Below are 42,497 nucleotides of genomic sequence, written 5' to 3'. Positions count from 1 at the left end.
GCGCCTGCGGCGCATACGGCACCCCATCGACGTGCAGCTTTGCGGCCCGCGGCTGCGGGCCGACCAGGATGAAAAACGCTCAATGGAAATCAGAGGTCCGATTTCCATTGAAATTGCGGAGGTTGTCCACAGCCGACGGCGTGTCGTGGCCCGACACGCCGATGTCCCGCAATTTCCATTGAAATCGAAGGTTCGGTTTCCATGGAAATTGCGGAACACCCAGGTCAGCGGAGCGCGCGGGTGACGAGTTCCGCGATGCGGGCGGTGACCTCGTCGGCCCTTTCCAGCGGCAGCATGTGCCCGGCACCGGCGTAGATCAGCAGCTTGGCGTCCGGCAGCGCGTCCGCGATGCGCCGAGCGTGCGAGTGCGGCGTCAGGCGGTCGGCCAGCCCGGACAGCACGACCGTCGGGACCGACCGCAACGCCGCGAGCGCGCCGAGTCGCTCGTGCTCGGCCAAGGCCTGCCGGTAGGCGGCCATGTTCGCCGGGTGGCAGCCCGCGACCCAGTCCGCGGTGGCAACCACGTCGGCGGCCTCGGGGTTCCGGCCGAACAGCAGCCAGCGCATCCCCGGTCGCAGCCAGGACGACTGCGGGACCAGCCGCTTCCCGCGCGAGACCGCGAGCCGCTTGCGGAACGCCTGCTCGCCCCGGTTGGCGACGGCCGCGACCGGCCGGGGCAGGCCGAGGGTCGGCGCCACCAGGTCGCCCGCCGAGGTCGCCACCAGCGCGACCGCGGCGATCCGCCGCGCGAAGAGCTCCGGGTGCTGCTCGGCCAACGCCATGATCGTCATGCCGCCCATCGAGTGCCCGGCGAGCACGACCGGCCCCTCCGGGGCCCGCTCCGCGATCAGCTCCGCCAGGTCGTCCGCGCACTGCCGGATGCTCGCGCTCCCCGGCTGCGCCGGGTCGCTCTCGCCGTGCCCCCGCAGGTCGAACCGCAGGATCCGCAGCTGCGTCCCGGCCGCCTTCGGCAGGCCGTCCGCCACCCGGTCCCAGGTGTGCTTGGTCAGGGCCCACCCGTGCACCAGGACGACGGTGACCGGCGCGTCGGCGGGGCCTTCGTCGACTATCCGCAACCGGGTTCCGTCGCTGGTCGTGAACTCTTCGGCGGTCATCGTGCGCAAGGTTTCGCCCTTCATCGGATCAGGTTCGCCTTCTTCCACCAGCGCATGCCCGGCTTGCCGACCAGTCCGGCCTCGTCCAGGAACGCCATGATCTTCTCGCCACCCCAGTGCAGGGTGTCCAGGAAGCCGGGGTTGGCCCAGGCCGCCCGGTAGCCGTCGCGCGGCCGGATCCCGACCGCCTTGTAGACGTGCGGGTTGATGAGGCTGAGGCAGATGCAGTACGACACGAGCGCGGTCCAGTACTGGTGGTAGGCGCGCTCGGCGGCGTTGCACTCGGCCATCCGGCGGACGACCTCTTCGCGGGCGAAGGTGACGTGCCGGGCCTCTTCGAGCACGTGGATGCGGTTGACCATGCGCACCAGCGGCTGGACGTCCTCGTCGTACATCTGGTCGCGCTGGAAGCGGTCCAGGATCTCCTCGGCCACCAGGATCGACGCGTAGGCGGAGGGGCCGCGCAGCACGGCGGGCAGGATCCGGCCGCCGCGGTGCAGCATCGGCAGCGGCCCGTAGGCGGGCGCGCCGATGCGGTCGACGGCCTTGGCGAACATGGTGGAGTGCCGGCATTCGTCGGCGACCTCGGTGAGCGCGTACTGGGCGTGGTTGGTGCGCGGGTCAGAGTTGTAGAACTCCTTGAGCAGCATCTGCATGAGCAGCACCTCGAACCACAGGCCGTTCGAGGCGATGCTGGCGAACTCGTGCTTGGTCAGCTCGATGCGCTGTTCCTCGCTGAGCCGGTCCCAGAGGTGCGTGCCGTAGAGCGAGCTGCGCTCGAACGGGATGTAGGGCTTGCCGTCGGCCAGCGGCGCGTCCCAGTCGACGTCGACCTCGGGGTCGTAGCTGTTCCGGGCGGACGAATTCAGCAGCCGTGCGGCCGTCTTCTCGCGGTCGTTGACCTGCAGGGCCCTGCTCATCCGGCGATCACCCTCTCGGCATCGAGATTGCATGTTACTTCCAGTAACAGTTACCTTGGGTAGCGTGAGCCACATCTCTCGCCCTGTCAAGGCGGTCACACCGGAGAAGGCCCGCGGCGACGCGCGCCGGGAGCGCTGGCGCGAACACCGCCAGGCCCGCCGCGCCGAGTTCGTCGAGGCCACGGTGCGCGCCATCAGCAAGCACGGCGCCGAGGTCGGGATGGACGAGATCGCCGCCGAGGCCGGAGTCAGCAAGCCGGTGCTCTACCGGCACTTCAGCGACAAGAGCGACCTCTACGTCGCGGTCGGCGAATGGGGCACCGAGCTGCTGATGCAGCGGCTGCGGCCGCTGTTTCACGAGGGCGGCACGCCCAACCAGCGCATCCGCCGCCTGCTCGACGCCTACCTCGGCACCATCGAGCAGTACCCGGAGCTGTACCGGTTCGTCGTGCAGCGCACCTTCGCGGACCGGCCGGTGCGCTCCGACCCGGTGTCGGCGGAGAAGACGGTGATCGCGAACTCGCTGTCCCGCATCCTCGGCGAATACCTGCGGGCGCTGGGCCTGGACTCCGGCGGCGTCGAGCCCTGGAGCCACGGCCTGGTGGGCATGGTGCAGGCCAGCGGCGACTGGTGGCTGGAGCGGCAGTCGATGAGCCGCAGCGACCTCACCGACTACCTGGCGCAGATCATCTGGTTCGCCATCGACGGCGTGCTGCGCTCGGCCGGCCTGGTGATCGACCCCGACGATCCGCTGGACCTCGGCAACGACCTGCGCCTGGTGCCCGGCGAACACGAGACGCCCGAAGACGAGGAGGACGTGGACCATGGCTGACCACGAGCACGACGAGGACGACTACCGCGGCCCGGCCACGCTCCTGGCCGATGAGCGGGAGCTGGCGGTCGAGGTGGTCCTGCGCGGCCACTTCCAGCCCATCGACGGCCGTTTCCATTGGTACGGGCGCCTGTCCGCACACCAGGACGTGGACGAGTTCGCCGACCACCGCAAGAAGGATGTGGTGTTGCGCACACCGGCGGGCGAGGCGACGGGCACCCTCTCCGACCAGGACCCCTGGGGCCGCTACCGGATCACCGGCACCGGCCGCCCGCCCTTCGAGATCCCCGCCGAACTGGACTGACACAAAGCGCGAGGGGCACCTCGGCCGAGTTCGGCCGGGGTGCCCCTCGCGCGGAAAAACCCAGGTCAGCTCACGCCGAAGCCGACGCGCGGCGGCGTCGCCGGGCCGATCTCCACGTAGGCGACCTTGGTCGACGGGACGATGATCCGCCGCCCCTTCTCGTCGGTCAGCGCCAGCACGCCTTCTGCGTTCTTCAGCGCGTCGGCGACCAGCGACTCGACCTCTTCCGGGGACTGTCCGCTGACGACCGTCAGCTCGCGCGGGCTGTCCACGACGCCGATCTTGACCTCCACGCCGAACCTCCGTTGGGCACTCGAATCCGTTGGGATGTGGCAAGGCTATCCCAGGTCCCGCCTTGATCGGCGGATCCTCGCGACGCCACCGAACCAGGACGACTCGAGTCCTGCCCGGGAACCTGTTCTCGTCTTTGCGGCGAAGCCGCTCAGCCCACCTGCGCAGCTCGCACCGCCGCAGGTTCTCAGGCGTCGCCTGGCGACGACAGCCCGACTGGTCATGCGTCCGCTACCCGCATCGCCACGCGAAGCGAGCCGCGGGTATCAGCCCAGGCCCAGGCGGGCCATCCGCTTGGTGTGGTTGTTCTGCAGCCGCCGGAACATCGCCGCGATGCCGGTGAGGTCGCCCGAGCCCTTGATGATCAGCTCCGCCAGCGCGTCGCGCTCGGCGACCACCCGCTGCGCCTGCGTCATCGCCTCGCCCAGCAGCCGCCGCCCCCACAGCGTCAGCTTGTCCCGCAGCTTGCGGTCGTCCTCGCAGGCCGCCTGCACCTCGCGTTCGGCGAACGCCGAGTGGCCGGTGTCGGCGAGCACGGTCAGCACCAGCTCCCGCGTGGCGGGGTCCAGCCACTCCGCGACCTCGCGGTAGAAATCGGCCGCCAGCCCGTCGCCGACGTAGGCCTTGACCAGTGATTCCAGCCACGAATGCGGCGCGGTGGACTCGTTGAACGCCTCGAACGGCGCCACGAACGGCTGCATGACCTCGTCGACCGCCACGCCGCGGCCCGCCAGGTGCTCCTCCAGCTGCCGGTAGTGACCGATCTCCGCGGCCGCCATGCTGGCCAGCGCCGCGCGGCCGGTCAGCGTGGGTGCGGTGCGCGCGTCCTCGGCGAGCCGGTCGAAGGCCGACAGCTCTCCGAAGGCCAGCGCCGCGAGCAGATCCACAACACCTTCGGAGTAACGCTCGTCACTTTCACCGCGCTGGTCAGCCTCGTTCATGGCTGCGAGCCTAACCGGCGGCACGCCCGAGTTATACGCGCCACGGTGAGAACGGCCGACCAACAGGTATCCTCGGACCTCGGAGGAGCATCGGCGTCCGACGGCACAGTCGGCGGCACAGTCGGCGACCCGGTCGTGAAGACCGCGGTGCTGGCTCGCGAACGTCACGGTCTGGGCGACTCCCGTCCGAGCGGGACGGCCCCCGGGACCACAGCCTGCGTGTACGCGGCCCGAGCGAAATCGCTCGTCGGCCTTGGCGCACGCGACGCCGAGAAGAACGAACCAACAGCGGCTCAGCCGCTGAGCGAACAAGGGCGCGCACCATCACGTCGGTGACCACGAGCACGAAGAGCGGCCGCGAGCAGCGAGCTGCCGTGCCTGGAGGACGTCGCCACGGATCGGCCCGAACCGGGACGCATGCGCGCAGGTACCGAGAGAGGCGATCATTCTGACGTTCACCAACAGCCAGGCCCCCGACGGCCTCGAAGATCGTAATGGGGGCGGCAGCCCCACCACCGCGGACGACACGCAGCTCGAGCACCTCGAGTCCGGTGCCCCCGAAGCCGCGGACGCGCCGCACCTGAAGGCCGGCACCGCCGGCAACCCGGACGCTCCGACCTTCGCCGAGCTCGACGTGCACCCGGACATCGTCCGCGCGCTGCACGAAGCCGGCATCGAGCGCACCTTCGCCATCCAGGAACTGACCCTGCCGCTGGCGATGCAGGGCGAGGACCTGATCGGTCAAGCCCGCACCGGCACCGGCAAGACCCTCGGCTTCGGCGTCCCGCTGCTGCACCGCCTGCAGGTGCCCGGCGACGGCACCCCGCAGGCGCTCGTCGTGGTGCCGACCCGCGAGCTGTGCCTGCAGGTCACCCGCGACCTCACCGACGCGGGCAAGCACCTGGGCGTGCGCACCGTCGCCGTCTACGGCGGCCGCCCCTACGAGGAGCAGATCTCCGCGCTCCGCAAGGGCGTCGACGTGGTCATCGGCACCCCGGGCCGCCTGCTCGACCTGGCCGAACAGCGCCACCTGGTGCTCGGCAAGGTCCGCGGGCTGGTGCTCGACGAGGCCGACGAGATGCTCGACCTCGGCTTCCTGCCGGACATCGAGCGCATCTTGCGCATGGTTCCCGAGCAGCGGCAGACGATGCTGTTCTCGGCCACCATGCCGGGCCCGATCCTGACCCTGGCCCGCACGTTCATGACGCAGCCGACGCACATCCGGGCCGAGCAGGCCGACGAGAGCGCGGTGCACGAGCGCACCCGGCAGTTCATCTACCGGGCGCACGCCATGGACAAGGGCGAACTGATCGCGAAGGCCCTGCAGTCCACCGACCGCGGCCTGGCGATGATCTTCAGCCGGACCAAGCGGACGGCGCAGAAGCTCGCCGACGAGCTCACCGAGCGCGGCTTCGCGGCCGGCGCGGTGCACGGCGACCTCGGGCAGGGCGCGCGCGAGAAGGCGCTGCGGGCGTTCCGCTCCGGCAAGGTCGACATCCTGGTGGCCACCGACGTCGCGGCCCGCGGCATCGACGTCGCCGGCGTGACCCACGTGATCAACCTGCAGTGCCCGGACGACGAGAAGACCTACGTGCACCGCATCGGCCGCACCGGCCGGGCCGGTCGCGAAGGCGTCGCGATCACGCTCGTCGACTGGGACGAAGAGCCCCGCTGGAAGATGATCAGCGACACGCTCGGCCTGGACAAGCCCGAGCCGGTCGAGACCTACTCGACCTCGCCGCACCTGTTCACCGACCTCGACATCCCGACGGACGTCACCGGTCGCCTGCCGCTGTCCAAGCGCACTCGCGCCGGACTGGACGCCGAGCCCGAGACGCAGGGCGAGGCCAAGCGGCCGCGCCGCAGCCGGCGGCGCACCCGCGGCGGCGCGGACCAGCACCAGGGCGAAGCCGAGAGCGGTGCCCGCCAGGACAGCGACGCCGAGACCCGGCCCGCCCGACGCCGGCAGCGCCGGCGTACCCGCAGCGGTGCCGAAACCGCGGTGCAGCAGCCGGAAGCGCCCGCCGCAGGAGGCGAAGCCGACGCCGGTGAGCGGCCGCGCCGTCGGCGGCGCAGGCGTCGCTCGGGCGAGCCGGTCGGCGAAGCCGGCGACACGGCGCGCAGCGGCAACGCCGAAGGCGGCGCCGCGTAGCAGCAGGCGAGACCCGTGAGCCGGGAGGCTCGCGGGTCGAACTCCAGGCGGCGTCCGCAACTCCCGCAGGGGCGCCGCCACCCGCACCGCCACGCAAGGCGAGTCCGGCGACAGGCTCTAAGCTCGGCGCAGGAACAGCCAGGCGATCGAGGAGTGACTGTGGTCCGGCCGGAACGGCGCACGAGAACCGACCTCGCCGTGGTGGCGCTGATCGTCGTGGCCGTGCTCACCGGTAGCGTCGTCCTCTGGTTCAACAGCGATGCGCGCGCCACCGTGTCCGAGCCCGCCGCCCAACCGATTCCAGAACTTCCCGCGGCCACCGCCGTGCCGGAGACGCTGTCCGAGGCGTGGCGCGCGACCAGCCCTGTCACTCCGGTTCCGGTAGTCGCCGGGGCCGGAGTGGTCACCGGGGCGGGCAACGAGGTGAGCGGCCACGATCCGCTGACCGGCCAGGTCGCCTGGCGCTACGCCCGCGACATTCCACTGTGCACGGTCGGCGCGGAGTGGAACCGCGCGATCGCGGTCTACCGCAAGTCCGAGAACTGCAGCGAGGTCACCTCGCTGCGCGGGGCCACCGGGGTGCGCGGGCCGCAGCGCAATGCCGACGCCGAGTTCGGCACCCAGCTGCTCGGCGACGACACCTACGTGACGGCCACCGGGAAGCGCTCCTTCGAGTCCTGGCGCTCGGACCTGGTGCGCACCCAGCAGTTCGGCATGCCGCCCGCGGTGAAGAACCCGGACAACAACATGAAGCGCCCGGACTGCACCTACTCCTCGATCGGAGTGGGCGACGAGCGGGTGGGGGCCGTCGAGGCGTGCCCCCGCGAGCAGGGCCGGATCACGGTCCTGAAGGCCCACCCCGAGGACGACGAGAAGCCGGAGGAGATCTTCAGCGTCGTCCTCGGCAGCGAGTCGGCGGGGGTCATCGCGGTCAACGACAAGCACGTCGCGGTGGTCCTCCGGGACCGCTCCGAGGTCGTGGTCTACAACAACGACGGCGCGGTGGAGACCACCTTCCCGGTGCGCGTCGGCACTCCCGACCTCCGGGCGAACGTGCAGGTCGAGTCGACCTCGAAGGGCCACCGGATCTACTGGCACACCGGCACCGACACGGTCGCGCTGGACCCGGAAACCCTCGCTCCACTGTGGACTACGCCGGACACGCTCGGCCCGGGCGTCGGATTCGGCGGGAAGCTGCTGGTACCGGTGTCCAATGGCCTGGCGGTCCTGGACGCATCGACCGGCAACCGCGAGCGGGTGATCCCGGTGGACCGCGCCGGCTACACCGGCCCGGTCCAGCTCAACGCGGTGGGCCCGGTTCTCCTGGAACAGCGCGGCGACGCGCTCGTCGCCCTGCGCTGAACCGGCGACGCGAAAAGTCCTTGTTCCCCAACGGAAACACGGACGCTCGTCAGGCCCACCACCAGAACCACAACGAGCCGAACACGACCACGAGGACGCCGCAGGCAGCCAAGCCGCCGCGCGCGTTGTTGCGCCGGTCCGCGATCGCCTGCAGCACCAGGGCGACCAGCGACGCCACCAGTTGAGCGATCACCGCAGCCAACCCGGGGCCTTCCTGCCCCTGGTTCGTCGCCCAGAACTGCACCGCGACCAGTACTAGTGCGAGCAGCAGGAAGCCGGCCGCCAACGCGCCGGTGAGGCCGCGGAGCGCGGAACCGGCCCGGCTGGGCGGCGTCGGTCGGCTCAGCGAATGCCGACCGCGCGGTCGCTGCGGCGGCAGCTCGTCGGATCCCGGCAGGCGCCGCGTTCGGGGCGGCCGCGGTCGTTGCGAAGCGGGTGTGCGCATCGGCCCGTCCTCAGGTCGCATGCTCGTCAATCCCCCAGCAAAGCCCACGGCGGCAGGCTCGGCGCCGCCTGCCTGCCCTCCTCGCAATGCGCCCGGAAGTCGCACCACGAGCAGTGCGGTCCGGTTCGAACCGGGAACATCGCCTGCGGATCGGCACCGAGCTCGAACGCGTCCGTCGCGGCCTGGAGTTCTCCGGCGAGCTGCTCGGCGCGATCCTGCAGCGCGGCGAGCGATTCCGCGGTGTGATCCCAACCCGCGACGGCCCCGGTCGGCAAGTGGTGCAGCTCGACCCGCCGGCACGGCCGGCGCAGGGTCTTGCGCGCTGCCAACGCGTACAGCCCGAGCGCCAGCGACTGCCGCGCATCGTCGACGCGCAGTCCGTGCCGCCCGGTCTTGTAGTCGACGACGACGAGTTCGCCGTGCCGGTCGTCGATCCGGTCCACCCGGCCCTCGGCGATGATCGACCCCATCGGCGCGGACACCCAACGCTCCACCGCGAGCGGCACGACGTCGGGCGCCAGCTGCTCGACGTACGAGCCGACCCACTCCTGCGCTCGGCGCCGGTAGTCGCCCGCCTGCTCCGGGCTCGCGAAGCCGTCGGACTTCCAGTACTCGCGCACCAACGTGGCAGCGCGCTCCGGGCTGCGCTGATCCGCTCGCAGCTCGAAGTACGCGCGCAGAGCGTTGTGCACGACGGCGCCCAGCGTGGCGTTCGCCCAAGCACCGGCGCGCGACGGCGCCGGCCGGTCCAGGTACGTCATGCGGTACTTCCGGGGGCAACTCGCCCAGGTCGCGAGCCTGGCCGGCGTGACCCGCACCAGCTTGCTGGGAATTCCTTCTAGACCGAGCTGCCCCTGCACGCCCCCACAGTACGCAGTTTTCCCGCTACCCGGCCGTTCCGCCCCGATCAGCCGATGACCTTGCTGCCGCTGCACCGCTCCACCAGCCGATCCAACGAGTCGGGCGGAGTCGTCTCCTGGCCGATCCGGATCGTCTTGTTGGTGCCGTGGTAGTCGCTGCTGCCGGTGGGGATCAGGTCCAGCTCGGCGGCCAGCCCGCGCAGCCGCGTCCGGGTCTCGGCGTCGTGGTCGGGGTGGTCGATCTCGATCCCGGCGAGCCCGCGCCCGGCGAGCTCGGCCACGATGTCGGCGGTCACGATCGGCCCCCGCGCGGTCGCGAAGGGGTGCGCCAGCACCGTCGCGCCGCCGGCCTCGGCGATCATCTCGATCGCGCGGTGCACGGGCGTGTCGGTGCGCGGGAGGTAGTAGCTGCCGCGGCCGCCGAGGTACTTGGCGAAGGCCTCGTCGACGCTGGCGACCGTCCCGGCGTTGACGAGCGCGCGGGCCAGGTGCGGCCGACCTCCAGGCGAGTCGGGCGGCAGGCCGGCCATGAGCTCGTCCGGGTCGACCGGGAAACCGTCGGCGGCCATGTGCTGCGCCATCTGGTAGAGCCGCTCCCGGCGCTCAGCGCGCAGCCGCGACTGCTCCCGCACGAGCGCGGTGGAGTTCGGGTCGAACAGGTACGCCAGCAGGTGCACGGTGATGTTCCGACCGTCCTCGCCCGGACACGAGCATGACAGCTCGGCACCCGGCACCAGCCGGAACCGGCCGGGCTCCGCGAGATCGCGCACGGCCCGCTCGGCCGCCGCCCATCCCGCGGTGGTGTCGTGGTCGGTGATCGCGATCGCGTCCAGGCCGGCGGCGAGCGCTGTCGCCACCAGATCTGCCGGTGCATCGGTCCCGTCGGACTCGGTGGAATGCGTGTGCAGGTCGATTCGCACACCCACCAGTGTGACCGATGGTCCGACCGCGGGCCGAACCAACACCCGTCCGGTCGGCCCGGCGCTGCCGCGCCGGGCCGACCGGATGGGTCAGAGCTTCGCTGCCTTCCGCTTGCCCACCGCGGCGCGCCGCGCCTTGAGCATGGAGAAGCGGTCCTGCTGCTGGCCCTTCTTGTCACCGAAGACGAGCGCCGAGATCGCGTCCTCGACCTCGGTCGGGTTCGGCACGTAGTCGATGCGGTTCAGGGCCTGGATCTGACCGGCCGACTCGACCACGAGAGTGCCGTACCCGAAGAGGCGGCCCATCAGCGTGCGAGCGAACGTCAGGTCCGTGACCTTGGTGATCGGCATCATCGCCACGTTGGTGGTGAAGATGCCGGTGGTGATCAGGAACCGCTTGTCGGTCACGACGATGCGTTCCACGTACCAGTCCAGCACCTGGTACGCGAAGCGGATCAGGATGATCAGCCCCACGTACCAGAGGATGTTCTGGACCAACCCACCGCTGCCCTCGGGCACCAGGTAGGACACCATCACCAGACCAACCAGCAAGCCGGCCGCCTCGAAGAGGTCCCACACCAGGACCGCCCAGTGACGCCGAACGCGGATCACTCGGCGTTCACTGTCCAGCAGGTATTCGTCGGGGTCCCTTGGAGCGAACACGGCACCCGCCTCCCGCGGCTCGCGCTTTACTGGAAGAGGTTCTGCATGAAGGTGATGACGGCCTCAGCTGCTCCCCGGAGACTGCCCAGGATGCCGTTGATGACACCGCTGGCTTCCACCGGCGCGGAAAACAGGAAGAACAGGAGGAAAGCAACTCCGGCCCACGTGAGGATTTTCTTCATGTTCACTGTGACGCACCCCGTCCGAAATGCCCTTGAGTAGCGCAGGCGCCTGCTGATCCGTTGTACCGCACTCCGCCGCTTTACGGCAGCTTTGTACCGCACTTGGGTCAGTCGTTTCCGGGCAGCCCCGGATCAACTACCCTCCGTGGCGATGATCGTATCGGAGAATCCTGTGATCCGCTGCGTCGGCGCGATAATTCACCACCCGGACGGCCGGTTGCTACTGGTCAAACGTGCACATGAACCCGGGAAGGGGAAGTGGTCCCTACCGGGTGGCCGAGTCGAGCGCGGCGAGACCGACCATTCGGCGGTACAGCGCGAAGTCCGCGAAGAAACGGGACTCTCCGTCACCGTCGGTGAGCTCGTCGGCCGAATCTTCCGGCCCGCGGCGCGCGGCACCTACGAGATCCTGGACTACTCCTGCTGGAGTAACGAACAGGAGCTTTCCGCTGGTGACGACGCCGCCGATGCGATCTGGGCGGATAGTGCGACTTTCGCCACACTGGACCGCGACGGAGCGCTGACCGAAGGTCTCGCCGAGATCCTGCGCTCTTGGAATAGTTTACCCCGCAACGAGTGACGGCTGAAATGCGACCGGGGAACGCCGCGACGGTCCCGTCACGGCCCGCCGAGAGGCGCGGTTCGGGTCGAACACGGATCCGGATGCGATTCACCCAATCCGCCCAATTCACCCGTTTCATGCATTGCGGTTCCGGCGGGTTGTGACCTCGAATGCGAGCCGTTGCCATCGGTCCACTCGGACGGAGTATCGTGTCGGGTTGGCTGACTCAAGACCACCACATCGGTGGATGACCTTCTGGAGGTGAGGGATCGTGGACAGCAGTGCCGATAGCGCGCTTCCGTGCAGTACCAACAGCATCCCCGCCGGAAGGGCCAGCCGCTAGGCCTTCGCCCATCAGGGCCGGCAGGGATGCGCGAGCAGCGGGCGGAGCCCGCGAAGCACGCCACCCACGCAGCTCTCACCCGGATCCCCGTCCGCCGGGGAGCTGCGCCCGGACCTTGGAGGTCGCCGTGCCCAACCTGCCCTCGCTCGGCCTGCGCAACCGGAACAACCGCGCGCCCCAGCCGCTCATCCGCAGCGCCGCCCCCGTCTCCGCGTACGTCGTCGACTGCGCGATCTACGACGACGGACGCCGCGTCGAAGGTTCGTGGAACCACTCCGACGCCATCGAGGAGGTGCGGCGGCGCGGTTCCGGCTTCGTCTGGATCGGGCTGCACGAACCCACCGAAGAGCAGATCAACGGCATCGCCGAAACCTTCGGCCTGCACGAGCTGGCCGTCGAGGACGCCGTGCACGCGCACCAGCGCCCGAAGCTGGAGCGCTACGACAACACGTTGTTCATGGTGCTGAAGACGGTCCGCTACACCGACACCGAGACGCGGTCGGCGACCAGCGAGATCGTCGACACCGGCGAGCTGATGGTGTTCCTCGGCCGCGACTTCGTCATCACGGTGCGGCACGGCAAGCACGCGGGGCTGGCCGAGGTGCGCAGCCAGCTGGAGGCCGACCCGGAGCAGCTCGCGCTGGGCCCGTCGGCGGTGCTGCACGGCGTCGCCGACCACGTGGTGGACACGTACCTGGAGGTCACCGAGGCCATCCAGGACGACATCGACGAGATCGAGGCCGAGGTCTTCGAGCCGGGCACCAAGATCGACGCCGAGCACATCTACCTGATGAAGCGCGAAGTCATGGAGCTGCGCCGCGCGGTGCAGCCGCTGACCAAGCCGATGCAGCGGCTCGCCGAGGGCTACACGCCGATGGTCGCCGACGAGGTGCGGTCCTACTTCCGCAACGTCGAGGACCACCTGGCGAGGGTGTCCGAAATGGTGGGGGCCTTCGACGAGCTGCTGACAACCCTGGTGGACGCGACGCTGGCCAAGATCACGCTCCAGCAGAACACCGACATGCGCAAGATCTCGGCGTGGGTCGCGATCGTCTCGACGCCGACCATGATCGCCGGGATCTACGGCATGAACTTCGACTTCATGCCCGAGACGAATTGGACCTTCGGGTACCCCCTGGCCCTCATGGTGATGCTCGGCGCCTGCATGGTCCTCTTCAAGATCTTCCGGCGGAACAAGTGGCTGTGATCGCACTTCGTAACGAATTCCGCGCCGCCGGCGATATGCCGTGCGGGGTCACTTCGCGTCCCGTCATCGCCGACTGGACGCCGTTCCGCTTGTCTTTCACCACCGTCCGTTCTCATCGGTCGGCGCGAGCGCGTGAGGAGGTTGTCATGCACCGTCTTCCGCAGCACCAGGGGCGGGTCCGGCATCGGCTCCTCACCAGCCCGGTCCCCCGGCGAAATCCCGTGACGCGTCGGGAGATCGCCGAGAAGTTGTTCCGGCACACTGCTTGGGTGCAGCGAAAACCCGGCGCGATGTGGGACGCGGTTCCCGCCGCGCCGCGCGCCGTCGCGCGCTGACGCCTGCCGGGACCACCGCGGGCCACATCGTGAAAAACGAATCTCCGTCAGATCTTCGTTTCTTTCACGTTGGGAGGCACCGCCATGACTCGCTTGGCCGCCAACAAGCTCACCCTCCTGGTCGCCCTGATCATGGGGTGGATCGTCACCCTGTTCGTGCTCATCGCGAGCCAGCTCTAACGCTCCGTGCCCGGACGTCCACTATGGACTGAATCCGGCACGCCCGGCCGGTAACCGGATTCGGCGAAATGATCCGGCGGCGACGTCGTGCCGCGGTTACAACACTCCCACCCATCGTCGCGATGCTGGGAGTGATCGCAGATGTCGCTGGTCGAACGGATGTTGTCGTGCGGGGCCGCCGTCCCGCTTCTCCTGCTCTGCGCTGGGCCGCCGCTGCAGGCGGCCCAGCGGATGCCATCGGAGCAGCGAATACTCGAACTCACCAATGCCGAACGGGCCCGGGCCGGATGCCCGCCGGTGCGCCTGAACGGCGACCTGAGCCGGGCGGCCGCCGGGCACAGCGCGGACATGGCGCACCGGAACTTCTTCGGGCACACCGGAAGCGACGGCCGCAGCCCGGTGGATCGCACCCGGTCCGAGGGATTTCCGAGCGGCTACGTCGGCGAGAACATCGCGGCCGGCCGCGAGACCGCCGACGGCACCTTCCGCCAGTGGATGGACGCGGTCCCGCACCGGGACAACATCCTCGACTGCGCCTTCACCGACCTCGGCGTGGGCCACGCGGCCACCGGGCACAGCCACTACCGCCACTACTGGACCCAAGAGCTAGGCCGCCCCTGACCCCCCACCGGCGTTCGCCTGCCCGCAATTTCCATTGAAATCGAAGGTCCGATTTCCATTGAAATTGCGGACGAACCCAACCCATCGGGTGGTGGAGTTGGTCGGCGGTCTCGCGGTGCCCTGGTTTGAAATCCGCTCTTGGCCGTGGGTGGGGGCACCCGTGCCCGGTTGCGCGGGCATGGGTGCCCCTCGCCTCGATCGGATCTCGGTGGGGTTGCTCAGGTGAGGGTTCGGCCCGTGGCCGGGTCGAAGAGGTGGATCTTGTCCGGGTCGAACCAGACCGTCAGGGGCCGGCTCTCCCTCGCCGCCGATTCGACCGAGAGGCGGGTGACCACCTGGCCCTCGTCCGTGGGCACCTCGGCGCTGCCGCTGTCTGCTGCCAGCTCGTCCAGCTCCGCCGTGCTCGCCCGTCCACCGTGGAGGGTGAAGTACACGTACTTGTCCGAGCCCATCTCCTCCACCACGTCCACCTCGCCGGTGAACGTCCCGCCCGCCGTGCGGGCCGAGTCGTCGAGCAGCGCCGCGTCCTCGAAGTGCTCCGGGCGGATGCCCAGCACCAGTTCGCGCGGTGCGTCCGCGGACTCCAGCGCGGTGCGGATCCGGTCGCTCAGCGGGATGTCGCCCAGCGGGCCGCGCAGCGCGCCGTCGGCCACCTCGACCGGCACGAAGTTCATCGCGGGCGAGCCGATGAAGCCCGCGACGAACAGGTTCGCCGGGTGCTCGTAGAGGTGTTGCGGCGCGCCGACCTGCTGCACCACGCCGCCGCGCAGGACCACGACCCGGTCGCCGAGGGTCATCGCCTCGGTCTGGTCGTGCGTGACGTAGACCGTCGTGGTGCCCAGCCGCTTCTGCAGCTTCGACACCGAGGTCCGCATCTGCACCCGCAGCTTCGCGTCCAAATTGGACAGCGGCTCGTCCATCAGGAACGCCTTGGGGCTGCGCACGATCGCCCGCCCCATCGCCACCCGCTGCCGCTGCCCGCCGGAGAGGTTCGCGGGCTTGCGGTCCAGGTGCTTGGCGAGGTCGAGGATCTTGGCGGCCTCCTCGACCTTCTGCCGCACCGTCGCCGAATCCACCTTGGCCAGCCGCAGCGGGAACGCCATGTTCTCGAACACCGTCATGTGCGGGTACAGCGCGTAGGACTGGAACACCATGGCGATGTCGCGGTCCTTGGGCGCGCGCTCGTTCATCCGCTCCCCGCCGATGCGCAGTTCGCCGCCGCTGATGTCCTCCAGCCCCGCGATCATGTTCAGCGTGGTGGACTTCCCGCAGCCGGAAGGGCCGACCAGGATCACGAACTCGCCGTCCGCGATCTCCAGGTTCACCTCGTTGACCGCCAGCGCCCCGTCCGGGTAGCGCTTGGTCACCTTGTCCAGCACGATCTCGGCCACTTGGTTACCCCTTCACTGCGCCGGAGGTCAGTCCGGACACGATGCGACGCTGGAAGAACAGCACGAACACGATGATCGGAATGGTGATCACCACCGCGGCCGCGGAGATCGACCCCGTCGGGTCCTCGAACTGCGAGTCGCCGGTGAAGAACTGCAGCGCCACCGGCGCGGTGCGGGAGTTCTCCGTCGAGGTCAGCGAGATCGCGAACAGGAAGTCGTTCCAGCAGAAGATGAACACCAGGATGGCGGTGGTGAACACCCCCGGCGCGGCCAGCGGCGCGATCACCTTCGCGAAGGCCTGCCCCGGCGTGGCGCCGTCCATCTTGGCCGCCTTCTCCAGTTCCCACGGGATCTCCCGGAAGAACGCCGACAGCGTGTAGATGGCCAGCGGCAGCGAGAAGGTGATGTACGGCAGGATCAGCCCCGGCCAGGTGTCGAACAGGCCCAGCGCCCGCTCGATCTCGAACAGCGGCGACACCAGCGACACCTGCGGGAACATCGCGATCAGCAGCGAGGCGCCGACCAGCACCCGCTTGCCGGGGAAGTCCAGCCGGGCGATCGCGTAGGCGGCCATGGTGCCCAGCACCACGGCGATGGCGGTCGCGATCAGCGCGATGCCGATCGAGTTCAGCAGCGCGCGGGTGAACTCGCTGGTGGTGAAGATCGCCGCGTAGTTCTCCAGGGTCCATTCGCGCGGGATCAGGTTGCCGTCGGAGAGCGTCGCCGGCGTCTTGAACGACAGCGACAGGATCCACAGCACCGGCACCAGCGCGTACACCAGCACGATGATGTTGAGCAGCGCCCACTTGGTCTTCCGCGCGGGGGTCTCGGCCCCGCCGACGCCGGCCATCAGCGCCTCCCCTTGTCGTCGCTACCGGGCGCGGCCGCGCCGAAGAGCTTCACGAACATCCACGCGATGATCGCGACCGCGATGAAGATCAGGACCGACATGGTCGAGCCGATGCCCAGGTTCAGGCCCTTGATCAGGTTGTTGTAGGCGAGCACGGACACCGACGAGGTGCCTTGCGCGCCGGAGGTGAGCACCACGATGTTGTCGAAGACGCGGAACGCGTCGAGGGTGCGGAACAGCAGCGCGACCAGGATGGCCGGCTTCATCACTGGCAGCATCACCTTCACGAACCGCTGCCACGGCCCGGCGCCGTCCATCGCCGCCGCCTTGAGCAGGTCGTCGGGCACCAGCGCCAGACCGGCCATCAGCAGCAGCGCCATGAACGGCGTGGTCTTCCAGATCTCCGCCAGGATCACGATGGCCAGCGCGCTGGCGTGCTCGGTCAGCGGCGCGCCGCCCGGCGTGATCGCGTTGGCCAGGTAGCCGGTGTCGGGCGTCCACGCGTAGCGCCAGCTGAAGGCCGCGACGACGGTGACGATGCCGTACGGGATGAGGGTCACCGTGCGCACCAGGCCGCGGCCGACCAGCGCGCGGTGCATGACCAGCGCCAGCCCCATGCCGAGTGCGAACTCGATCGCCACCGAGACGACGGTGACCAGGATCGTCACCCAGAACGCGCTCCACCAGTAGCCGTTGCCGAGCACCGTGATGTAGTTGTCCAGCCCGACGAACTCGCGCTGGTCCGGGTACTTGAGGTCGAAGCGCTGGAACGACAGCCACAGCGCGTAGAGGATCGGCCAGCCGGTGACGGCGATCATCACCAGCGCGGCCGGGGCGCACAGCAGCCAGCCGAGCTTGCGTTCGGCCTTCTTGCCCTCGCTGATCGCCCCTCGATCGGCCACCGCGGTCGGTTCCATTTGATCCGGCTGCGCCATCACGGCATCACTCCCTTGGAGTCCAAGGCGTTCTGCACCTCGGTGCGCATCCGCTCCGCAGTGCTCTGCGGGTCGATCTCCCCGATCGGCGCGAGCAGGTTGGACAGCGCCGTGGAGACGTTCTGCGAAGCCGGCGTCACCGTTCGCACGCCCGGATCCTTGAGCGCTTCCAGGATGGTGTCGCGCATCGGGTACTCGGCGGCCACCTCGGGATCCGAGTAGACGGACTCGAGAGCGGGCGGCACGCCGTCGTTGATCGCGGAGAACTTCTGGCTTTCCGGGTTCCGCAGGCACTTCGTCGCCTCGAAGGCCAGGTCCGGCTTGGTCGAGAAGCTGCTGACCGCGTAGTTGGCGCCGCCGATGGTGGACTTGCTCGGCACCCCCGGCTGCAGGCCGGGCAGTCGCGCCCAGCCGACGTTGCTCGCCAGCTCGGGCTTCTTCTCCTGCATCGACGGGTAGACGAACGGCCAGTTCAGCTGGAAGGCGGCCTGACCGGTCTCGAACTCCTGCCGGGCGTCGTCCTCCTTGGCGTTGTTCATCGACGCGCTGGTGACGCCCGCCGTGCCGAGGTCGCGCAGCGCCTGCAACGCCTGCACCGCGCCCTCGTCGATCACGGCGCGCTTGCCGTCATCGGAGATGATGTGCCCGCCCGCCGACTGCACGAGCGTGTTGAAGTGCACGTACAGGCCCTCGTACTGCGCGCCGGTGAGCGAGATCCAGTGCGGCTTGCCCTCCTGCTTGAGGCGCTGCGCGGTCGAGATCATCTCGCCCCACGTCTTCGGCGGCTCGGGCACCAGGTCCTTGCGGTACCAGAGCAGCTGCACGTTGGTGTTCTTCGGCGCCGCGTAGAGCTTGCCCTCCCAGGTGGCCGTCTCCAGCGGCCCCCGCAGCGTGTCGCGCTCGGCTTCCGCCTTGTTCTGGCCGGTCCACTCCCGGATCCACTTGGCCTCGGCGAACTCGCCGGTCCAGGAGACGTCCAGGTAGAGGATGTCCATGCCGGTGTCGCCGGCGGCCAGCCGGCGCACCATCTGCTCGCGCTGGCCATCGGCGTCGCGGGGCAGCTTGTGGTAGACGATCTGGTACCGCCCGCCTGACTCGGCGTTGCAGCGGTCCACGTTCTGCTGCAGGTTCTCCTCGGGCGCGCTGTAGAGGTTCACGGTGTTCGCGCCTGAGGCCGGTGCGCAGGCGGTCAGCGCGGACGCGCACACCAGCGACGCGCCCAGCACTGCCGCTGCACGGGTGCGGCGAACTCTCACGGTCGGTCCTTCCAGTTGCCGGTCGCAGCCGCGACCCGGCACTGGGGTGCCCACGCTTCGTCGCCTGCCACCGCCGGCGGTGAGCCGGTGTTGGCAAGCTAGGCGTCTTGATCAGTCAAGGCAAGGGCGACAAGACCCTTGTTGCTAATACGTGAAAGTCGGCGAAACCGGGCGCCCGCGCATTGCGCCGAAAGCCGTCCCGCACTGCACCGACCGGCGCAAAGGAGCTGTTCACCGGGGCCTTCCGGCCGACCGGAGCGCGATGCGAATTCCGGGAAGAACGCGAAACCCAGGACCCTGCCGCGCAGGAGTCCTGGGTTCCGGTCGGGTCAGCCGATCACTGCGTCGATGGCGGGCGCATGGCGAGTTTGGCGAGCAGGTCCCGGCCCTGTTCCGCGTGGCGCGGCTGGGCCAGCACGTCGTAGCGGCCCGCGACCAGCTGGCTGGCCGAGGAGAAGTCCCGGCGACCGCGGGTCGAGGCGTAGCCGACCGCCGCGGAGACGAGGCCGAACACGATACCCGCGCCCAGACCGACCAGCACCGGGCCGAACCAGCTGCCCTGCGGCGTGAACAGGCCCAGGATCAGGCCGACGAACAGGCCGAACCAGGCTCCGGAGGCCGCGCCCCCGCCCAGCACCCGACCCCAGGTCAGCCGCCCGGTGACCCGCTCGACGAGCATCAGGTCGACGCCGACGATGGTCACCTCCTGGACCGGGAAGTCGCTGTCCGCCAGGTGGTCGACGGCGCGCTGCGCCTCTTCGTAGGTGCCGTAGGAACCGATCGGCCAGCCGCTCGGCGGGGTGGGCAGGTTGGGTGTGCCCGGCGCCGACCGGCCGGAGCCGGTGAACGGATTGGACACCGCTGACACCTCCGTTGGATTGCTGCCATGACGGGGACCGCGGGAGCCGGGCGAGCCCGATTCCGGCGTATTGTCCCCTACCCCATCAGGCTACCCCGTGGAGTCTCCCGGAGATCATGTCCGTCCGAGCGGTTCCGCGCATCCGCAGACCGGTCACCGGGCGGCCTCCCGCCGGACGACCGCGAACGTCAGCGCCGCGCACCCCAGCGCGGCCAGCGCCAGGAGCACGAGGCCCCAGGTGTAGTCGCCCGCCGTGCCGTAGATCGCGCCCATCACCAGCGGCGGGAAGAATCCGCCCAGGCCGCCCGCGGCGCCCACGAGGCCGGTCACCGCGCCGACCTCGTCGGGCGGCGCCAGCTTGGCGACCAGTGCGAACACCGCACCCGCGCCGGCCCCGAGCACCGTAGCCAGCCCGAGGAAGGCGATCGTGCCGAACGGGACCAGCGGCAGTTCGAAGGACGCCAGGACCGCGAACGCCACGGCGAGCGAGCAGGCGGTGCCGAGCACGTCGGCCGGGTGCACGCGGTCGCAGAGCCAGCCGCCGATCGGCCGGGCCACCACGGCCAGCACCACGAACCCCGCCGTGCGCATCGAGGCGTCGCTCGCGCTGAGGTCGTAGGCGGACTTGAGGTAGGTGGGCAGGTAGACGCTGAACGCCACGAACCCGCCGAAGGTCAGCGCGTACAGCACCGGACGCGCACTTCATGACCGAGGCGCGCTACCGGGGCCAGAAGGTCGTGGTGGTGTCGCCGGACTACGCCGACAACGTGAAGTTCGCCGACACCTGGCTGTCGCCGCAGCCGGGCACCGACGGCGCGCTGGCGATGGCCATGGGGCACGTGATCCTGCGGGACTTCTTCGTGCAGCGGCAGGCACCGCGCTTCGCCGACTACGTGCGCCGCTACACCGACCTGCCGTTCCTGGTTTCGCTGCGGGACAACGGCGCGGCGCTGGTGCCGGACAAGTTCCTCACCGCGGCCGATCTCGGCGCGCCCGGCGATCACGACCGGTTCAAGCCGGTGCTGGTCGACGAGCGCACCGGCCGCGAGCACGTGCCCGGCGGCAGCCTGGGATTCCGCTTCGGCGAAGGGGGAACCGGCCGCTGGAACCTGGATCTCGGCGAGGTGCGACCGCGGCTGAGCCTGCTCGGCCACGCCGCCGCCGAGCCGGTCGCGGTGGAGCTGCCGAGGTTCGACGTGCCCGACGAGCGCGGGGCCCGGCTCCGCCGCGGCGTCCCGGCGATCCGCGTCGGGGACCGCCTGGTGACCACGGTGTTCGACCTGGTGCTGGCCAACTACGGGGTGGCCCGGCCGGGGCTGCCCGGGGACTGGCCGAGCGGCCTCGACGACCCGAAGCCGCACACCCCGGCGTGGCAGGAGGAGATCACCGGGGTGCCCGCCGCGCAGGTGACCCGGGTGGCCCGCGAATTCGCCCGCAACGCCGAGGAATCCGGCGGCCGGTCGATGATCCTGATGGGCGCGGGCACCAACCACTGGTTCCACTCCGACACGATCTACCGGGCGTTCCTGGCGCTGGTGACGCTGACCGGCTGCCAGGGGGTCAACGGCGGCGGCTGGGCGCACTACGTCGGCCAGGAGAAGTGCCGCCCGGCCACCGGTTGGGCGCAGCTGGCCGGGGCGCTGGACTGGGCGCGGCCACCGCGCCAGATGATCGGCACCGCGTTCTGGTACCTCGCCACCGACCAGTGGCGCTACGACGCGCTGGGCGCCGACGAGCTGATCCACCCGCTTGGCCCGGGCCGGTTGTGGGGCGCGGCGATGGCCGACTGCATCGCCCGGTCGGCGCGGATGGGCTGGATGCCGTCGTACCCGACGTTCGACCGCAACCCGCTCGACCTGGTGGATTCGGCCCGCGCGGCCGGGATGGAGCCCGCCGACCACGTGATCGACGAGCTGCGCGCCGGGCGGCTGCGCTTCGCCTGCACCGACCCGGACGCCGAGCAGAACTGGCCGCGGATCGTCACGGTGTGGCGGGCGAACCTGCTGGGCTCGTCGGCGAAGGGCAACGAGTACTTCCTGAAGCACCTGCTCGGCACCGATTCCGCGCTGCGGGCCGAGGAAGCCCCGCCGAACCGGCGGCCGCACGACGTCCGGTGGCATCCGAAAGCGCCGGAGGGAAAGCTGGACCTGCTGGTATCGCTGGACTTCCGGATGACCAGCACCGGCCTGTGCAGCGACGTGCTGCTGCCCGCCGCGACCTGGTACGAGAAGCACGACCTGTCCTCGACGGACATGCACCCGTTCGTCCACGCGTTCACCCCGGCGATCGCGCCGCCGTGGCAGACCCGCAGCGACTTCGCCGCTTTCCACGCCGTGGCCCGCAAGTTCTCCGAGCTCGCCGCGACGCACCTGGGCATCCGCGAGGACCTGGTCGCCGCGCCGCTGCTGCACGACACCCCGGACGAGCTCGCGACGCCCGGCGGCGTGGTGCGGGACTGGGGCCGCGACGAGGTGGACCCGGTTCCGGGCGTCACGATGCCGAAGCTGATCGTGGTGCGGCGCGACTACCCGGCGGTGGCGGAGAAGATGGCCGCCCTCGGGCCGCTGGTGGACCGGCTCGGCGTGGGCAACAAGGGCTGGACGGTCATCCCGGACCAGGAGGTCGAGCAGCTGCGGCGCAGCAACGGCACCGTGCAGGACGGGGTCGCCGCCGGCCGGCCGTCGCTGGCGCGGGACGTGGACGCGTGCGAGGCGATCCTCGCGCTGTCCGGCACGACCAACGGCCGGATCGCGGTCGCCGGCTTCCGGGTGCTGGAGGAGCGCACCGGCGTCCGGCTGGCCGACCTGGCGCTGGACAACGAGGGCAAGCAGGTCACCTTCGCCGACACCCAGGCGCGCCCGGTGCCGGTGATCACCTCGCCCGAGTGGAGCGGCAGCGAGCACGGCGGCCGCCGCTACACCGCGTTCGCGATCAACGTCGAACGCCTCAAGCCCTGGCACACCCTGACCGGCCGCCAGCACTTCTACCTGGACCACGACTGGATGCAGGAGCTCGGCGAGGCGCTGCCGGTGTACCGGCCGCCGCTGAACATGCACCGGTTGTTCGGCGAGCCCGAGGAATCCGGCGGCACCGCGGTCTCGGTGCGCTACCTGACGCCGCACTCGAAGTGGTCGATCCACTCCGAGTACCAGGACAACCTGCTGATGCTCGCGCTGTCGCGCGGCGGCCCGGACCTGTGGATGAGCCCGGCCGACGCGGAGGTGATCGGGGTGCGCGACAACGACTGGGTCGAGGCGGTCAACCGCAACGGCGTGGTCGTCGCGCGGGCCGTGGTGTCGCAGAAGATGCCGCGGGGAACGGTGTACATGTACCACGCCAAGGACCGGGTGGTGGACGTGCCGAAGTCCGAGATCTCCGGGCTGCGCGGCGGGATCCACAACTCGCTGACCCGGCTGCTGCTCAAGCCCACCCACCTCATCGGTGGCTACGCCCAGCTGTCCTTCGCGTTCAACTACCTGGGCCCGACCGGCAACCAGCGCGACGAGGTCACCGTCATCCGCCGCCGTAGCCAGTCGGTGGAGTACTGACGCGGAGCGTCGAGAAGGAGTACTGATGCGTGTGATGGCACAGCTGGCCATGGTGATGAACCTGGACAAGTGCATCGGCTGCCACACCTGCTCGGTCACCTGCAAGCAGGCGTGGACCAACCGCGGCGGCGTCGAGTACGTCTGGTTCAACAACGTGGAAACCCGCCCCGGGCAGGGATATCCGCGCACCTACGAGGACCAGCAGCGGTGGCGCGGCGGGTGGCGGGTGACCCGCGGCGGCCGGTTGAAGCTGCGCGGCGGCGGGCGGTTCAAGCGGCTGCTGTCGCTGTTCGCCAACCCGAAGCTGCCCGCCATCCAGGACTACTACGAGCCCTGGACCTACGACTACGACAACCTGATCTCCGCGCCGCTGAGCGACCAGACGCCGGTGGCCCGGCCCCGGTCGCTGATCTCGGGCGAGCCGACGAAGATCTCCTGGAGCGCCAATTGGGACGACAGCCTGGCCGGCTCGCCGGAGCTCACGCGGCAGGACCCGGTGCTGCGCAAGCTCTCCGACGAGGTCAAGCAGTCCTTCGAAGAGACCTTCATGTTCTTCCTGCCGCGGATCTGCGAGCACTGCCTCAACCCGTCCTGCGTCGCGTCCTGCCCGTCGGGCGCGATGTACAAGCGGTCCGAGGACGGCATCGTGCTCGTCGACCAGGAGCAGTGCCGGGGCTGGCGGATGTGCGTCACCGGCTGCCCGTACAAGAAGGTGTACTTCAACCACCGAACCGGCAAGGCCGAGAAGTGCACGCTCTGCTACCCGCGGATGGAAGTCGGGCTCCCGACGGTGTGCTCGGAGACCTGCGTCGGCCGGCTGCGCTACCTCGGTGTGCTGCTCTACGACGCCGATCGCGTGCTCGAAGCGGCGTCGGTGGACGACGAGCACCAGCTGTACCCGGCGCAGCTGGAGGTGCTGCTCGACCCGAACGACCCGGAGGTGCTCACCGCGGCGCGCCGCGCCGGCATCCCGCCGGACTGGATCGACGCCGCGCAGCGCTCCCCGGTCCACGCGCTCATCAAGGACTTCCGGGTGGCGCTGCCGCTGCATCCGGAATTCCGCACCATGCCGATGGTCTGGTACGTCCCGCCGCTGTCGCCGGTGGTGGACAAGCTGGCGGAGACCGGCCACGACGGCGAGGACGTGGGCAACATCTTCGGCGCCATCGACGCCATGCGGATCCCCGTCGAGTACCTGGCGGAACTGTTCACCGCCGGCGACGTGCGGCCGGTGACCGAGTCGCTGCGCAAGCTGGGCGCGATGCGCTCGTACATGCGCGACATCAACCTCGGCCGCCCGCCGAACCCGGCCATCCCGGAGGCCGCCGGGCTCGACGTCGAGCAGGTCCAGCGGATGTACCGGCTGCTCGCGCTGGCGAAGTACGAGGAGCGCTACGTGATCCCGCAGGCGCACGCCGAACTCGCGGGGCAGCTCGACGAGCCCGGCTGCTCGCTGGATTACGAGGGCGGGCCGGGCATGTACGCGTCGGGGCCGTTCGGGGAGGCCTCCGGCCAGCCGGTGCCGATGTCGGTGGAGAACTTCCACCTGCTCAAGCAGCGGCAGAGCGCGGAGCACTTCACCGCGCCGGACGGCTCGCGCCGCGTGAACCTGCTCAACTGGGACGGGCGCGGCACGCCCGAGGGCCTGTTCCCGCGCAACGACGAGGACCGCTGATGGGATTCGACCGCTCCCGCGCTCTCACGCACCGCATCGCGGCATACCTGCTGGCCTACCCGGACGAGCCGCTGCGCGCGCTGCTGCCGCAGCTGCGGGAGGCCGGTGCGGAACTCCCGCAGCAGTACGGCGCGCCGCTCCGCGAACTGCTGGACCACCTGGACGCGACGCCGCTGCTGGCGGCGCAGCAGCACTACGTCGAGACCTTCGACCTGCGGCGGCGCTGCTGCCAGTACCTGACCTACTGGTCCACCGGCGACACCCGCAACCGGGGGCGCGCCATCGCGGACTTCAAGCGCATCTACCGGTCCGCCGGCGTGCTGCCGCCCGACGACGAGCTGCCCGACCACCTCACGGTGGTGCTGGAGTTCGCCGCCACGACCGATCAGGAACTGGGCACCGCGCTGCTGGTCAACCACCACGCCGGGCTCGCGCTGCTGGCCGAGGCCCTGCACGGCCAGGGCACGGTGTACGCGCGCGGGGTCGACGCCGTGCTGGCCACGTTGCCCGCGCCGACACCGGCGGTGCTGCGGGCGGCCGAGCGCATCGCCGCGACCGGGCCGCCGCAGGAGTCCGTGGGCATGGCGGGGCCGTTGCTGCCCTTCCCCACGACCGAGCAGACGGGAGTCCGCCGATGAGCACCTGGGACGTGCTGCTGTAGGGCGCCGCGCCGTACGCGACGATCGCGGTCCTGGTGGTCGGCTCGATCTGGCGCTTCCGGTACGACCGGTTCGGCTGGACCACCCGGTCCTCGCAGCTGCTCGAATCGCGGCTGCTGCGGTTCGCCAGCCCCATGTTCCACTTCGGACTGCTGGTGGTGATCGTCGGCCACGCGATCGGGCTGCTGATCCCGGAGTCGTGGACCGCCGCGCTCGGCGTCTCCGAGCTCCTCTACCACCTGGTGGCGGTCGGCCTCGGCGCGCTGGCCGGCATCTGCACGCTGGTGGGGGTCGCGCTGCTGATCTACCGGCGGCGCCGCAACGGCCCGGTGTTCTCCGCGACGACCGTCAACGACAAGGCGATGTACCTGGTGCTGGTCGGGGCGATCGTGCTCGGGCTGCTGACCACGGTGCTGGCCAACGGCATCACCGAGGGCTACGACTACCGCGCCACGATCTCGCCGTGGTTCCGCAGCATCTTCGTCCTGCAGCCCGACGTGGCGCTGATGGTGGACGTGCCCGTGCCGTTCAAGGCGCACATCCTGGTGGGGATGCTGCTGTTCGCGCTGTTCCCGTTCACCCGGCTGGTGCACGCCTTCAGCGGTTTCGCCGCGGTGCGCTACCTGTTCCGGCCCTACGTCGTCTACCGCAGCCGGGCCGAGGCGCGGCCCCGCCGCGGCTGGGAGCCCGTCGGGGTCCCCGGTCAGCGCCGCGGGAAGCACGATGCCCCGCGCCCGACCCGGAAGCCCTGAAACCCGACCCCGCTCAGGCGGAATCGGAAACCTCGGTCCGGGGCGCCTTCGCCCGCGCCGGTGCCTTCGGCGCGAAACCGGCACGCCGCCTGGGCCGCGGCGCGAGGACGTCGACGGTGCCGACCAGGATCATGTGGGCGTAGGCGGTGAGGCCCGTCGCCAGGACGATCCAGCCTCCGCCGCTGAAGGCGTTCGGCTCGTACGACCACAGAACGCCGACGAACACCAGCAGCGTCAGCACCGACGCACCGACGCGCGCGGCGGTGCGGTAGGCCACCGCTGCGGGCCAGGTGAGCAGCCCCGCGACCAGCGCAAGCCCGAGGGGGCCGAGCCGGAATCCGGTGGTGAACAGCCAGAACTCGGCAGCCAGCAGCACCGCCCCGATGAACACCGCGGGCAGCCAGCGCGCCAGGCCACGGCCGAAGCGGTGCGCCAGGCGCCACCCCGACCACACGGCGAAGACCGCGGTGAACAGCATCGCCAGCAGCGCGCCGGGGCCGAAGGACGTGCCCGAGAAGTCGGCCACGACGAGCCAGTTCCCGGGCACGCCGCCGAACCAGCCGAAGCCGTCCGCGCACCCGACGTCCACGCCGGTGCCGGAATCCGAACAGGCCACGGACAGGGCGAGCAGCGGCGATTCCGCCGAACCCGGCGGGAAGGGACCGTCCGATACGGCGAACGAGCTCTCGAACGCCGACTCGTGCTGGTCGGCGGACAGGACTTGCGTCCCGGGCATCGACCCCCACCCGACGCCGGTGAACGCCACAGCGCTCGCCGCCAGGAAGCCCAGCAGCGCCGCGCGGCGCGGTGCGGCGACGGCGTACACGACCGCCATCAGCAGCGGCTTGATCAGCGTCATCGCCCGACGCCCCAGCCAGGGCAGCACGCCGCGCCCGGAGGGGCGGACGGCCCGGTATGCGAGCAGCCCGAAGCGCGTCGCCATCGACAGCGCCCGCGGCTCGCCGAGATCGGCGAACCGCTGGCGGCCGACGTCGTAGCGCTCCACCTGGCCGGTCAGCTGCGCGGGCGCGGGCACCGGCGGCTCGCCACCGCTGTCCGGGTCGGCCCCGGAAGGAACGGTTTGGACGAAGGGGATTTCCTCCGCCGCGATCGTCCACTGCAGACGTTCGGTGAGCAGCCGCTGGGTCTCGGTCAGCGAATGCTCGTCGTCCGGGGCGGCGAACAGCGCGTCGAGCTCGGCGCGCACCTCGCCCGCGTGGCGCGCCCACACCTCGGCGAGGAATCCGCGCCACTGCTTGGCCTGCTCCTCGTCGAGCTCCCCGAGCTCCGCCGTCGTCGGGCGGGAGACGATCGCCTGCAGCGCGTCGCCGAGCTCCTCCGAGCTGCTGTGGCGCCGGGCCAGCCGAGACGGGTCGGCGAGCAACCTGACCAGCGCGGCGGCGGAATCCATCCGCCCCCACATCCAGTCGTTCGCCCGCCACTTCGCGGACAGGAACGCGCCGAAGTTGCCCACGTCCAGGCCGCGGATCTTGTCCGCGATCCGCAGCGGCACGTCCTCGCCGCGCCGCAGCGCGTCGAACGGCAGCGGGCTCTGCTCGTCGCTGACCACGCGCAGCAGGTTGATCCGCGATCCCGGGACGCGCCCGACGTCCAGCGGCGCGTTGAGCACCACCAGCTGCCGCAACGTCTCCGCCCGCCGGTCGCTGCGCTCCAGCAGCGCGTAGCCGAGCTGCTGGGGCTCGTCGATCCGCTCGCGGGGCGGGGCCGCCGCGGCCAGCCGGTCGGCGACCCGGTGCAGCACCGCGCGCGCCTCCGCGACCGCGTCCACCCCGGCGGCGTCCGGGACCGCGTCCGCCCCGGAAGATTCCACAATGGACATCAATTCGCGGGCCAACTCGGCGAGATCGTCGTGGAAGTCCTCGCCCGCCTCGATCGCGCGCAACACCTCGCCCAGCAGGGGCTGGATCGGGGACGGCAAGGCGTGCTGGAGCCTGGCGCGACGGCGCTGCACGCGCTGCACCCACTCGTCGAGCTCGGTCGTCTCGACGATCGGTTCCAGCTTCGCACCGTTGATCCAGTACTGGTCGGCGTGCCCCTCCAGCACCTCGCCGAAGCTCCGCAACCGGTAGAGCACGGACTTGCAGCGCCCGATCTCGCGGCTCTCCGGCGCCCAGCGCTCGATGTCCCAGGCCCAGCCGAGGCATTCCTGCACCGCGGTGAGCAGGCCGCGCGCATCGTCGAAGACGCGCGTGGTGGCGTCGCTGCCGAGCCCGGCCGACAAGCGGTGCGCGAGCTGCGTTCTCGCCTGCGCCGACCACTCAGCCAGCGGATCCCCGACCACCGGCGGCAGCAGCTTGCCGTCCTCGATGCCCGCGGGCTCGGTGAGCAGCCGGTACACCGCCTGGGCGTCCAGCTCCGCGCGAACCACCGCGTGATCGGGCAAGACCGCGTCGACCTGCTGCGCCAGCACCGCCGCCCGCTCGGCATCCGGCGCGGCCCGCAGCGGCGCGTACAAAGCCTTGCGGCGCAAGGCGGTTCGCGCGACCAAGCGGTTGTGCTCGTCCAGCGCGTCGAGGTCCGCGAGCAGCGATTCCTGGGACAGCCGGGCACGCAGGGCCGTCGCGGTCACCGGCACGGCGAACCCGGGCTCGCGGCGTTGTCCGTGCGAGGCAACGGGATCCGGGTTCAGGTAGAGCAGCCACCGGTGCGTCGGCCGGTTCGCCGGCGCGGCCGAGATCGCATCGATCGCCGCCGTCACCGGGATGTTGTCCAGCACGCCGCCGTCGATCACCCGGAACGGTGGGAGCAGCGGATCGGCGACCGTTTCGGAGAACAGCCCGATCATGTTCGGCTCGCCGTCCGGTGGTTCGCCGAGCGACGAGCGCACCTGCGCGGGCTCGAAGGCGAACGGGAACGACGACGTCGAGCGGGCGGCGTGGGCGAGCCGCAGCACGGTGGGCGCGAAGTCGTCGCCCGCGCCGAAGTCCGACAGCGGATCGCCCGCCCTGCCCTGGTGCCGGAACCGGAACGACGCGGTGCGCCGCTCCTGCAGCATCGGCCCGGACCGGCCGTCGAAGCGCCGCTCCAGGATCGGGTCCAGCAGGGTGGCGGTCAGCAGCAGGTCGGCGCGGTGGCCTGGGTGCTCCGCCGCCGCGGGCACGTTGTCGGTGATGACGTCGGCGAGCTCGGCGCGGAAGTAGCGGTCGCCCTCCAGCAGCGACGGCGGGCGGTGCTGCCAGAACTTCGGCACCGGCCGGGACATGGCCTCCACGTCCCCCAAGCGCACCCACACCTCGCGCATCCGGTCGAAGGGCATCCCGTAGACCAGCGTCGCGGACAGCAACGTCGCGTTGAGGCCGCCGGCCGAGGCCCCGGCGAGCACGTCGACCGCGACCGCGTCGTAGCCGGACAGCTTCGCCAGCGACGCCCACGGATGGGTGCCCGTCGAATCGTCGTCCGCCGGCGCCCGCGAATCCGCCACCGCCTCGCGGAGCCGGTTGATCTCGGCGACCGCGCCGCCGATCCACACGGCCATGCTCGCGCCGCCGCGCATGGCCAGCGCCAAGCGCAGTTCCTGCTCGTTCTCCGCTGCCGCGGTGGCCACCTCGGAGCCCGCCCTCTCGATCGACGCCTGCGGATCTCACCCGGAACCTACCGCGCCTGCCGCCACGGCTGATCTCCAACAGGCGAACTCAACCCGTCCGCCACCGCACCGAGCCCCGGACGGCGCATCACCACCACCCGCCCGGCGCCTCCCCGGCAGGCGCGGGATCGCGAGCACTTCGCATCAGGGGTGGCGGTAGGCGGGCTTGCGCCGTTGCAGCGGCGAAGCCGTTCGAGGGTCGCGCGGTCGGGTTGGGGCGGCGTTTTCGCGCGAAACCGCCGCCCGCGACCTGCACCGCCGCGATCAGGATTCCGGCGGGGTCCAGCGGTCGGTCCGGGCCATGCCCGCCGCGCGGCCCTTGCCCGAGATCACCAGCGCCATCTTCCGGGACGCCTCGTCGATCATCTCGTCGCCCAGCATCGCCGCGCCGCGCTTCCCACCGGCCGCCGAGGTGTGCCACTCGTATGCGTCCAGGATGTTCTCGGCGTGGTCGTAATCCTCCTGCCGAGGCGAGAAGAGCTCGTTGACCGCGTCCACCTGCGCCGGGTGCAGCACCCACTTGCCGTCGAAGCCCAGCGCCGCCGACCTGCCGCCCACCGCGCGCAGCCCGTCGACGTCCTTGATCTGCAGGTACGGCCCGTCGATCGCCTGCACCCCGGCCGCGCGGGCCGCGACCAGGATGCGCATCAGGATGTAGTGGTAGGCGTCGCCGACGTCGTAGCCGGGCGGCTGGTGGCCGACGACCAGCGACCGCATGTTGATCGACGCCATGAAGTCGGCAGGCCCGTAGACCAGCGCCGTCACCCGCGGCGAGGCGGCCGCGATCGCGTCCACCTCGACCAGGCCGCGGGCGTCCTCGATCTGCGGCTCGATGCCGATCCGGCCGACCTCCAGCCCGGTGGCGCGCTCGATCTGCGTCAGCGTCAGGTCCAGCCAGCGCACGTGCTCCGGGGTGCTCACCTTCGGCAGGATGATCGAGTCGAGCTCGGCGCCCGCGCCCTCCACGACGGTCACGACGTCCCGGTAGGTCCACTCGGTGTCCAGCGCGTTGACCCGCACCGAGCGGATCTTCTCGCCCCAGCCGCCCTCGTTCAGCGCGCCGACGATCCGGTCCCGGGCCTCGGCCTTCGCCAGCGGCGCGACCGCGTCCTCGAGGTCCAGGAAGAACTGGTCGGCGGCCAGCCCGCGCGCCTTGTCGATCATCTTCGCGCTGGAGCCCGGCACCGCCAGGCAGCTCCGCCGGGCACGTCGACCGTCCACGTTGTCCTCCTCTGGCCTCGCGAGTCGTTGCGTGTGTACCACGCACGCCGCCGCCGGAACCGGACAAGTGCCCGGTGGCACAGCGCCGATCTTCGGGCGGCGGGCGACCGGAAGAGTGCATAGCCTGAGCCACGTGGCAGCCGCGACCAGGGTTTTCGCGGCCCGGATGGCCGGCTTGTCGGTGTTCGGGCCGGACGGGGAATCGATCGGCCGGGTGCGCGACGTCGTCGCCGGGCTCAGCGTCCGGCGGCAGCCGCCGCGCGTCCTCGGCCTGGTCGTCGAGCTGCCCACCCGGCGCCGGATCTTCGTGCCGATGCTGCGGGTCACCCGGGTCGAGGCGAGCGCGGTGACGCTGGCGACCGGCACGGTGAACCTGCGGCACTTCCACCAGCGCCCCAACGAGCTCCTGGTGCTCGGCCAGCTGCTGGACGCCCGGGTCGTCATCGACTCCACCCACGCGCCCGCGGTCCTGGTGGACGTCGCGATGGAGCAGATCCGCACCCGCGACTGGCAGCTGGCCAAGCTCGCGGTCCGGGAGCGCACCGGGCGGCTCGGCCGGCGCGGCCCGACGCAGGTGCTGGACTGGGGCCAGGTCACCGGGCTGGCCGTCGCGGAGCTGACCGGCAAGCCGCAGGGCGTGCAGCAGCTGCTCGCCATGTTCGACACGATGCGCGCCGTCGACGTCGCGAGCACCCTGCACGAGCTGCCGACCAAGCGCCGCTACGAGGTGGCCGAGGCGCTGGACGACGAGCGGCTCGCCGACGTCGTCGAGGAACTGCCCGAGGAAGACCAGAAGGACCTGCTGGAACACCTGGACGAAGAGCGCGCGGCCGACGTGCTGGAGGCGATGAACCCGGACGACGCCGCCGACCTGCTCGCCGAACTGTCCGAAGTGGACAAGGAACGGCTGCTCGGGCTGATGGCGCCGGAGGAATCCGCACCGGTCAAGCGGCTGATGGCGTACTCGTCCGACACCGCGGGCGGCCTGATGACGCCGGAGCCGATCGTGGTCGGGCCGGACGCGACCATCGCCGAGGCGCTGGCGATGGCGCGCAACCCCGACCTGCCGGTGGCGCTGGCCAGCCTGGTGTTCGTCTGCCGCCCGCCGTCGGCCACGCCGACCGGCCGCTACCTGGGCTGCGTGCACATCCAGCGGCTGCTCCGCGAGCCACCGTCGACCCTGGTCGCCGGCGCATTGGACACCGACCTGGCGAGTCTCCCGGCCAGCGCGTCGCTGACCGACGTCACCCGCTACTTCGCCGCCTACAACCTGGTGTGCGGGCCGGTGCTGGACGACGAGGAGCACCTCATCGGCGCGGTCACCGTCGACGACGTGCTCGACCACCTGCTGCCGGAGAACTGGCGGGAGAGCGGGCTTCCGGAGCCCGGCCCCACCGACCGGCCGACGAACCGGGAGGCGCACTGATGCCCGAGCTGTTGACCCGCCGCCGACTCGACCAACCCCGCCCGCCGCACCGGTTCGCGGTCTCCTTCGACCCGGAGGTGTTCGGGCAGATCTCGGAGCGGATCGCCCGGTTCCTCGGCACCGGCAAGTTCCTGTTCTGGATGACCGTGTTCGTGATCTGCTGGATCGCGGTGAACCTGTTCGCGGTCGGCCTGCAGTGGGACCCGTACCCGTTCATCCTGCTCAACCTGGCCTTCTCCACCCAGGCCTCGTACGCCGCGCCGCTGATCCTGCTCGCGCAGAACCGCCAGGACGACCGGGACCGGGTCTCGCTGGAGGAAGACCGGGCGCGGGCGGCCCAGACCAAGGCGGACACGGACTACCTGGCCCGCGAGCTCGCCGCGCTGCGCCTGGCGGTCGGCGAGGTCGCCACCCGCGACTACCTGCGCAGCGAACTGGACCGGCTCCGCGACGAACTCCCGGGCCTGCAGAGCGAGGCGGAGAAGCGCCGAGCCCGCACGGGCTCCCGAGACCCCGACGAAGCTTGAACCAGGTGTTCCGCAGTTTCAATTGAAACTGCGGAACACTGCGGGGAACCCGCGGTTTCAATTGAAACCGGGGTCAGGCCGGGTCGAGGTCGGCGAAGAGGGCGACGATCGCCGGGGCCGTGACCTCGTGGGCCGCGTACTCCTCGCGGGTGCACCAGGCGAGCTCCGCGATCTCGGCCGCCGGTTCCGGGGCACCGTCCAGCTCACCCGTGTAGCAGATGAGCTCGACCTGCACCCCGTCTCCCTGCCCGACCGCGTCGGTGACGTAGCGGCCGAGGAAGTCCGCCCCCACCAGGCCGACGCCGAGCTCCTCCCGCACCTCCCGGTGCAGCGCCTGCACCTCGGTCTCGCCCGGGTCGATCTTGCCGCCGGGCAGGTAGAACGCGTCCTGGTAGTCGGCGCGGACCAGCAGCAACCGCCGGTCCACGAACCGCACCAGGCCGACCGCGCGGATCAGCCGTTCGGGAGCCGTGGAGTTCGCATCGTGCACGCCCTCATGCTTGCGCACGCTGCCCCGGCGGCGACGGCACACCCCCGTCGGCCAGCCGTTCGCAGGTGCGCATCAGCGCCTCCAGCTCTCCCGCCGTGGCGGACAGGAAGTACCGCGCCACGCCGGTGCGATGCGTCGACGCCGCCAGCTGCAACCGTGCTTCGCCACGTTCGGTGATCACGGCCTGGACCCCGCGCCCGTCCGAATCGACCCGGACGCGACGCACCAGCCCGAGCCGTTCGAGGCGGTCCACGAGCCTGGTCACGCCGGAGCGCGACAGCAGCACGACATCCGCGAGTTCGGTCATCCGGAGCCGCTGCTCCGGGGCTTCTGCCAGCGCTTCGAGGACGTCGTAGGCGGCGAGCGTGAGCCGTTGCTCGGCGATCAGGTCGCCCTCCAGGCAGCGCGTGACCCTGGCGTGCGCGCGGAGGAAACTGCGGTACGCCAACAATTCACTTCGAGTCGGTAATCGATCAAGAGCCGTCTCGGCCACGAAGATTGATATTACGGAACGCGTTCGCCTGACTGCGCAGCGCCCCCGAACAAGAATCGCGTTCTGTCCCGCGCGCCCCACTGACCAGCGCGATGCCACGGCCCGCAGCCCTGTCCGCGCCGGGCTACCGGTCCGTAGCATGGGATTGCCAGCAACGCGGTGTGAGAGCCTTCGAGGCTGGCGCCCAGCGAAGCGACCACCGACCACGTCCGCAACTCCAGCTTGCCGAGGTAACCGTGACCAGTACGCAGTCCGCGCCCACCGAGGACGCCGTTCGGAAGGCCCTCAGCCAGGTCGAGGACCCGGAGATCCGCCGGCCGATCACCGACCTGGGCATGGTCAAGAGCGTGTCCATCGGCCCCGACGGCGATGTTGCGGTCGAGGTGTACCTGACGGTCCAGGGCTGCCCGATGCGGGAAACGATCACGCAGCGGGTGACCGGTGCCGTGTCCGCCGTCGAAGGCGTCGCCTCGGTGCGGGTCGAGCTCGACGTGATGAGCGACGAGCAGCGCACCGAGCTGCGCAAGATGCTGCGCGGCAGCGCCGAGGAACCGCGCATCCCGTTCGCCGAGCCCGGCTCGATGACGCGCGTCTACTGCGTGGCGTCCGGCAAGGGCGGGGTCGGCAAGTCCAGCGTGACGGTCAACCTCGCGGCCGCGATGGCCAAGCGCGGCCTGTCGGTCGGCGTGGTCGACGCCGACATCTACGGCCACTCGGTGCCGCGGATGCTGGGCGCGGGCGGCAAGCCCACCCAGGTGGAGAAGATGATCATGCCGCCGCAGGCGCACGGCGTGAAGGTCATCTCCATCGGCATGTTCACCCCCGGCAACACCCCGGTGGTCTGGCGCGGGCCGATGCTGCACCGCGCGCTGCAGCAGTTCCTGTCCGACGTCTTCTGGGGCGACCTGGACGTCCTGCTGCTCGACCTGCCGCCCGGCACCGGCGACGTGGCGCTGTCCACCGCCCAGCTGATCCCGAACGCGGAGATCCTGGTCGTCACCACCCCGCAGCAGGCCGCGGCCGAGGTCGCGGAGCGGGCCGGTGCGATCGCCATGCAGACGCGGCAGCGGCTGGCCGGCGTGGTGGAGAACATGTCCTGGATGGAGCTGCCGGACGGCCAGCGGATGGAGATCTTCGGCTCCGGCGGCGGCCAGCTGGTCGCGGAGTCGCTGAGCCGCTCGATCGGCTCGGACGTGCCGCTGCTCGGCCAGGTGCCGCTGGACCCGCGCCTGCGCGAAGCCGGCGACAACGGCACCCCGCTGGTCCTGGAAGCCCCCGACTCGCCCGCGGCGGTGGTCCTCAACGACATCGCCAAGCGCCTGTCCACCCGGGCCCGCGGCCTCGCGGGCAAGCTCCTCTCCGTCTCCCCCGCCTGACGCGCCGGCCGACGTCGTTCCGCAATTTCAATGGAAATCGAAGATCCGATTTCCATTGAAATTGCGGATCATCACCCCGTCGGGGGTACTCCGGTCGGGAGAGGGCCGACACCTGGGCCGACATCTCGAGAGGCGGGTGTCCGGGACCAGGCGGAAGCGGGTGTCCGGGGTCAGGCTCGTTTGGCGACCGCGAGCAGGCCCGGACCCGTGGGGAGCGTGACCGGGACCAGGTTCTCGTCGGTCTGGATGGCCCGGACCAGGTCGCGCAGCGCCAGGGCCAGCGCGCTCCGGGCGTCCGGGCTGGCCAGCTGGACACCCGCGAACACGATCACGCCGCCCGGGCGCAGCAGGCGGACGCCGAGCTCCAGGTACCTGGGGTAGTCCGTGGTCGCGATGCCCACCGACACCAGGTCGTAGCCGCCCTCCGTGAGCCGCGGCATCAGGTCGACCGCGCGCCCGGCGATCAGCCGCGTCCGTCCGGTCGGCACGCCCGCCTCCCGCAGCGTCGCGCGCGCCGTCCGCTGCGCGGCCGCATCCGCGTCGATCGACGTCAGCACGCCGTCCGGCATCATGCCCTGGAGCAGCCACAGCGCGCTCTCGCCCGAGCCGGTGCCGACCTCCACGACGGCCTTGGCCCGCAACGCCGCCGCCAGGAAGCGCAGCACGTGCAGCGACGACGCCCCGACCGAGGTGTCCGTCGGCGCGCCGGATCGCACCTGGTTCCGGCCCACGGGCCCGGCACCCACCGGCGTCTCGGGTATCACAACGCGAAAGGTTATCGACGTTGCCCGCCGCCGTGACCCGGGCGGCCGACATCGTTAGTGGGCCGTTTCCGGCGGGCCGGCGGTGCGACCCGCATCACGTCAGGTTCTCAGCCTGTTCTCAGGCGTCTTTAATCGCTACCTCACCAGGGCATACGAGAGTAGACACGTCATAACCGACACCCATCGGCGTCTCCTTGACGACACCGCCGGGAACAACGGAGGCGACATGTTCGTTCTTGGAGATGCAACCGCACAGGAGGTGGCTTCTCGCCCAATGGCAACACAGCCGATGAGTGTGGCCCCCAGTGTCCAACAGAGCACCGTCTCGCCCGCCACCGAAGAGGTCAACTGGACCCCTCCGACGTGGGACGAGGTGGTTCGGCAGCACGCAGACCGGGTCTACCGGTTGGCGTACCGCCTGACCGGCAACCAGCACGACGCCGAGGATCTGACCCAGGAGACCTTCATCCGGGTGTTCCGGTCGCTGGCGTCGTACAAGCCGGGAACGTTCGAGGGCTGGCTGCACCGGATCACCACGAACCTGTTCCTCGACATGGCCCGCCGCAGGTCCCGCCTGCGCATGGAGGGCCTGCCCGATGACACCGACCGGTTGCCCGGCGGTGGCCCGAGTCCTGAACAGGTCTTCAACGACACCCACCTCGACCCCGACCTGCAGGCGGCGCTGGACGAACTGCCGCCGGAGTTCCGGGCGGCCGTGGTGCTCTGCGACGTCGAGGGGCTCTCCTACGAGGAGATCGGTGCCACCTTGGGCGTGAAGCTGGGTACTGTGCGCAGCAGGATTCACCGCGGGCGCCAGATGTTGAAGGCCACCTTGGAAGCTCGCCGCGAGCATGCCCGGGAGGTTTGACGAATGACGGTTTTGCGTGGGTGGGGGCTGCCGGAGCAGCACCTCGCGCTGGACGCGATCGTCGCGTTGGTGGACGGCGAGCTGAGCCCGAGCGCCCATGATCGCGCCGTCTCCCACCTGGCCCACTGCCCAGCGTGCACCTCGGACGCCGCCGCCCAGCGGCAGGCCCGCGCCGCGGTTCGGGCGGCCGGCACGCCGTCGATCTCGCCGAAGCTCCTGCAAGCCCTGCAGGCCATCCCGGCGCACGCAGAACTGCCCAGCCAGCCGGACGGCCTCGCGCTGACCGAGGACGGCCAGCTGGTCGCCGTGACCCGCCCGGACCGCGCGAAGCGGTTCGGCGACGGAGCGGCGCTCGGATCCTCGCGGCCGCTCGGCGGCAGCCAGCAACCCCTCGGCAGCGTGCCCCCTTTTGCCGGTGATGCCGCGGCGGCACCGGCGCGGCGGGTCGGCCGCCGAACCCGGCAGGGGGCCGGCGTGGTGTTCTCCGGCCTGGTGCTGGGCGCGCTCGCGCTGATGAACCTGCCGACAGACGACGACGGCCAGCCGGTACCGGGCGTGCCGAGCCCGCTGCCCGGCGGCGCGTTCACCAACGCCGTCATCCCGGCGTCGGCGCGCGAAGACCTGCCCGCCGACCCGTCCCCCAGCCAGCAGCCCTCGGCCGAGGTCCCGGTTCCGAGCACCTCGGCGAGCGCGCCGCCGGGGAACTGATCCGGCCGGGACGACTTCGCCCGCTCCCACACGAACTTCACCGGTCGCCCGGCAAAATGGGCACGCCGGCGGTGCGTCCACATGCCGGTGGCACGGGCTCCTCGCCCGTGTGATCCACTCGAACGGACGAGTTCCGACCGCATGCCCGGGGAGCGATGAGCGACCAGCCAGGAACGCCCGCACAGGGCCCCGACGCCGACCAGCAGCGCCGGGATCAGCCCGAAGCAGGCCAGCAGGGTCCCAACGGACGGCCAGCCCAACCCGTGCATCCGTGGCAGGGCGCGGCCAGCCCCGCCCGCGGAGTGCCGGCCGCGCCGGACCGCCCCATGCGAAACGGCCAGCCATCCCCGCCCCGCCTCGCACCGCGCCCGCTGCAGCGCCCCGCCGTCGACCCGTCGCAGAGCTCGACGTTCGGCCGCCCGAAGGGCGTGACCGGCAGCTTCGACCCGAACCGGCGCGAGGTCCCGACGCGCGGCATCGAGCAGGGTCCGCCCCCGCCGGAAGCGCTGTCCAAGGCGTTCGGCCGCCCGCGGGCCAGCAGCGAGAAGCTCCAGCGCGCGCCAGGCGAGCAGCCGATGGCGCCCGAGCCTGCCGAGGAGCCGGCGCTGTGGAACTCCGGCGAGAGCGACCCGTGGCGCAACCCCGCCGCAGGCGCGGTGATCGGTCCACCCGCACTCGGTGAGGAGCAGGAGGAGAAGCCCGAGAGCACCGAAACCGGTCCGCTGCTCAGCGCCCGCGAAGTCCTGTTCGGCCGCCGGGTGCACCCGCGCGCGCTCGCGATCCTCGCCGTGGTCGCCCTGCTCATCGGGCTGGCCGGCGGGCTGCTCGGCCGGATCACCGCCGAGGAGGGCAATCCGCTCACCAATCCCGACGTCACCCTGGCCGAGGTGGAGCAGGGCAAGGACCGGCCGAAGGGCACCGTCGCCGCCGTGGCGCAGCGCGTGGTCCCCGCCGTCGTGTCGATCGAGGTGCGCGTCGGCGCGCAGGGCGGCAGCGGCTCCGGGGTCGTCATCGACGGCAACGGCTACGTGGTCACCAACAACCACGTCATCTCGATGGCCGCCGACACCCCGGGCGCGCTGGTCTCCACGGTCTTCCACGACGGCACCCGGGTGCCCGCCCGGATCGTCGGCCGCGACGTCAAGACCGACCTGGCGGTGATCAAGGTCGAGGTGTCCAACCCGACGGTCGCCCAGCTCGGCCGCTCCGACGAGCTGGCGGTCGGCGACGAGGTGATCGCCATCGGCTCGCCGCTGGGCCTGGCGGGCACCGTGACCACCGGCATCGTCAGCTCGGTGCACCGCCCGATGCGGCTGGCCGGCGAGGGCACCGACACCAACGCGGTCATCGACGCGATCCAGACCGACGCCGCGATCAACCCCGGCAACTCCGGCGGCGCCCTGGTCGACGGCAACGGCGCGGTGGTCGGCATCAACAGCGCGATCCGGACGCTTGGGGCCGGCGGCGAAGGCGGCTCGATCGGGCTGGGCTTCGCGATCCCGATCGACGACGTCCGGCGCATCGCCGAGGAGCTGATCCGAACCGGCAACGTGCAGCACGCCGATCTCGGCGTCAACGCCAAGTCGGTCAGCGACGGACTCGCCGACGGCGCCCAGGTGCAGAACGTGCAGGACGGCAGCGCCGCGGCGGCGGCCGGGATCGCCGAGGGCGACGTGATCATCCGGGTTGGCGAGCGGAAGGTGGCCGGCGCCGACGAGCTGATCGTGGCCGTCGACCGGCACCAGGTCGGCGAGCGGGTGCCGGTCACCGTGGTGCGGCAGGGCCGCGAGCTGGTGCTCGACGTGACCCTGCGGTGAACGGCGGGTTCCGCCTGGTCCGGCCGGGCGGGAAGTTTCGCGGTTTTGCCAGCGGCACCACGCCCCCCGGGGGACAGGCTTCGTGTCGTGAGCACTTTGGGCTGCTATCGCGACCCAAAGTGCTCACGACCACGGTAACCAGCGGAAACAGCGAACCGCGCAACCCCGGGAATGCCATCCCGCCGCAAGGGCCGCACCGCTTGCGGTGCGGCTAGCCGAACGAGCAGCTAACAGTTCGTGAAGGCGGCGTGCTGGGCCAGTTCGCCCTCCTGCCCGGATCACCCGGTCGGTACCCTGGGGATGCGTTGGCAGCGCGCGGTGCTGGTCCGCGAGCCGTGGAGGACCCGGAGGTAGTCGAGAGGTGTTCGAAAGCGTCGGCTGGCTCGAGATCCTGGTCCTCGTCGTGGCCGGGCTGTTCATCCTCGGCCCGGAGCGGCTGCCGCAAGGCGCGGCGTGGCTGGGCCGGACCGTCCGCCAGGTCAAGGAGTACGCGACCGGAGCCCGCGAGCAGATCAAGTCCGAGCTCGGCCCGGAGTTCGACGAGCTGCGCAAACCGCTGGAAGACCTGCGCGGCATCCGCAACTTCAACCCGCGCACGGCCGTGACCAAGCACCTCTTCGACGGGGAGAACCCGCTCGACGGCCTCAACGGCAACGGCAGCAACGGGCACCAGGCGAAGCCGGCCGACCCGCCCAAGCCCGAGCAGCGCCCGCTCGCGCCGGGCGAGCGCCCGCCGTACGACTCCGACGCGACCTGATCAGACCGCGACGCGCTTGGGCGCCGTGCGGACGAGCCATGCCCCGGCCGCCGCCACCGCCAGCCAGCAGCACAGCAGGACCGTCATCCCGGACCAGCCCCACGAGCCGTAGGCCGCGCCGCCCAGCACTCCGCCCACGCTGCTGCCGCCGTAGTAGGCGAACTGGTACAGCGCGGACGCCTGACCGCGGGCCGATGCCGATGCCCGCGCCCCGACCCATCCGCTCGCCACCGAGTGCGCGGCGAAGAATCCGCCGGTGAACACGACCAGGCCCATCACGATCACGGGCAGGCTGTCGACGAGCATCAGCAGCAAGCCCAGCGCCGTCACCGCCAGGCCGGCGAGCAGCACCTGGATGCGTCCCCAGCGATCGGCGGCGCGACCGGCGAGCGTGGAGGTGACCGTTCCCGCGGCATAGGCGAGGAACGCAAGCGCTGCGAGCGCCGGTGGCACCAGCAGCGGCGGTGCGGCGAGGCGGAAGCCGAGCACGTTGTAGACGGTGACGAAGGCGCCCATGCCGAGCGCGGCGACCAGGTATGGCGCGTAGAGCACCGGATCGCTGAGCGCGGCGCGCAGGCCGCCGAGCAGCGGGCGCCAGCGCAGCGGTTGCCGCTGGTGATTGCGTTCGGCAGGCAACAGCACCACGAACAGCACCGTGCACACCCCGGCGAGCACGGCCACTGCCAGCAGTCCGCCGTGCCAGCCGGCGAAGTCGCCGACCACGCCGCCCAGCAGCCGCCCACCCATGCCGCCGATGGTGGTGCCCGCGACGTAGAGCCCCATCGTCGTGCCCAGCTGCTCGCCGCCGGTCTCGTCGGCCAGGTATGCGGCCGCGACCGCGGCCAGGCCGGCGATCGCCGCACCCTGCAACAGGCGAACGGCCACGAGCACCGGGAAGAACGGCACCCACGGCAGCAGCAAGCCCAGGACCTCGGCGGTCAGCAAGGCCGCGATCATCGTGCGGCGACGGCCGACCGCTTCCGACAGCGTGCCGAGCGGGATCGCCGCGACGGCCAGCCCGAGCGTGCTCGCCGAGATGAGCAGCGCCGCCGTGCCCGGGTTCAGCGCGAAGACCTCGGCAAGCTGCGGCAGCACCGGCTGCGGCGCGTAGAGCAGCGCGAACATCGCCAGCGCGCCAAGCAGCAGGGAGATGCGGATCTTGCGGATGCGGGCCGGGTCGACTGCGTTCACGTGCTCGAACGTAAGTAGCCCTGACTAATGCGTCCAATGCCGGAATACCGCATGATTGATGCGGTGGTGAATGAATCAGCCGAGCCGGACGACTCGTCGCAGCTAGCGGCCCACCTCGCCCCGTCGCTCGCCCTGCTGCGCGCGGTCGCAGCCGAGGGCCATCTCACACGAGCAGCGGAGTCCCTGGGCGTCCCGCAGCCGACGGTCAGCCGCGCGCTGGCCAAGCTGGGCGATCGGCTCGGCACGCCGGTGATCGTGCGGCAGGGTCGCGGCATCCACCTGACCCGCGCCGGAGCCCTGCTCGCGGCGGCCGCCGAAGACGCGATGCGCGGGCTGGAGGCCGGCTGCCGGGCCGTGATCGAGGAGATCGACCCCGACCGGGGCCAGGTGACGTTCGGGTTCCAGCACACGATGGGCAGCACGCTGGTGCCGCCGCTGCTGCGCGAGTTCCGCGACGTGCACCCGCACGTGCGGTTCGGGCTCGTGCAGGGGCCGCGCAACAGCATGCTCGAGCGCGCCTGGTCGGGCGAGATCGACCTCTGCGTCGTCTCGCCGCTGCCCGAGCACGATCCGCACTGGGAAACCGCACCGCTCCGGGAAGAGCCGCTGGTCGCGGTGCTGTTCGCGCGGCACCGGCTGGCCCGGCGCCGCAGGCTGCGGCTGGCCGAGCTCGCCGGGGACGACTTCGTGGCTACCCGCCCCGGCTACGGACTCCGGCAGATCTTCGCGGGCCTGGCCGAACGCGCCGGTTTCGAGCCGCGGCTGGCCTTCGAGAGCGAGGAGGTCGACACGGTGCGCGGGCTGGTCGCCGCCGGGCTCGGCGTGGCGCTGCTGCCGCCGGGCGACAACGGCCCGGCGCCGGGCACGGTCGAGGTGCCGCTGGATCCACCGGCGCACCGCACGATCGGCCTGGCCTGGCCGGCGGGCCGGGCGCTCCCGCCGGCGGTCCGCACCTTCCGCGACTTCACCCTCCGCAATTTCAATGGAAATCGAAGGTCCGATTTCCATTGAGCGTTTTTCATCTTGTTTCGTGTTCGAGGGTGAGGATGGCTTTGGCGAGGGTGCCGACTTGGTGGGGGCAGCAGCGGACGCGGT

General features: G+C 71.0%; 40 protein-coding genes and 2 pseudogenes. 21 read left to right on the top strand and 21 right to left on the bottom strand.

Features of this window, described 5'->3' with window-relative positions:
- The coding region (locus AB0H93_RS41820) for a hypothetical protein (protein ID WP_358581927.1) at positions 1 to 244 on the top strand (244 nt) is incomplete at its 5' end.
- Here AB0H93_RS41820 and AB0H93_RS41815 read toward each other — a convergent pair.
- Positions 225 to 1,139 carry an alpha/beta hydrolase gene (locus tag AB0H93_RS41815; protein WP_358581925.1) on the bottom strand — a complete coding sequence of 305 codons (915 nt, stop codon included), beginning with the start codon at positions 1,137 to 1,139 and terminating at the stop codon, positions 225 to 227. The genes AB0H93_RS41820 and AB0H93_RS41815 overlap by 20 nt on opposite strands.
- Positions 1,136 to 2,035, bottom strand: a complete 900-nt coding sequence (locus AB0H93_RS41810) for a diiron oxygenase (RefSeq protein ID WP_358581922.1) — start codon at positions 2,033 to 2,035, stop codon at positions 1,136 to 1,138. The genes AB0H93_RS41815 and AB0H93_RS41810 overlap by 4 nt, the downstream gene beginning before the upstream one ends.
- A 64-nt stretch (positions 2,036 to 2,099) precedes the next feature.
- On the opposite strand from AB0H93_RS41810, the gene AB0H93_RS41805 reads away from it, so the two are divergent.
- Together AB0H93_RS41805 and AB0H93_RS41800 are read left to right on the top strand one after the other, a co-directional pair.
- Entirely contained in the window at positions 2,100 to 2,867 is a 768-nt protein-coding gene (locus tag AB0H93_RS41805; protein WP_358581920.1) for a TetR/AcrR family transcriptional regulator, read from the top strand.
- The gene (locus AB0H93_RS41800; RefSeq protein WP_093262313.1) at positions 2,860 to 3,171 is read left to right on the top strand and encodes a DUF4873 domain-containing protein; all 312 of its coding nucleotides are present in this window, start codon (positions 2,860 to 2,862) and stop codon (positions 3,169 to 3,171) included. The genes AB0H93_RS41805 and AB0H93_RS41800 overlap by 8 nt, the downstream gene beginning before the upstream one ends.
- Positions 3,172 to 3,236: 65 nt before the next feature.
- Here AB0H93_RS41800 and AB0H93_RS41795 read toward each other — a convergent pair whose 3' ends face one another.
- Together AB0H93_RS41795 and AB0H93_RS41790 are read right to left on the bottom strand one after the other, a co-directional pair.
- Entirely contained in the window at positions 3,237 to 3,464 is a 228-nt protein-coding gene (locus tag AB0H93_RS41795) for a DUF3107 domain-containing protein (protein ID WP_132483236.1), read from the bottom strand.
- 264 nt (positions 3,465 to 3,728) lie between these two features.
- Entirely contained in the window at positions 3,729 to 4,403 is a 675-nt protein-coding gene (locus tag AB0H93_RS41790; RefSeq protein WP_093262317.1) for a ferritin-like fold-containing protein, read from the bottom strand.
- Between the two features lie 580 nt (positions 4,404 to 4,983).
- Between AB0H93_RS41790 and AB0H93_RS41785 the strand changes: the two genes are divergently transcribed.
- Together AB0H93_RS41785 and AB0H93_RS41780 are read left to right on the top strand one after the other, a co-directional pair.
- Entirely contained in the window at positions 4,984 to 6,555 is a 1,572-nt protein-coding gene (locus AB0H93_RS41785) for a DEAD/DEAH box helicase (RefSeq protein WP_358581933.1), read from the top strand.
- A 159-nt stretch (positions 6,556 to 6,714) separates the two neighbouring features.
- The gene (locus AB0H93_RS41780) at positions 6,715 to 7,917 is read left to right on the top strand and encodes a hypothetical protein (protein ID WP_358581916.1); all 1,203 of its coding nucleotides are present in this window, start codon (positions 6,715 to 6,717) and stop codon (positions 7,915 to 7,917) included.
- A gap of 49 nt (positions 7,918 to 7,966) precedes the next feature.
- On the opposite strand, the gene AB0H93_RS41775 is transcribed toward AB0H93_RS41780, so the two are convergent.
- The 5 genes from AB0H93_RS41775 to AB0H93_RS41755 all read right to left on the bottom strand — a co-directional run bounded on the left by AB0H93_RS41775 (position 7,967) and on the right by AB0H93_RS41755 (position 10,993).
- Positions 7,967 to 8,362, bottom strand: coding sequence for a hypothetical protein (locus AB0H93_RS41775; RefSeq protein WP_358581914.1), 396 nt, complete (start codon positions 8,360 to 8,362; stop codon positions 7,967 to 7,969).
- 26 nt (positions 8,363 to 8,388) lie between these two features.
- A complete protein-coding gene (locus AB0H93_RS41770; protein WP_358581911.1) occupies positions 8,389 to 9,222 on the bottom strand; it encodes a PD-(D/E)XK nuclease family protein in 834 nt (277 codons plus the stop codon).
- Positions 9,223 to 9,269: 47 nt separating this feature from the next.
- Positions 9,270 to 10,151 (bottom strand): PHP domain-containing protein, encoded by an 882-nt coding sequence (locus tag AB0H93_RS41765; protein WP_358581930.1) that lies wholly within the window; start codon positions 10,149 to 10,151, stop codon positions 9,270 to 9,272.
- Positions 10,152 to 10,232: 81 nt separating this feature from the next.
- Entirely contained in the window at positions 10,233 to 10,805 is a 573-nt protein-coding gene (locus AB0H93_RS41760) for a PH domain-containing protein (RefSeq protein ID WP_358581908.1), read from the bottom strand.
- 26 nt (positions 10,806 to 10,831) lie between these two features.
- Positions 10,832 to 10,993, bottom strand: a complete 162-nt coding sequence (locus AB0H93_RS41755) for a hypothetical protein (RefSeq protein WP_165968041.1) — start codon at positions 10,991 to 10,993, stop codon at positions 10,832 to 10,834.
- Between the two features lie 145 nt (positions 10,994 to 11,138).
- Here AB0H93_RS41755 and AB0H93_RS41750 point away from each other — a divergent pair, with 145 nt between their 5' ends.
- The 4 genes from AB0H93_RS41750 (at position 11,139) to AB0H93_RS41735 (ending at position 14,235) form a co-directional block, all read left to right on the top strand.
- Positions 11,139 to 11,567 carry an NUDIX domain-containing protein gene (locus AB0H93_RS41750; RefSeq protein ID WP_358581905.1) on the top strand — a complete coding sequence of 143 codons (429 nt, stop codon included), beginning with the start codon at positions 11,139 to 11,141 and terminating at the stop codon, positions 11,565 to 11,567.
- 452 nt (positions 11,568 to 12,019) lie between these two features.
- Complete coding sequence (gene corA, locus AB0H93_RS41745; RefSeq protein WP_358581903.1) at positions 12,020 to 13,099, top strand: magnesium/cobalt transporter CorA; 1,080 nt, start codon at positions 12,020 to 12,022, stop codon at positions 13,097 to 13,099.
- 146 nt (positions 13,100 to 13,245) lie between these two features.
- Complete coding sequence (locus tag AB0H93_RS41740; RefSeq protein WP_358581900.1) at positions 13,246 to 13,434, top strand: hypothetical protein; 189 nt, start codon at positions 13,246 to 13,248, stop codon at positions 13,432 to 13,434.
- Between the two features lie 321 nt (positions 13,435 to 13,755).
- Positions 13,756 to 14,235: a CAP domain-containing protein gene (locus AB0H93_RS41735; RefSeq protein ID WP_358581898.1), complete on the top strand. Its 480-nt coding sequence runs from the start codon at positions 13,756 to 13,758 to the stop codon at positions 14,233 to 14,235.
- Positions 14,236 to 14,453: 218 nt separating this feature from the next.
- On the opposite strand, the gene ugpC is transcribed toward AB0H93_RS41735, so the two are convergent.
- The 6 genes from ugpC to AB0H93_RS41705 all read right to left on the bottom strand — a co-directional run bounded on the left by ugpC (position 14,454) and on the right by AB0H93_RS41705 (position 20,216).
- Positions 14,454 to 15,626: a sn-glycerol-3-phosphate ABC transporter ATP-binding protein UgpC gene (gene ugpC, locus AB0H93_RS41730; RefSeq protein ID WP_358581896.1), complete on the bottom strand. Its 1,173-nt coding sequence runs from the start codon at positions 15,624 to 15,626 to the stop codon at positions 14,454 to 14,456.
- 4 nt (positions 15,627 to 15,630) lie between these two features.
- Positions 15,631 to 16,476, bottom strand: coding sequence for a carbohydrate ABC transporter permease (locus AB0H93_RS41725; protein WP_358581894.1), 846 nt, complete (start codon positions 16,474 to 16,476; stop codon positions 15,631 to 15,633).
- Entirely contained in the window at positions 16,476 to 17,378 is a 903-nt protein-coding gene (locus tag AB0H93_RS41720; RefSeq protein ID WP_358581892.1) for a sugar ABC transporter permease, read from the bottom strand. The genes AB0H93_RS41725 and AB0H93_RS41720 overlap by 1 nt, the downstream gene beginning before the upstream one ends.
- A gap of 32 nt (positions 17,379 to 17,410) precedes the next feature.
- Complete coding sequence (locus AB0H93_RS41715) at positions 17,411 to 18,667, bottom strand: extracellular solute-binding protein (RefSeq protein ID WP_358581889.1); 1,257 nt, start codon at positions 18,665 to 18,667, stop codon at positions 17,411 to 17,413.
- Between the two features lie 337 nt (positions 18,668 to 19,004).
- A complete protein-coding gene (locus AB0H93_RS41710; protein ID WP_358581887.1) occupies positions 19,005 to 19,526 on the bottom strand; it encodes a general stress protein in 522 nt (173 codons plus the stop codon).
- A gap of 153 nt (positions 19,527 to 19,679) precedes the next feature.
- Positions 19,680 to 20,216, bottom strand: coding sequence for an MFS transporter (locus tag AB0H93_RS41705; protein ID WP_358581885.1), 537 nt, complete (start codon positions 20,214 to 20,216; stop codon positions 19,680 to 19,682).
- Between AB0H93_RS41705 and AB0H93_RS41700 the strand changes: the two are divergent.
- From AB0H93_RS41700 to narI, 4 genes and pseudogenes are all read left to right on the top strand, one after another.
- Positions 20,216 to 23,074: pseudogene (locus AB0H93_RS41700) on the top strand (nitrate reductase subunit alpha); the annotation flags it as partial. The gene AB0H93_RS41705 and the pseudogene AB0H93_RS41700 sit on opposite strands and share 1 nt — an antisense overlap.
- Positions 23,075 to 23,099: 25 nt before the next feature.
- Positions 23,100 to 24,749, top strand: a complete 1,650-nt coding sequence (gene narH, locus AB0H93_RS41695; RefSeq protein ID WP_358581883.1) for a nitrate reductase subunit beta — start codon at positions 23,100 to 23,102, stop codon at positions 24,747 to 24,749.
- Positions 24,749 to 25,387, top strand: coding sequence for a nitrate reductase molybdenum cofactor assembly chaperone (narJ, locus tag AB0H93_RS41690; RefSeq protein WP_358581881.1), 639 nt, complete (start codon positions 24,749 to 24,751; stop codon positions 25,385 to 25,387). The genes narH and narJ overlap by 1 nt, the downstream gene beginning before the upstream one ends.
- Positions 25,384 to 26,160 (top strand): annotated as a pseudogene (narI, locus tag AB0H93_RS41685) (respiratory nitrate reductase subunit gamma). The gene narJ and the pseudogene narI overlap by 4 nt, the downstream one beginning before the upstream one ends.
- Before the next feature lie 13 nt (positions 26,161 to 26,173).
- Here the strand turns inward: narI and AB0H93_RS41680 are convergent.
- Together AB0H93_RS41680 and AB0H93_RS41675 are read right to left on the bottom strand one after the other, a co-directional pair.
- The gene (locus AB0H93_RS41680; protein WP_358581879.1) at positions 26,174 to 29,725 is read right to left on the bottom strand and encodes a patatin-like protein; all 3,552 of its coding nucleotides are present in this window, start codon (positions 29,723 to 29,725) and stop codon (positions 26,174 to 26,176) included.
- A 303-nt stretch (positions 29,726 to 30,028) separates the two neighbouring features.
- On the bottom strand, positions 30,029 to 30,985 hold the full coding sequence (locus tag AB0H93_RS41675; protein WP_358581877.1) for a CoA ester lyase: 957 nt from the start codon (positions 30,983 to 30,985) through the stop codon (positions 30,029 to 30,031).
- 133 nt (positions 30,986 to 31,118) lie between these two features.
- Here AB0H93_RS41675 and AB0H93_RS41670 point away from each other — a divergent pair, with 133 nt between their 5' ends.
- Positions 31,119 to 32,411 (top strand): CBS domain-containing protein, encoded by a 1,293-nt coding sequence (locus AB0H93_RS41670; protein ID WP_358581875.1) that lies wholly within the window; start codon positions 31,119 to 31,121, stop codon positions 32,409 to 32,411.
- Positions 32,411 to 32,938 (top strand): DUF1003 domain-containing protein, encoded by a 528-nt coding sequence (locus AB0H93_RS41665; protein WP_358581873.1) that lies wholly within the window; start codon positions 32,411 to 32,413, stop codon positions 32,936 to 32,938. The genes AB0H93_RS41670 and AB0H93_RS41665 overlap by 1 nt, the downstream gene beginning before the upstream one ends.
- Before the next feature lie 73 nt (positions 32,939 to 33,011).
- Here the strand turns inward: AB0H93_RS41665 and AB0H93_RS41660 are convergent, their stop codons facing one another.
- Positions 33,012 to 33,428: an NUDIX domain-containing protein gene (locus AB0H93_RS41660; protein ID WP_358581871.1), complete on the bottom strand. Its 417-nt coding sequence runs from the start codon at positions 33,426 to 33,428 to the stop codon at positions 33,012 to 33,014.
- 4 nt (positions 33,429 to 33,432) lie between these two features.
- Entirely contained in the window at positions 33,433 to 33,879 is a 447-nt protein-coding gene (locus tag AB0H93_RS41655) for a MarR family transcriptional regulator (protein WP_223839536.1), read from the bottom strand.
- A 278-nt stretch (positions 33,880 to 34,157) separates the two neighbouring features.
- On the opposite strand from AB0H93_RS41655, the gene AB0H93_RS41650 reads away from it, so the two are divergent.
- Positions 34,158 to 35,297 carry an Mrp/NBP35 family ATP-binding protein gene (locus AB0H93_RS41650; protein ID WP_358581868.1) on the top strand — a complete coding sequence of 380 codons (1,140 nt, stop codon included), beginning with the start codon at positions 34,158 to 34,160 and terminating at the stop codon, positions 35,295 to 35,297.
- A gap of 170 nt (positions 35,298 to 35,467) precedes the next feature.
- Here AB0H93_RS41650 and AB0H93_RS41645 read toward each other — a convergent pair whose 3' ends face one another.
- Positions 35,468 to 36,061 carry a class I SAM-dependent methyltransferase gene (locus AB0H93_RS41645; protein ID WP_358581866.1) on the bottom strand — a complete coding sequence of 198 codons (594 nt, stop codon included), beginning with the start codon at positions 36,059 to 36,061 and terminating at the stop codon, positions 35,468 to 35,470.
- 274 nt (positions 36,062 to 36,335) lie between these two features.
- Between AB0H93_RS41645 and sigE the strand changes: the two genes are divergently transcribed.
- The 4 genes from sigE (at position 36,336) to tatB (ending at position 40,211) form a co-directional block, all read left to right on the top strand.
- Positions 36,336 to 36,929: an RNA polymerase sigma factor SigE gene (gene sigE / locus AB0H93_RS41640; protein ID WP_358581863.1), complete on the top strand. Its 594-nt coding sequence runs from the start codon at positions 36,336 to 36,338 to the stop codon at positions 36,927 to 36,929.
- A gap of 3 nt (positions 36,930 to 36,932) precedes the next feature.
- Positions 36,933 to 37,637, top strand: a complete 705-nt coding sequence (locus tag AB0H93_RS41635) for a zf-HC2 domain-containing protein (RefSeq protein ID WP_358581861.1) — start codon at positions 36,933 to 36,935, stop codon at positions 37,635 to 37,637.
- Positions 37,638 to 37,792: 155 nt separating this feature from the next.
- Positions 37,793 to 39,454 (top strand): trypsin-like peptidase domain-containing protein, encoded by a 1,662-nt coding sequence (locus tag AB0H93_RS41630; protein ID WP_358581859.1) that lies wholly within the window; start codon positions 37,793 to 37,795, stop codon positions 39,452 to 39,454.
- Positions 39,455 to 39,815: 361 nt separating this feature from the next.
- Complete coding sequence (gene tatB, locus AB0H93_RS41625) at positions 39,816 to 40,211, top strand: Sec-independent protein translocase protein TatB (protein WP_132483196.1); 396 nt, start codon at positions 39,816 to 39,818, stop codon at positions 40,209 to 40,211.
- Here tatB and AB0H93_RS41620 read toward each other — a convergent pair whose 3' ends face one another.
- Complete coding sequence (locus AB0H93_RS41620) at positions 40,212 to 41,402, bottom strand: MFS transporter (protein ID WP_358581856.1); 1,191 nt, start codon at positions 41,400 to 41,402, stop codon at positions 40,212 to 40,214.
- A gap of 63 nt (positions 41,403 to 41,465) precedes the next feature.
- Here AB0H93_RS41620 and AB0H93_RS41615 point away from each other — a divergent pair, with 63 nt between their 5' ends.
- Positions 41,466 to 42,413: a LysR substrate-binding domain-containing protein gene (locus AB0H93_RS41615; RefSeq protein WP_358581854.1), complete on the top strand. Its 948-nt coding sequence runs from the start codon at positions 41,466 to 41,468 to the stop codon at positions 42,411 to 42,413.
- Positions 42,414 to 42,497: the final 84 nt, after the last annotated feature.

It is taken from the genome of Saccharopolyspora sp. NPDC050642, assembly GCF_040654735.1.
Lineage (GTDB): Bacteria > Actinomycetota > Actinomycetes > Mycobacteriales > Pseudonocardiaceae > Saccharopolyspora > Saccharopolyspora elongata.
This window is presented reverse-complemented; position numbering and strand designations above follow the sequence as displayed.

Coding starts and splice junctions, on each gene's coding strand:
- AB0H93_RS41815 (WP_358581925.1), bottom strand. CDS start 1,139: ATGAAGGGCGAAACCTTGCGCACGATGACCGCCGAAGAGTTCACGACC.
- AB0H93_RS41810 (WP_358581922.1), bottom strand. CDS start 2,035: ATGAGCAGGGCCCTGCAGGTCAACGACCGCGAGAAGACGGCCGCACGG.
- AB0H93_RS41800 (WP_093262313.1), top strand. CDS start 2,860: ATGGCTGACCACGAGCACGACGAGGACGACTACCGCGGCCCGGCCACG.
- AB0H93_RS41790 (WP_093262317.1), bottom strand. CDS start 4,403: ATGAACGAGGCTGACCAGCGCGGTGAAAGTGACGAGCGTTACTCCGAA.
- AB0H93_RS41775 (WP_358581914.1), bottom strand. CDS start 8,362: ATGCGCACACCCGCTTCGCAACGACCGCGGCCGCCCCGAACGCGGCGC.
- AB0H93_RS41750 (WP_358581905.1), top strand. CDS start 11,139: ATGATCGTATCGGAGAATCCTGTGATCCGCTGCGTCGGCGCGATAATT.
- AB0H93_RS41740 (WP_358581900.1), top strand. CDS start 13,246: ATGCACCGTCTTCCGCAGCACCAGGGGCGGGTCCGGCATCGGCTCCTC.
- AB0H93_RS41735 (WP_358581898.1), top strand. CDS start 13,756: ATGTCGCTGGTCGAACGGATGTTGTCGTGCGGGGCCGCCGTCCCGCTT.
- AB0H93_RS41725 (WP_358581894.1), bottom strand. CDS start 16,476: ATGGCCGGCGTCGGCGGGGCCGAGACCCCCGCGCGGAAGACCAAGTGG.
- narH (WP_358581883.1), top strand. CDS start 23,100: ATGCGTGTGATGGCACAGCTGGCCATGGTGATGAACCTGGACAAGTGC.
- narJ (WP_358581881.1), top strand. CDS start 24,749: ATGGGATTCGACCGCTCCCGCGCTCTCACGCACCGCATCGCGGCATAC.
- AB0H93_RS41665 (WP_358581873.1), top strand. CDS start 32,411: ATGCCCGAGCTGTTGACCCGCCGCCGACTCGACCAACCCCGCCCGCCG.
- sigE (WP_358581863.1), top strand. CDS start 36,336: ATGGCAACACAGCCGATGAGTGTGGCCCCCAGTGTCCAACAGAGCACC.
- AB0H93_RS41635 (WP_358581861.1), top strand. CDS start 36,933: ATGACGGTTTTGCGTGGGTGGGGGCTGCCGGAGCAGCACCTCGCGCTG.
- AB0H93_RS41630 (WP_358581859.1), top strand. CDS start 37,793: ATGAGCGACCAGCCAGGAACGCCCGCACAGGGCCCCGACGCCGACCAG.